The sequence below is a fragment of the Prevotella sp. P4-51 genome, from assembly GCF_002251455.1.
Taxonomy (GTDB): domain Bacteria; phylum Bacteroidota; class Bacteroidia; order Bacteroidales; family Bacteroidaceae; genus Prevotella.
The window spans coordinates 1-57,671 of sequence record NZ_NPJM01000063.1 but is presented as its reverse complement, the minus strand read 5'-3'; the positions used below and the strand labels follow the sequence as shown (position 1 = coordinate 57,671).

Below are 57,671 nucleotides of genomic sequence, written 5' to 3'. Positions count from 1 at the left end.
CCTGTCTCGTAAAAAGTCATCAGCATCGTCCGTGCCCTTACGCTTTCGAAGTCATCACCCCACTCCACCACATCCAGAAGCCGGTTCATCTCCTCTTCTTTCAGAAATTGCGGCAGAGGCTTTGCCTTCTTCGGGCCCTTAATCATCCTCGACGGGTCGCGGGCTACCTTTTGGTGAGCCAGAGCATAACGGTAAAACGAGCGAAGAGCACTCAGTCTGCGATTAACAGAAGTAGCTCTATTGCCTTTATCCATCATGCTTTCCATCCATCCACGGATGACATCGGCATCGACAGTCTCCCAGGAAAGCAGCATGTCCAAATTTTTGAAATATGCCTCAAAAGCCTTCAGGTCTTCGGCATAACTGCTAACAGTCAACTCTGAACGGTTCTTTTCAAACCGCAAGTAGTCCAAAAATTCGCCAATCATCGCCATCGCGCCTATTACATTACTGTTTTCGGCAACGAATATACGGAAATTAATTCAAACTACCAAATTTTCGGAGGAAAAATTATTCCTCTTCCTGACGGAGCTTCTGTACGTAGATGGCGTGTTCCATCTTGAGACGCTTCAAAACAGAAGGCTTATCAAACTGCTGACGAGAGCGGAGTTCCTTAATAACACCTGTCTTTTCGAATTTTCTCTTGAACTTCTTGAGAGCTCTTTCGATGTTCTCACCATCTTTTACTGGTACAATAATCATTGTCTTGTTTTTATTAATTAATTATGTTAAACTTATTGCTTTCGGGCATGCGCCCAATTATCGCGGCTGCAAAATTACTGCTATTTTGTCACTTGGGCAAGTTTTTTGCCCTATTTTTTCACAAAACGGCTGAAATTGTTGCATTTACGCCATTCAGCGCCACTATCTCCAGCCCATTCCAACCCATAGATACGCCCTCCGCAGCCCCCGTTTCTGGGGCGGAGATTATGGATGGAAGTCGGGGAAGGACTGATGCAAAAAGGGAGATTATCGGCGCTTTCGCCGAGGACATCGTCAGAATTGCCGAGGGTACCTTCACACTTCCCGAGGGTACCTTCACGATCGCCGAGGGTATCTTCAGAATTATTGCGAGGAGGGATATGGATATTTCATGGCTTGAAATGATTGTTGCGGAGCTTGATACTGGTATTGCGTGTCACGAAATTACTCTGATGGGATGCTGCATGGGAATGTGAATGGCTAACGGATGAGCGAAGCGGGTAATAGATGCAACAAAGTGGGCTGCCATGTACAATAAAGTGACTGCCCTTATATATATATAATAATGTAGGGAATGGCAGAAATGGTGATTTGCCTGTTGGTGACGATTGCTACAACGCTGGGAGCGGCTGGGAGGGCGGTTGGGTTTCTATCCACTCTTCCTCGGACTGTCGTGGTTTTCCTTGGGGCTGTCTTGGATATTTTTGAAGTTGTCATGGATATCCTTGAGACCGTCGCGGGTGTCCTTGGGGCCGTCACGAATATCCCTGGAGTTGCCACGGATATTCTCGGGGCTGTCACGGATATTCTTGGGGCTGGGGTGGCTCAACCTTTTGTCCATCCCGCCGCCACAGCCAGCCACACGGCGCTAACACTGGTCACCGCTATAGCCGTGGTGACGGAAGGGGAATTCGTCCTCTTCCTTAGGGACAAACATCGAGTCGTCTTCGCTCTCGCCGTCCATACGGGCAAGCGTCTGGCTGTTCTTGAAACAGGTCCCGAGATAGTCGTTGCGATGAAAATATCTGCCGAGCACCTCGCGGTAGTCATCAAAGGCCTGCGGCGATGGCGTCTCGGTGAATATACGGGCAATCGCAGCCTCAACCTCATCAATACCGCAGTCCTCGGCCAGACAGGAGAGCGCACCCAAGGCATAGGTCCAACCCCGCTTGGCATAACGGGTGACGAGCCTTACCACCCGCTTCCAGCAGGCATTGTCTATACGACAGCCGTAGAGCCTCGACACGACCAACACGCCAAGATAATCGAGCCTCGCGTCGCCACACCACGACTCCACGATGTCGAGGAAGTAGTTGCAGTCGTCCTCGGGCGAAGCGAGCAGCATCTTCAGCCCCGTCTCGTCCCTACAGTCGATATACTCTTCCACCTCTGCCATGCGGCGCTGGCAGTCCTCGAGTATGCTCACCATCCGCGCGTCGGGCTCTATCCCCACCCCGTGCAGGAAGAACTGGTGCAGGTTGTCTATCAGCGGTTCGTCGTTGCACTGGAATGCGAACAACATCTCCAGAAGGAACTGCGGAGTCTGGTTCTGACAGTAATCTTCGGCATAGAAGGGGTTGGGCTCGCCCCGCTCGTCATACTTGTCGATGCAACCCAGCACATCCAGGGCGTCGGAGTCGCGGGCAAGCGCCTTTTCCACATAGTGGCGCGTGTAGCGGTTGTCTGGGCCCTCCCGGAGACTGCAGTCGTCGAGGAAGAGACGCAGCGCATATCTGTTGTAGTCCCTGCCCTCGCTGTAGGCGGCATAGACGCTGGCGGCATCGGTCCATCCATAGCGCTCGACGAGCTGCCTGTTCTTGTCCACGAAATCGATGCTGCAGTCTACCTCTGCCTCCTGACTCAGCAGTTCGTCTGCCAGCAGTATGGCGAGCCCGCTGCCTATGGCGCTATCCAGCTCGGGTATCATCGGAGCCATCTCGCGCCTGCCCACCTGCGTCCTGCCCACATAGGGGTATAGCATCAGACGGCGCACCGAGCTCTCGTCTACCTCTACGGTCATCACCATATCGCGGGCCGTCACCCAGTCCCTGACCTTCACGTCTACTATCACTTGTATCATATCTTCCATTTCCGTTATGCTTGCCGGCACCATGCCAACAGTCTGCGAAATTAGCGAAAATCATTCTGTCCACAGCGCTCGAGATACGTATAAAACTCTGCCGGACCCACTTTTTCTCCCTACTTGTCATGGCCAGACAAAAAAGTGTGCCCTTTTGCACCCATTACTCGTTTTTTATTTTTACCTTTGTCACACATTGACAATCGCATTACACCTATTTATATTATATAGACAATGAAGACATCTAAGAAGTGGACCATCCACATTGCCTGTTATGTGATAGCTGCCCTCGCGCTATCCGTTCTCAACGAGTTGCACCCTGCGGTGAAATACCGCACAGAAGTAATCGAGCCACAGTCCGAGGCCCTGCAGCCCACGGCAGTCATCGATCTGGACAACGACAACCCCTATGCCTACGCCGGACAGGAGAGCGACGGCAAACTGTATCTCTATGCCGACAGACAGCTGGCGGTCATGAACCCGCGCGTCTCCGAGAACCGCAATCTGACATTCATGCAGATTGTCACCACTGCCGACGGCGCTATGGAGCTCCACGTCAAGGGCTTCATCAATGTCGACGCCCAGGGCCACTACTCGCTCGACGATGCCGGCAATGTGGGCAAGCCTATGGTCATCAAGCAGGTCAAGGACGGCGAGCCCATCATGCAGAACATATCCAATATCGACACCAAGCGGTATAAGATACGCCTCCTGCGCAATGCCCCTCTCGGCATCAATGCCGACGCCGTGGCCAAGGCAGCCCAGCGCGTGAGCCCCGACTACACCCCCGCACCCCAGCCCGACCCACAGCAAGAGAAGGTGCAGGAGTATATCCACAACAAGAGCCTGCTGGTCTACAAGAGTACCATCTTCTACTCGCTCCTGGGCATCACCGTGCTGGCAGTGATTATGGCCATCCTGCTCTTTGCCGAGCGCGACGAGATAGAGTTGGGTCCGAAGAACAAGATAACCACCTGCGACGACGAGCTGACCATCAGCACCGAGTACCAGAAGATGCCCAAACTGCTCCTGGTGAGCAACTATCTCTTGCTGGCCCTCATCGCCGTCATCACGGTATGCCTCTGCGTGCCCCTGCTGACCGAGACCATCTTCGCCAATCTCTTTGCCGGTTTCTTTGAAGGTCTGGGCGCCATCATCATGCTCACGGCACTGGCCTGCGCCATGGCCTACAACTGCTGGATGATGAGCCGCCACATCAAGGATGCTGAGGCCTGCGATACCGACAAGGGCTTCTGGCTCACTGCCGTCGAGATACTGATGGTGATTGTGGTCAACACCGTGGTGGTGGCCATGTGGCTGCCCGTATCGCTGATACCCGTCTTCGGCATCAACGTGATACTCGCCCTGCCCAACATCATCATCGCCTATGCCACCAGCGCCCACCGCTCCGAGCTCCACTGGATGCTGCCCATCCACGAGATATACAAGTGGATAAGCGGCTTCACCGTACTGGCCTTCGTCGTGCTGCTGTGGATATTCAACTGTCTGCTCCAGGGCAAGGTGCGCAGTGACAAGCTCGAAGCCGCCGCCAACGCCAAGCGCCAGCTCTCTGAGGGCAATGACTTCTATGCCACCGGAGAAGACGGCAAGCTGCACCACTTCCAGCGCGTAGGCTCCAGCGACGAGTGGCGCGACCTCAGCGATGAAGGCGGCCAGATCTACTACCGCAATGGCACCGTATTAACACGTGCTGCCTACTAAGAGAACATGATGCCAGATACAGCCACACTACTCTACCGGCGTGTAGAGGCACTTGCAGACCTCGACAGCGATACCGTCGAGGTGCGCAACAGGAGTCTGCACGCCGCCCTGGCGCAGGTGTGCCATGAGGGAGTCAAGGATACGGGCATGGCCTTTGGCAACCTGTTTTCGCAGGTCGACTACCTGTGTCGCAGCCGTGCCGTGGGCGCCGCCGACAGGCAGGAGATACAGACCATGCGCCGCCACTCCAACAGCACCGAGCCCATCGCCGATGCCGACTGGCCCTACGACCTGCGTGCGCTGGCTCTGCTCGTGTCGGCAGTCACCTCCACCGACGTGCCCTCGACCCTCGTGGGCCATCTGCCCGTCATGGGGCGTCCCGCCGACCTCAGCCACACCATAGACCGCCGCTATCTGCGCTGCGTGGTCACCGACCATGACGACCAGTTCATCCACGTCCATGCCGACGGCGAAGGCACGGGCGACACCTACACCGTCGACTACACCGCCCACAGCTATCTGCAGCCCCTGCTCAAGCGCGGCATGCAGCTCAACCTCATCGACTGCCATGAGGGCAAGCACCTCGAGCCCGGGCTCATCATCGTCGAGCCCGACTATCTGCTCGACATCAGCCAGATAGCGCGCTGCTTCACCGACTACGGCCACCATCCCCTCGCCTATGTCGCCAACAGGCTCAGCCCTGCCGCCAACTCCTATGCCATACTCCTGGGTAACTTCGCCGGGCGCGCCCTCGACGACATCATCAACCACCCCAAGGACTACGACTGGCTCGACACCCTGCGCACCAACTTCCGCGAGCGGGCACTCGACTACTGCACCTGCCCCGACTTTGCCGGCGGAGCCAAATTCAAGGTCGACGCCAAGGCGCAGGTCGACAATCTGTGCGGCATCGTAGACAATCTCTTCGCCCCCGACCCCGCCTCGCGCCGCCGTCCCTACAGGCGCGACCGGGCCATCCTCGAACCTTCCTTCGTCTGCGAGCGGCTGGGCATCCAGGGTCGTATCGACCTCATGACCACCGATATGCGGCTGCTGGTCGAACAGAAGTCGGGGCGCAACTACAATATCGAGCGCGGATATGCCAACCAGTATGGCTCCTTCCAGAAAGAGGACCACTATGTGCAGCTGCTGCTCTATGCAGGGCTGCTGCGCCAGAACTTCGGGCTGGGCCGCCGCAAGACCGACATACGCCTGCTCTACTCCAAGTATCCCCTGCCTGGCGGACTGGTAGCCGTCAACGAGTACCAGGCCCTCTTCCGCGAGGCTATTGCCCTGCGCAACCGCATCGTGGCGCAAGACTACGCCATAGCCCACGACGGGTTTGGCAGCATCATCGACCAGCTCACCCCCGAGACCATCAACGAGCGACAACTGTCTACCCGCTTCTTCTCCGACTACATTCTGCCCCAGCTCCAGCGCCTGCTCACTCCGCTCCACACCATGAGCGCCGTAGAGCACGCCTACTTCTGCACCATGGCGACATTCGTGATGCGCGAGCAGCTGGCTGCCAAGGTGGGCAGCAATGAGGGCGTAAGCGCCAGCATGGCCGACCTGTGGAATATGCCGCTCGCCACCAAGCGCGAAATGGGCAACATCTACACCGGGCTCACCATCACCGGCAAGGAGAAGAGCAAGGGACGCGGCGGATGGGACATCGTCAGCCTCGACGTGCCCGACCAGGGCGAGGACTTCCTGCCCAACTTCCGCCCGGGCGACTCGATATATCTCTATGCCTACACCGACACGCCCAACCCCACCGGCGCCATCCTCTTCAAGGGTTCGATAGTGGCAATGAGCCAGCACAGCATCACCGTGCACCTCAACGACGGCCAGCAGAACGAACATATACTCGCCGACAGCACCTATGCCGTAGAGCACAGCGGTTCCGACAACACCTTTACCGCCAATCTGCGCAGTCTGAGCGAACTGATACACGCGCCGAGCGACCGGCGACAGCTGCTCCTCTCGCAGCGCGAACCCACAGCCGACACCTCGCGACTGCTCACCCGCCCCTACAGCCCCACCTACGACGCCACGCTGCTCAAGGTCAAGCAGGCCAACGACTTCTTCCTGCTCGTGGGCCCGCCGGGAACCGGCAAGACATCGATGGCGCTGCGCTTCATGGTCGAAGAGGCACTCTGCGACCCCGACGCATCGCTGCTGCTCACCTCGTACACCAACAGGGCGGTAGACGAAATCTGCGCCATGCTCACCGAGGCGGGCATAGACTATCTGCGCATAGGCAACGAGTACACCTGCGACCCCCGCTTCCGCGACCAATTGCTCGACAGGCGCGTGGGCGAGACTCCCAGACTCGACCTCGTGCGCCAGACGCTGCTCTCGGCCCGCGTGGTCGTGGCTACCACCACCACGCTGCAGAGCCGCACGCCCCTCTTCGCGCTGCGCCACTTCTCCCTGGCCATCATCGACGAGGCCAGCCAGATACTCGAGCCTTCGCTGATGGGGCTGCTCACCCATATCGACAAGTTTGTCATGGTGGGCGACTACAAGCAGCTGCCGGCAGTGGTGCAGCAGCCCGCCGCGCTGTCGCAGACCACCGACCCGCTGCTCACAGCCATCCATCTCACCGACTGCCGCAACTCGCTCTTCGAGCGGCTTTACCGCCGCGAGATGGCATTGGGTCGCACGCAGTTTGTGGGCATCCTGCGACGTCAGGGACGCATGCACCCCGACATCGCAAGTTTCCCCAACGAGATGTTCTACCGTCGCGAGCAGCTGGAGTGTGTGCCCCTGCCCCACCAGCAGACCGACGTCATCTACCCCACGCCACTGCCCCACGCCGCCGACGGTCTCGACACGCTTCTCCACCATCACCGCCTGCTCTACTTCCCCTCGGCCGGCAATCTCTCGCCCACCCAGTCAGACAAGGTCAACCCCGTAGAGGCGAGGATAGTAGCCCGGATAGTCGGGCGGATATACTCCTACTGTGGCAAGGACTTCGACCCCGACCGCACGGTGGGCGTCATCGTGCCCTACCGCAACCAGATAGCCATGATACGTCGCGAGATTGAGCAGATGGGCATCGAGCCGCTCACCCGCATATCCATCGACACCGTAGAACGGTATCAGGGGTCGCAGCGCGACGTTATCATCTACTCGTTTACCATCCAGCACGCCTACCAGTTGGACTTCCTCACCGCCAACTGCATGGAGGAAGACGGCCAGGTGATAGACCGCAAGCTCAACGTGGCGCTCACGCGTGCCCGCAAGCAGCTCATCATTACCGGACACGAACCTACGCTGCGCCAGAACGCGCTCTTCGCAAAACTCCTGGACCATATACGCAGCAGGGAGGGATATGCCGAGCCGCAAGAAGAGTAGTCCGGTCGTGGGAGCAAGGATTATCGGCAGAGACCATATCGCAGAGGCTTTGCCACAAACGATTGTGGTGGCCGCAAGGCCCTCGTATGACTGGAAAACAGACAATTGGCAGACGGGGATAAAAAAAGTGGGCAGTCATGGCGTGGCATGGATAGATTATTAGTACCTTTGCACCGTCAAACAGAGCTGCCGCTATGGTTGCGGGCTGCTACACAACAGATATCTCTATGCTTAGCAACACTACTAAAGGTTATATTCTGGCCGCCATCGCAGCCGCAAGTTACGGAACCAATCCCCTCTTCGCCCTGCCCCTATATAAAATAGGTATGAACCCCGAATCGGTTCTTTTCTTCCGCTATATGACCGCCATACCCATGCTGGCAGCCATGCTGATGATGCGCGGACGCGGTTTCGGACTACGCCGGCACCAGATACTGCCACTCGTGGCGATGGGTCTGATAATGGCCATCTCGTCGCTCACCCTCTTTGAGAGCTACAACCACATGGCGGCAGGCATAGCCTCAACGCTGCTCTTTGTCTACCCCATCATGGTGGCGGTCATCATGGCACTCTTCTTCAAGGAGCGGCTCACCATCACCACCATCCTCTGCATCGTGATGGCTCTAAGCGGAATAGGGCTGCTCTATCGTGGCAGCGACGGCGACACACTGAGTCTGGTGGGCACGCTTCTGGTCATGGCATCGTCACTGAGCTACGCCATATACATCGTGGGGGCCAACCGCCCCATGCTGAGCGAGATCCCCACGCTCAAGATTACCTTCTACGTGCTGGTGTTCGGCGCACTAATCTTTGCCGGACGCTTTGCCACCGGCACGCCCTTCACCATGCCCGCCGCCAGCCAGTGGTATATGTGGGCCGACGTGGTGGCACTGGCACTATTCCCCACCGCCATCTCCTTCCTCTGCACCACGGCTGCCATCCAGCGCATTGGCTCTACGCCCACCGCCATACTGGGAGCGCTGGAGCCCGTGACAGCCATCATCTTCGGCGTGCTCGTCTTCGGCGAGACCCTCACCCCGCGCGACATGGTGGGTCTGACGCTCATCATCGTGGCTGTGACGATGGTAGTAGGCGGAAGCAAGACAGGCGAATACCTGATGCGGCTGCGCCGTATGTTCCCACGCATACTCAACCACGTACGCCACAAGTGAGGAAAGATTTAAGCGCATAAATTTGTAAGTCAGCAGGAAAACAAGTACTTTTGCAACCTGTGCATCAAGATACACAAAGAATGGAACAAGACAACAAGAAATTTGAACAGATACTGGTAAACATTACCGGTCAAGACCGCCCGGGACTCACCGCGATGGTCACAGAGATACTGGCACGCCACAAAGCCCAGATACTCGACATCGGTCAGGCAGACATCCACGCCACTCTCTCACTTGGCATCCTCATCCGTATAGACGAGCGCCAGTCGGGACAGGTGATGAAGGAACTGCTCTTCAAGGCTACCGAACTGCAGGTGCAAATAGCCTTCACCCCCATAGGCGACGACGAGTACGAGGCATGGGTCAACAAGCAGGGCAAGAACCGCTACATCCTCACCCTGATAGGCAAGACGCTCACCGCAGAGCAGATTGCCTCAGCCACCAAAATCATCGCGCAGCAGGGGCTCAACATCGACTCGATACTGCGCCTCACTGGACGCCAGAGCATCAAGAAGACCAACCGCAACGTGAGGGCCTGCATCGAGTTCTCGCTGCGTGGCACGCCCCGAGACCAAAAGGAAATGCAGGGAGACCTCATGCACATGTCGGCAGACATGGGTATAGACTTCTCATTCCAAAAGGACAACATGTACAGACGCATGCGCCGACTGATATGCTTTGATATGGACTCGACGCTGATACAGACCGAGTGTATAGACGAGTTGGCCGACCGCGCCGGAGTGGGCGACAAGGTGCGCGCCATCACCGAGAGCGCCATGAGGGGCGAGATAGACTTCAAGGAGAGCTTCACCCGACGCGTGGCACTGCTCAAGGGCCTCGACGCAAGCGTGATGCAGGAGATAGCCGAGAAGATGCCTATCACCGAGGGCGCCGACCGCCTCATGTCGGTACTCAAGAGATGTGGTTACAAGATAGCCATCCTCAGCGGTGGTTTCACATACTTCGGCGAGTACCTCCAGCGCAGATACGGAATTGACTATGTCTACGCCAACGAGCTGGAGATAGACGATAACAACAAGCTCACCGGACGCTATGTGGGCGAGATAGTAGACGGTACACGCAAGGCCGAACTGCTGAAGCTCATCGCACAGGTGGAGAAGGTAAACCTGGCGCAGACCATCGCCGTGGGCGACGGTGCCAACGACCTGCCCATGCTGAGCGAAGCCGGTCTGGGCATAGCCTTCCATGCCAAGCCACGCGTGGTGGCAAGCGCCGAGCAGAGCATCAATACGATTGGACTCGACGGAGTGCTCTACTTCCTCGGGTTCAAGGACAGTTATCTCGAAGACCAGGGCCGTTTCTGACCCCGCAACCATACACGACACTCCCGACCGCAATGTCCACACCAGGGCATTGCGGTTTTGTTTTGTCCGAAGCGGGTGTATGACGGCTGCGGTTATGGTCTCTGCCGTGGAGTCTGGCGATGCGCGCAGCGGGACTATGATGGATATTTAACACACATTATTTGGGGAATTCAAAAAAAATGAATAAGTTTGTGCAGGAAACAATAATAACAAGAACGATTATGACGAAAGAAGAACTGATGAGACGCGCCATCGCCCTGAGCGAAGAGAGCGTGCGCAAAGGCGGCGGCCCCTTCGGCGCCGTGATAGCCCGCGACGGCGTGGTGGTGGCCGAGGCTTCCAACCGTGTGACCCTTGACAACGACCCTACCGCCCATGCCGAGGTCAGTGCCATCCGCGCCGCCTCGCTGCGTCTCGGTACCTTTGACCTCAGTGGTTGCGACATCTACACCTCATGCGAGCCTTGTCCCATGTGTCTCGGTGCCATCTATTGGGCACATCTGGACCACATCTACTATGCCAACGACCGCAAGGACGCTGCCGCAATAGGTTTCGACGACGACTTCATCTATCAGGAGATAGCCCTCGCTCCGGCAGACCGCCACAAGCCCATGCGAATCCTGCTGCCCGATGAGGCCAAGAAAGCCTTTGAGGCATGGAGAGAGAGCGACAGCAAGACTGAGTATTGACCACTACAAGCCAATATCCGCCACTGGCAGAGGATATTGGCTTTTTTGGTTGCAGGGGAGTTGTCCCGCCGCCGCGCGAACTATCGTTTATTTGTTATGGATGACGAAAAAAACTGACAAAACAGTCACGTTTCTGATTTTATTTCTTAACTTTGCAGATATAGTCATTGTTTCTCAATATATTGTTATGACAGAAAGATACATCAACCCACATACTGATTTCGGTTTCAAACGCCTTTTCGGCTCCGAGTTCAACAAGGAGTTGCTGATAAGTTTCCTCAACGCATTGTTTCGTGGCGAACAGGATGTAAAGGATGTGACTTACCTCAACTCTGAGCAGTTGGGCGACCGTGCTGATGCCCGGCGCGCCATCTTTGATGTCTATTGCGAGAACCAGAAGGGCGAGAAGTTTATCGTCGAGATGCAGAATGTGTATCAGGAGTTCTTCAAAGACCGCACCATCTATTACTCCACCTTCCCTATCCGTGAGCAGGCTCAGCGTGGAGGTAACTGGGACTTCCATCTCAGTTCGGTTTATACCATCGGTTTGCTGAATTTCAATTTCGCAGAAGGTCTGGAGGAAGCGCAGCATTGGCATCATGAGGTTAAACTTATGGAGATCAACACCAAGAAGGTGTTCTATGACAAGCTCACTTATATATATGTAGAGATTCCTAAGTTTGACAAGACCGAAGACCAGCTCGTCACGATGTACGACAAGTGGATGTTTGTGCTCAAGAACCTCTCTGTGCTCATGGAGCGCCCCGCTGCCCTTCAGGAGCGTGTGTTCACAAGGCTGTTTGAACAGGCTGAAGTTTCCAAGTTCAATGCGCAGGACAGGATGCTGTACGAGGATAGTGTGAATGCCTATCGCGACATCATCAACGCCATCAACACAGCCAAAAAGGATAGTTTTGCCGAGGGACGCGCCGAAGGACATGCAGAAGGACATGCCGAGGGACGCGCCGAAGGCATTGCAGAGGGCATTGAGTTCAGCAAGGTCGAGATAGCCCGCAAGATGCTGCAGCGAGGCATGGCTGTCGAAGAGGTAGCTGAGTTGACTAACATGACGGTCCAGGATATAAAGAAGATATTGTAGATGTATACCGATTGCGACATCATCAACGCCATCAACACTGCCAAGAAGGATGGCTATGCCAAGGGATTGGCTGAAGGATTGGCCGAGGGCATTAAGCGCAGGAAGGTCGAGATAGCCCGCAAGATGCTGCAGCGAGGCATGGCTGTCGACGATGTGGCTGAGGTGATGGACATGACTATTCAGGAAATAAAGGAGATGATGTAGCCGGATGTTTCTGGGAGCCTTGTCATCATCGAGGCGACGCTGGCAACATCGGTTACCATACTATAAAGCAGGCTGGATTCCACTCGCGGGGTCCAGCCTTTTCTGTGGATAAACTTCAGAATCATTGTAGCAAAAGTGGCTGCTGAGCAGGGTTTATAGGGCTGACGCGCAGTAAAAGGTAACAAAATCACGGCTGTTTCTCATTTTTTTATCATAAACTGCGGTGGGTAAAGAGATTTTTATTATATTTGCAATCATCAACATTATATTAACATAAACTAAAACTAAATTAACTATGAGAAAAGTTATGCTACTGTTGGCTATGGCGATGATGGGCTTCAGCCAACTCTCAGCCCAGGAAAGTGCTGTAGATGACCATGGAATCTTCAACCATCTCAGTGTGGGCGTCGGTGTCGGCCTTACCGGTATCAGCATCGAGGCTGCAGCCCCCATCACTCCCTACGTGACCGTACGCGGTGGTGTAAACATCTTCCCGCAGATTAAGGTCAAGACCGACCTCGACCTCGACGGTGAAATCCCTGCAAGTTATAATGGCCCCCGCTCTTTCGAGGTGGAAGGCAAGTCGTCGCTCACCACCGGCCATCTGCTCTTCGATGTCTACCCATTCAAGACGAGTGCATTCCACGTTACCGCAGGTGCCTACCTGGGTTCCGACAAGATAATTACCCTAAAGAATACCAAGGACGGCGTGCTGATGGATATCAACAGACTCAACGCCTCTCTCCCCGACGGCCAGAAGATTGGTCTTGACCTGGGCGACTACCTGCTTACCCCCGACGAGCGTGGTAACGTAGACGCTACACTCAAGGTTGCCGCCTTCCGTCCTTATCTGGGCGTAGGCTTCGGCCGTGCAGTTCCCGCCAAGCATCGCTTCGCCTTCAACTTCGACATGGGTGTGCAGTTTTGGGGTACCCCCGAGGTTTATCTGCGCGACCACAAGCTGACCAAGGCCGACACCAACAGCGATACCGGCGAAGTACTGAAGTATCTGAGTAAGGCTACAGTTTATCCCGTGCTCAACTTCCGCATTGTAGGTCGTATTCTCTAATCGCATCCATAAAGATAGAATTTTTCATGACAAGGCATATCGGCGGCAGAGTGCATCGCAGCCGGTATGCCGATTTTTATACCACCCTGATGACCATCGATACCCAAACCCTCGCCCCCAAGCGCGACCCTATGGGCGCAGCCATCCTCGACTATCTCACCACGGGCCGTGCCAAGACGCTCACCGTGATGTCGTCGATGTTTGACGACGACGAGATGCCGGTAGACTATCTCTTCCGCACTACCGACAGCATGCCGCCGTTGGAACTAAAGGCGCTGGAGATGACCCGCGGCACCACGCTCGATGTGGGCGCCGGAGCCGGATGCCACGCCCTGGCGCTGCAGCAGCGCGGTGTGAGCGTCAAGGCTATCGACGTGTCGCCCCTGAGTTGTGAGGCCATGCGCCGGCGCGGCATCGCCGATGTGGAGTGCATCAACCTCTTCGACCCACGCCTCGGCGGAGGTTTCGACACCATACTCATGCTGATGAACGGTACGGGCATAGCCGGCAAGATGAGCGGACTGGGCGGGCTGTTGCGTCGCGTGGCGAGTCTGCTTGCCCTGGGCGGACAGATACTTATCGACTCGAGCGACCTGAGTTATGTCTATCAGGATGAAGATGGTGGTATGGACATCGACCTGTCCGGAAAATACTATGGAGAGGTCGACTATCAGATGCGGTATGGCCGTGTCGAGGGCCTACCGTTCGACTGGCTCTATGTCGACTATCCGCTGCTCAGCGCCGCAGCCCGTGAGGCGGGGCTCGACTGTCGGATCGTGGCCGAAGGCGACCACTACGACTATCTGGCTCAGCTCAGTCTGGAGAGAACCAACCCTTAAACATATCAAGATTATGATGAAAAAGATATTTGCCCTGGTCATCACCCTATTTGCCATCTTGCTGATGGCGCTTACCTGCCCCGACAAGAAAGCCCATACCGAGGCCATCCGTTCTGCGGTCTCGGGCTATGTGAACGAGACCCTTTCCCAACGTCATGACGACAATATCGTGATGGGCTTTTTAGGTTCGCTCTTCGTGAGCAAAGTGGCAGAAGTCTATCTGGACAATTCGCTGGAGGTAAGCAACTATCTGCTGTTCAGCGTAGGCCGCATTACCTTCGACGGAACCACCCGCGTGGTCTCGGTGGGTGCCTTCAACCATATCTTCACCAGCGACAAGGACGATATACGCCAGGCGCTGCAGAAGACTGATGAATGACACGGTCTCCCAATTCACCCCTACCCCGCTACTGGCCACCCAGCAGTTCGAAATAACCGATGATTTCTTCCCAGGTCTTGAACTTGTCGCTGCCCCAACGGATGACGGTACCCATAAAGTCATCCACATCGCGGTCGCTTATCAGGTAGTCGGCACAGATGAGCTGCGGGTCATTGGTATAGATTACCCTGTTCCACGCCGGAGCCGAGAGTGCGTCTTCTATCCATGCTCCCATCTCGGTTATCTGTTCGGGGTGGTCGGTGGGAGCCGGCGCCACTATCCTTACATCGTACTTCTCGATGAGCATCTCAAACGCCTTGTGCATGCTTGATGTCGCGTTGAGATAGCTGTCTCTCATGGTCGAACTGTCTATCAGCACCACGGGACGCGTGCGGCCCTCCTGCCGGTCGTCTATCCACCTTATCACCGGTATCAGATACCTGTGCACCACCTTTTCTATCAGTCGGTGCTCGCCGTGGAAGCGGATAGCCTGAGGATAATGGCTGTGGAAGAGGTCAAAGGTATGCACCACCGGGTCCTTGTCGCCAAAGAGACCATAGACACGCCGTTGCTCGTCGGCATCGACCGCCGCAAAGCAGCGGGTGGTAATGTCGGCATACTCCTTGACCAGAGCCTTGGTCACCACCACCTCCTGCACGCCGTCCCGACGTGGATTCTGAAACACCTGTTTGCCCATCATGTTGCTCTTCTGCATGGTCTGCCCCATCTCCAGTGCGGGGTTGACCAGTATGCGGTCATAGCCGTGCAGCATCTCGGCATACATGCCGCCCATCGAGGTACCGATGATGAGGTCGGGGTTCTCCCGGCGAGCCATTTCCTGCAACATCGTCACCGCCTCGACCGGGTCCAGCGGAATGTCGTCCGCCACCACCGTCGCATTGGGTAACAGTGTCTGCAGGATTGATACCGTTCCGCTCTGTGCTGATGACATAAAACCATGAATATACATGATTTTCTTCCCGTCCATGAGGTCGGGGTACTGTTTAATATAGGGATTTTGCATTTTTAAGCCATTTATGTGCAAAGTTACCATTGTTTTTGCTTATCTTTGCCATGTCTACCTATGCATTATCATTAAATTAACAATAATTACATGAGAAATTCATTCCTTTTATTGGCACTTGCAGCAACACTTTCAGTGTCGGCGGCCGACGTGACGCCCACTTTCACTGAATGGCAAGACTTGCAGGTAAACGCGGTAAACCGTTTCCCATTGCACACCCAGTTCTTCGCGTATGAGAACCGTGACCTGGCGCTCAAGGGCGTCAAGACCGAGTCGTCCAATTTTCTCTCGCTCGACGGCAAGTGGAAGTTCAAGTTTGTAGAGAACGCCGACCAGCGTCCTACCGACTTCTACAAGACCGACCTCGACGACAGCACATGGGGCGAAATCAACGTTCCCGGCATGTGGGAGCTCCAGGGATATGGCGACCCTGCCTATATCAACGTGGGATATGTCTGGCGCGGCCATTTCAAGAACAACCCGCCCTATACCCCCAACGAGCGCAACCACGTGGGTTCATACCGCCGCATCATCACTATCCCCGCCAACTGGGACGGCAAGCAGGTGATAGCCCACTTCGGCTCTGTCACTTCCAACATGTACCTCTATGTCAACGGACGCTTCGTGGGCTACAGCGAGGACTCCAAGGTGGCTGCCGAGTTCGACATTACCCCTTACATCCATAAGGGTGACAACCTCATTTCATTCCAGACATTCCGCTGGTGTGACGGTTCTTACTCCGAAGACCAGGACTTCTGGCGCCTCAGCGGTGTGGCCCGCGAGAGCTACCTTTACGCCCGCGACGCCGGAGTGCATATCGACGACCTCAGAATTACCCCCGACCTCATCAATGACTACAAGGACGGTACCCTCGAGGTGAAGGTCGACGTGACCGGACGCCCTGTCATCGACTTCGAGCTGCTCAACGCCAACGGCATCACCGTGGCCAAGAGCACTGCCGACTTCAAGCGCCACGCCTACGGCACCATCCGCTTCTCGCTGCGCAATGTCAAGAAGTGGACTGCCGAGACTCCTTACCTTTTCACCCTCGTGGCCACAGTCAAGAACGGCGACAAGGTGACAGAGGTCCTCACCCAGAAGGTGGGCTTCCGCAAGATAGAAATCAAGAACTCGCAGATGCTGGTCAATGGCCAGCCCATTCTCCTCAAGGGCGCCAACCGTCACGAGATTGACCCCGACGGCGGCTACGTGGTAAGCGTGGAGCGCATGTTGCAGGACATCAAGATTATGAAGCAGCTCAACATCAATGCTGTCCGCACCTGTCACTATCCTTCTGACCCCCGCTTCTACGACCTCTGCGACGAGTACGGTATCTATGTCCTCGCCGAGGCCAATCAGGAGAGCCACGGTCTTGGCTACGAAGAGACCGCTTTCTCTCGTAAGCCCGAGTACGCCAAACAGATAATGGAGCGCAATGAGCATAACGTACACATGTATTTCAACCATCCCAGCGTCATTATCTGGTCACTCGGCAACGAGACGGCAGAGAGTGTGAACTTCGAGAATGCCTATAAATGGGTCAAGGAGTTCGACCCCAGCCGTCCCATACATTGGGAGCGCGGCCGCTGGAACTCCGACTCCGACTTCTACTGCCCCATGTACCTCGGCCTGAAGGAGAGTGAGGAGTACTGCAAGCGCACCGACGAGAAGGCCAAGAAGCCTTTCTTCCAGTGCGAGTATGCCCACGCTATGGGCAACAGCCAGGGCAACTTCAAGGAGTACTGGGACATCATCCGCAAGTACCCCAAGTACCAGGGTGGTTTCATCTGGGACTTCGTAGACCAGGCTCTCCGCAAGAAAGACGCCAACGGTGTGGAAATCTTTGCCTATGCCGGCGACTACAACGACTGGGACAGCAATGATGACAAGAACTTCAACAACAATGGCTTCATCAGCCCCGACCGCAAACTCAATCCTCATGCCTACGAGGTCGGTTACCAGTATCAGAACGTATGGGCAAAGGCCATCGACGCCAAGGCTGGCAAGATAGAGGTTTACAATGAGAACTTCTTCCGCAACATCGACAACTACAAGCTGTGCTGGACTCTCCTCGCCGATGGCAAGGCCGTACAGCAGGGCGAGATAGCCAACCTCGATGTGGATCCCCAGCAGAAGGTGGTTTACACTCTGCCCTACAAGCTCGACGGTATCGACGCCAATGCCGAGGTGATGCTCAACATCGACTTCAAGACCAAGACTGCCGAACCTCTCATCGCCAAGGGACAGACCATGGCTTACGCCCAGATAGCCATCGCCGAGAAGGACGCCAAGCCCGAGCTCAACGCCGACGGACTCATCGGCACAGCCAAGGGCAAGGTGAAGGTAGCCAACAAGAAGGGTGTTCCTCTGCTCGTCCAGGGCAGCAACTTCGTGGTAGAGTTCGACCCCGCCACCAGCTACATCCACCGCTACGAGGTCGATGGCGTGTCTATGCTCGGCGAGGGCGGTATGCTGAAGCCCAACTTCTGGCGTGCAGTGACCGACAACGATATGGGTGCCAACCTGCAGCGTCGCTACGTGGTTTGGCGCAACCCCGTCATCAACCTCAAGTCTACCGAGGTCGAGAAGGGCAAGAATTCAGCTTCGGTTAAGGTCGTTTATGATATGCCCGAGGTCAAGGGAACACTTACTCTGTCTTACCTCATTGGTGCCGACGGACAGATACGCGTTACCCAGGACTTCAAGGCCACTCCCGGTGCAGAGGTGGGCAACCTCATGCGCTTCGGTATGAAGCTCGACATGCCTTACCAGATGGACCAGAGCCACTTCTATGGCCTCGGCCCCAACGAGAACTATATCGACCGCTGCTCTTCTCAGCGTCTTGGCATCTATACTCAGACCGCCGACGAGCAGTTCTATCCCTACATACGTCCGCAGGAGACCGGTACAAAGACCGGCATACGCTGGTGGAACCAGACTACCACCGAGGGCAAGGGTCTGAAGATTGTGGCCGACGCGCCCTTCTCTGCCTCTGCGCTCCACTACAACATCTCCGACCTCGACGAGGGCGACAAGAAGAAGCAGCGCCACGCTGCCCAGTTGCCCAAGTCCAAGTACACCGAGCTGTGCATCGACAAGAAGCAAGCCGGAGTGGGTGGTGTAGACTCATGGTCACGCGCGGCTGAAGCCCAGCCCGAGTATCGCCTCAAGTATGGCGACTACAGCGTAACCTTCTGGCTCGTTCCCGTGAAGTAAACCGACCCCAATATCCTTCAAGCCCGCCATCATCGCAACCCAAGCGAAGATGGCGGGCTTTTTGCATCTAATTGCGACGGCGCAGAACACAGAGCGGGCATGGCGATTGACCGCGACGAGCGCCGAGAGGCGGGTGGCGGCGCAGGCGATGCAAGCAGCAGTAAGGGAGTAGCAAGCAACAGCGCGGGCAATGCAGGACATAGTAAGGGATGATGGACGCCACGACGGCACAGCGCAGCCAGCCCGCAAGCAGCGGCAACTCTGAACCGAAGGTCACCGGCGCGGCGCGTGCGGCGCGGAAAGGTAATGGAGTTACGTTTCCCCAGCCCAGGGTTGAGGTGCGCAGCGCCTCTACCCTGGGTATATATATAATAAGGTGTAGCAACTCTGTAGGAGTTGCGATTAGCCGAAGGCGTTATACTCAATCTTATTATTTCCACCAACCCATTTTTGACAATTATCCTGCTATGGGTAACGCCTACGGCTAATCGCAACACTTACAGCGTTGCCACATTAGTGGGGGCAGCTACCCAGGGTAGCGTGCTTCGCCCGCAACCCTGGGCTATGAAATCGCAACTCCTACAGAGTTGCTACAGGGTGCGTTCCGGCTGACAACCAATTACAAAGCCGCACCAACCACGCACACCGCCGCATCAACCACGCACACCGCCACACCAACCAAACACACCGCCGCACCAACCACGCACACCGCCGCACCAACCACGCACACCGCCGCACCAACCACAGTTGGTGGCTCGTATCAATAGGTACGAGGCCGCGCGTCATTTGTTACGAGCCCACGTATCATAAGGCACGAGGTCACGTATCTTATGATACGAGCCGACGATGACAATCACGGTGCTTCCAAACACATGGTTTACAATGGCTATAGGACGCCTCCGCACGAAGGGGATGGAGCGCGGGGAAATCGGGAGGCTGGCAAAACGGGAACGTAGGGCGCTGCCCACGATACGGGGGACCACCACGCCACATGCCTCCCTCACCACAAGGCATCAAAAAAATATCCGCAATGCCTGGGGTGATGGCATTGCGGACAATGGAGTCGGTAGTAACGGGCGTCACGTGGCGCCTGTACTATATAATAAGGTAAGCCTTAGTGGCAGAAACGCACCTGGACATCGTTGCCCTTGTCGTCCATGACGCGCAGACGCAGCTGACCACCGTTGTGGTCGAAGTAGCGGGCATAGATAGGGTGGAGACCGCGGCGCATGGCGTGCTGGCCGATGATTTCGCGCGGGCTGTGCTCGCCATCATTGTCTGCTACCATCGTATCGTCTATCTTCAGATAGCTGCCGTCGTCAGAGAGCAGGGCGAAGGTATAGATGCCGTCGGCGGGAATGTCGATATATCCGTTGAAGATAAGTCCGATATTGCCCTTTGCCTCGGCGGGTATCTGGATGCCGGTGGTAACATAGGTGCCGTTGAGCGCTGCCTGGTCTATGCCGGCACAGTCGCGTCCGTCATAGTCGTGCCATGCCACCTGCAGTCCTTCCTTCAGACTGTCGGCGGTCACAGCCGGTGCCAGGTCTTCCTTGACATAGCTGCACTTCACCATATCACCCTTGCGGTTGTCGGGGCCGAAGGTGCGGAAGGTGAAATGCGTGGTCTCGGTGATGGTCATCGGTCCGGCATAGAGCTGTGCGTTGACGCCGGGTATGCTACCGTCGGTGGTGTAGCGTATGGTGGCCGAGGGGTCGGCACACTTGACATCGACCACGCCCTTGTCGGTGAAGACATTGACATTATAGAAGCCAGTGAGGTCGGGTATGCGATAGGTGACACCCATCTTCTGCAGACGGGGCAGATGGGCGACGAGGCGGCTGGTGAAGTTGTCGATATTCATGGTCTGGGGCTTGCTCCATCCCAGCTCGGCGGTGGCTATCACACGTGGGAACGCCTGATACCACACGCGGTTCATCGTGGGCACCCATTCGGTCCAGAGGTTGGCCTGCACACCCAGCACCAGCTGCTGCTCCTTGGCGTCGAGTCCCTTGACGGGGTCAAAGCGGTAGATGGCGGGGATGGAGTTGCGGTCTTCCTGATAGTCGATGTAGAACTCGGAGTTGGGCGAGCATATCAGCGCATTGCCATGCGAGGTGGTCTGCTTGGGCGAGTCGGCAGCCCATGAGCGCCACCACATCACGGCCGAGTTGGCGGTGAGTCCGCCGGCGATAATCTCGTCCCAGCCTATCATGGTCTTGCCGTGGGCGGTGAAGAAGTCCTCCATATAGTGGTTGAACCATGCCTGCAGCTGTGGCTCGGTCGTGAGGTGATGGTCCTTCATACGCTTCTGGCAGTCGGGGCAGGTCTTCCAGTTTTTCATGTCGACCTCGTCGCCGCCGATGTGTACGTAGCGCGATGGGAAGAGGTCGAAGACCTCGCTCCACACGTTCTTGCAGAACTCGAGCATGGTGTCCTTGCCCGGGCACATAGGCGTGGTGAAGAGCTTGCCCCATCCCGTCTGCTTGAAGCACGACAGTCCGTCGTAGTTGTCGATGGCCATCAGGCTGTGGCCGGGCATATCTATCTCGGGGATAATCTCGATGCCACGCACCTGGGCATAAGCCACGATGTCGCGCACCTGCTGCTGGGTGTAGAAGCCACCATAGAGGGTGCGTCCCTTATCATCGCGGCGCGTACGGGCAACAGGAACCTGCAGGTCGGGTGCATCTTCCTCGGCGGCACGCTTCATGCACACGGTATCCTGGTTGTTGTAGATGCGCCATGCACCACGCTCGGTGAGGAGTGGATAGCGCTTAATCTCGATGCGCCATCCCTGGTCGTCGGTGAGGTGCCAGTGCATCTTGTCTATCTTGTAGAGCGCCAGCACGTCAAGCAGCTTGTAGACCTCGTCGACGGTAAAGAAGTGGCGGGAGCAGTCGAGCTCCATGCCACGCCACTCGAAGCGTGGCGCGTCGGTGATGGTCACACAGGGCACCGTCCACGTGCGTGCCACCACCTGCTGTGACTCGATGTCGTCGGGCAGCAGCTGGCGCAGGGTGGCTATGGCGTTGATGACGCCACGGTAGGTGTCGCCCTCGATGGTCACTCCCTTGCCGGTGACGCTGAGGCGATAGGCACCGGCATTGCCCTCATTGGCAAGGGTAAGGCGGATGTCGCCCTTGCCATTTTTGACGGCAAAGCGATAGCCCGTGGCGCGGCTGAGCATCTGGCTGAGATACTCGGCGGCAGGCCGCAGCTGTGCATTGTCGCAACCGATGGTTGCACTCTTCTTGATGGTCCACGCTCCTGTGCCCACCGTCATCTGGTCGGGTACGGGAATGATGGCGGGCTGCTGTGCCATAGCCGTAGCGCCGGCAAACAACAGGCAGCAGACCAATGCTTTCTTTATACTTATCTTCATATCTTTAGGTTTTATGCTACAAAGTTAGCACAAACGGCGTGAAGAACAAAAGGAAATCAGTCCTTTTTTCTTCCGGGATGCACAGATGGGTTGCCACAGCACTGCCCTCACCGACAGAATGTCAACAAAAAACGAGCAAAAACGTAAGAAATATCGCCATGGGCTTGGTCGGTACGACGGTTTGCACTATCTTTGCATAAGATAGGCTGCACCTCAGCCATCAAGCGAGCTTATGGCGTTCGGTTTGCACTATCTTTGCATAAGATAGGCTGCACCTCAGCCATTAAGCGAGCTTATGGAGTTCGGTTTGCACTATCTTTGCAAAATATCATCTAACGCAAATCATTCTACTATGACCAGAAAACCTGTAATCATCATGCTCACAGCCGCCCTGTTGATGTCGGTGGCTGCCTGGGGCCAGAGCCTGCCCAAGTTCAAATTCGGCGAACCCACCATGGAAGAACTGAAGATGACCACCTACGACAAAGACTCATCGGCGGCAGCCGTGGTGCTGCTCAACCTGCGCGATGTGGGCTTTCGCCTCGACGGCGGCGACATCACCGAAGTCACCACCAACCGCTTCCGCATCAAGATACTCAAGGACGCCGGCAAGGACTATGCCAACGTAGACCACGTGCTCTACAACAGCCAGGGCGCCAAGGGCCATGAGAAGATTTTCGGCATCAAGGCAGTCGCCGTAAACCTCGAGAACGGCAAGGTGGTCAAGACCAAGATGAAGAGCGACATGATATTCACAGAGAAGCTCGACGAATACCACGACCGCGTCAAGTTTACCATCCCCCAGGCCAAGGTAGGGTCGGTCATCGAGTACGAATACAACGTGAGCAGCGACCTCTACTACCAGATGGACGACTGGAACGCCCAACAACCCATCCCCGTGGTACACGCAAGATATACATCCATCATTCCCGAGTGGCTGCTGTTCAGGTATGAACTGCGCGGACCTGGTCTGCTGCAACCCATCCTGGGCGATGGGCTCGTAGCGCGCAGTGACGTGATACAGACCACCAGCAAGAACTATGTCTATGTGGGCAACAACATGCCTGCCGTCAAAGGCGACGACTACGTGTGGTGCAAGAGAGACTACATGGCCCGCATCACCGCCGAGCTCACAGCCACCAACTTCCCCTATGTGGGCTACAAGGACTTCGGAGAGACCTGGGAGCGCATAGACGAGATGCTGCGCAAGGCCGACTGGTTTGGCAGCAAGTTTGGAAGCAAAAGCCCTTACTGTGACGAAATCAAGGAGAAGGGCATAGACAAGATAGCCGATACAGAGCAACGTGCTGCAGCGGTGCTGCGACTGCTCTTCAGCCACCTCAAGTGGAACGAGACGTTCGAGTTGAGCCCACAGTCGATGGCGAAGACCGCCAAGGCGGGCACAGGCTCCAACGCCGACATCAACCTGATAATGGTCAACATGCTGCGCGACGCCGGCATCGAGGCGGTGCCCGTGGTGATGCGCCTACGCAACACCGGCACGCTGCCCGTGACCTACCCCAGCATGGACAAACTCAACACCTTTGTGGTGGGAATACCCATGGGCGAAGGCAAGATGATGTATGCCGACGCCTCGTCGGAGAAAGGCTTCCTCAACGCGTTCACTCCCTCTCTGTATGTCAACAAGGCGCGCATCCTGAGCAAGGGCGAGGGCGAGAAGTGGGTAGACCTGCAGCTCATAGGCAAAGCCAACGAAAGCAATGTAGTGACGGCAGCGATAGACGTCAACGGCGAACTCAAGGGCAAGGTCAAGGCCGTACACCGAGGCACGGGCGCTTATATGTTCCGCTCCCACTATGCGCAAGCCAAGGACGAGAAGGAATATGTGACCGACAAGGAGGAGGACTACAACATCAGTATAGCCGACTACAAGACCACCGACGCCAAGGAGTTTGGCGACGAGGCGAGCGAGGACTACACCTTTACCCGCAAGGGTGAAGCCACAGACGACCACATCTACATCTCGCCCATCATCTACCCCATGGTCAAGAGCAACCCGTTCACCGACGCCACCCGCCAGATGCCCATAGAGTTTCCCTTCATCCATACCGAGCGCACCCTCTACACCATCACCATCCCCGAGGGTTGGGAGGTAGAGGAACTGCCCAAGAGCGTGAACATCGCTACCCAGGGGCGCGAGATGACGGCACGCATCGTCTGCGGTGTAGCCAACAATGTCATCAAGTGTAACACCATCTTCAAAATCAACAAGGTATTCTTTGCCAACAACCGCTACGACGAGGTGAAGACATTCTTCGCCAACATCGTGGAGCGTAGCAAAGACCTCATAGTACTAAAGAAGAAGCCATGAGAATCATCACGCTTATCGCCGCAGTCACGGCATGGGCTGCCGCGGCATGGGCAGAGCCCACGGCGCAGATACGCAAGCAGACAGTGCACATCGACGTAATCTCGCAGAGCGAATACCGCATGACCGAGCACACCGAGGTGGTGATATACAAGGAGACCATGAGCCAGCTGGCCAACTTCTACACCACGCTCGACAAGTCGGAGAAGATTGAACGCTTCGCCTGCGTGGTCGAAGGGGTAAACAGCAAGTTCAACAAGAAATACAAAGCCGGCGACCTGAAGTATTCGGAATACTCGGGAGACATGGTCACCGACCTGAAGAGCGTGGAACTGAGCATAGACCTGCCTCTCTACCCCATCGTGGTGACCACCGATGTGACCTACCACCGCACGGACAACACCATAAGCTATCCGCCCTTCTTGCCCATACCCGCCTATGACACCGAGGTCAAGGAGGCTACCTACATGATAGACTTCCCGGCATCGATGAATCTGCGCTATGTGGCTATGGACACCGACATGAAGCCCGTGGAGAGCACCACGCCCAAGGGGAAGAAACGCTGGACTTTCACGCTCGCCAACCAGGGCGAGATAGTCTATGAGGAGTTCAGCAAACCGCTGCTGCGGCAGATTCCCAAAGTGCTCTTCGTGCCAGAAAGACTTGATTATTACGGCACACAAGGCAGCATGAAGTCGTGGGAAGAGTTTGGACTGTGGATCAACAGCCTCTGCCAGGGCATGGACGTGCTGCCCGACGACGCCCGGGCCAAGGTGCACGAGCTCACCGACACCTGTGCCACCGACTGGGACAAGGTGAGGGTGCTCTACAACCTGCTGCGCCGCCACACCCGCTATGTGAGCATCCAGCTGGGTATCGGCGGCTACCGCCCGCTGGCTGCCGAGTTTGTGTGGCGCAAAGGCTTCGGCGACTGCAAGGCACTTACCAATCTGATGAAGGCCATGCTGGCAGAAGCGGGCGTGGCTTCGACCTATACGCTCATCAGCACCAAGTATGACAGGCTCATCGACCTGCCCAACTTCCAGCAGCTCAACCACGTCATCCTCAAGGTGCCCACCTCCAAAGGGGTGATATGGATGGAGTGTACCAACCCAGAGATACCTCTGGGCTATACCCACGACGACATAGCGGGACACGAGGCGGTAGAGATAAGCGACAAGGGCGGACACAGAGTCATCCTGCCCGACTATGCCGATACACTCAATCTGCGCACTACCAAGGTGAAGACCGTTTTCCGCCCCGACGGCACCGGCAGCATAAACATCATCGACAGCTATAGCTGTCATCGCTACACCAGGCTCTATGGCTGGCTCAAGAAGAGCGAGAAAGACCGCATCAATGCGGCTGCAAGGGCTTACAGTCTGCCCTTTGGCAACATAAAGCGGGCTGTGGCGAGGATGGGCTACCGCAAGGGCGAGGGCGGGCGTGGTCTCCTGCCCCTCATCTCAGCCTCGGTCGAAGCCGACCAGGTGCAGATAGCCACCAGCACGCGTGCCCGCCTCTTTGCCTCCATCAACCCGCTGCACGGCAACTTCGTCCCGAGCCACATAGCGCGCGACCGCAAGCACGAGATCTACATAGATCAAGGCTTCAAGAACGTGGAGATTATCGAGATGACGCTGCCCGAGGGATGTATGTTAGAAGCCACGCCCAAGCCGGTAAGCATAAGCAACGAGATAGGCTCCTTCACATCAACCGTAAGCGTAGAGGGGCGCACCGTCAAGCAGACCAACACCCTCATCCTGCACCGCGGCACCTATCCCGCCGCCAAGGCACAGCTGCTGGACGACCTCGACAGCGCCGCCGACACAGTCTACAAAGGCAAAGTGATACTCAAGCGCCCATAGAGGGCTGCTGGTTGGGTGGTAGTAACAGTTGCAGCAGCAACAATCAGAACAATCAGAGAGACATTGATAAAAGGGGTGCCTGGTCTTCATATCGACCAGGCACCCCTTAATATTGAACCCCTACGGTCATTAGCCCGTTAGGTGTATTCTTGCTTATCTATCAGTTGGCTACATATACGCCTAATTCGGCAAGACTTGATACTGAAGAAGAGCCACTCTCAATAGAGAGGCGTATGTAGCGTGCTGACACACCACCATAGAACGAACAGTACTGGTAACCTCCGTTCTTGGGCATTTCGCTCTCTGTGACGGTACCAGCCTCATCCCAGTTGACACCATCTTTGCTCAACTCAATCTTGACAGCAGAGAAATAGTACTCATCATACCACCATCCGCCATACCAGGACTTGTAGTAGCGTGAGAATCGGAAACCGCTGACAGACTTATTGCCGCCCATATCCACGATGACTACCTTGGTCTTGCCATCATTGCCGTCGGCACGGAGACCAGCGCCATTGGTCAGGTCACCATCAAAGAGTTCGCTGGCGGTAATATCTACACCGCTGTCATACTTAACATTCCAACCAGTATAATCAGTAAGGAGAGTTCCTACAACGTCATCTTTAGAAGAAATATCCTTGACGAGTTTGGTCTCTGTGTTCACGATGAGATAACCTACGCCACGCTCCTCGCTGCCCTTAAGTTCTCCCTCGGCAGAACCTATCTTGACAGCCATCATATAGGCCTTCTCGGTGAGCGAAGCCAGAGCACTCTCATTGAGAGTTACCTTCACGGTATCGCTTGCATCCGTCTTTCCTGCTTCTACCGTGACGTTCTGGTTCTCGAATGTAACGGCAGACTCGGGAAGAGCAACATAAGAAGTGTTATGCTCGGCATTGTAGGCTTCAACCAGGCTGGGATCTGAGACTACATATACCTTGCAATTCTGGCTTGGGGCACGCTGCACTTTTACAGGGAATTCGCCCTTGAGCGAACCGAAGTCACCTACCGGAGTATGAGCAACCGTACCTGTAAAGGTATTGTTGGCGTTAGCCTTGAAGTAAACGAGGTTGTTGGGATTGCCCACCACGTCATATACGGTGTCGCTCGAGCATGATGCCATCGTGATGCCGGCTACTGCCAAGACACCGAGGGCTGCTGATTTGATTATATTTTTCATTGTTACTATCCTCCTTTGATTACTCAGAACACTTGTTGTTTTCGTCTATGCCCCAAGAGATACCCTGATAAGCATCGGTTGTAGCTGAGAGATTACCGCTCTCGTTCTTGTCGCGCACGGTATTCTTCCAGTCCATGTCATAACCGTGGTTAGAAACGTCCTTGATGACATAGCCCTCTGTCTGGTTCATCTTCCAGTAAGCCACGAGACCATCAGAGTTGGGGTCTACGCCACAGAGAGTGGTAGCGATGGTGCTGGGAGAGAGGGCCTTGTTCCACAGACGAATCTCAGCCAGACGACCGCTGAAGTACTGGCTGGCATAGTAGTTACCCCAAGACATACCCAGCTCGAAACGCTGGAAGGGAGTAGACTTGCCTGATACAGACGCATTGGCATCGGGTGAGGGGTTGTCATCTACATACATATTGAAGTCGGAGCCGTTGTAGGTACAGGTCACGAGATACCAGCGACGGGCAGCAAAGTGAGTGGTAGAGAACATACCGCCACCGGGATAAATCCACTGGAGGATGTCGCCACCAGCAGAACCAGACTCACCAAAGCGGAACATATTGGCCATTTCCTCATTGGCACCCTCGATAGCCAGCACACGCTGGATGTTACCGGCATATCCGAAGCCATTGGCATAGAACTTGAACTGGATGGTGTAGTTGCCCAGGTCTACCTTCTTGCTCTCATCAAAGATGAAGTTGGATGAAGCGGTAGAGGTGTATGACATATGGTGGAAGTTGAGCACACGTGAGATGCGGATGAAGAGAGTGCGCGAAGCCTCAACGACATCCAGATTGCCACCAGATACGGCCTTGATGGTAACAGGAATCATGTAGCTGCGTCCCTCGACAAATGACTCGGTGCTTACCACCTTGACAGCAGTGGCTGTAGATACAGCGCTACCAGCCTTGATGGTTACCTCGCTGTTCTCGAGTTCTACACAGTCCAATGGTATGCCATAGTAAGAGCTACCATTCTTAAGGTTGTACTGCGATACCAATGCAGTATCGATGGCGAGTGAAACCTTGACATCACTTTCTACCTTGCTGGTTGCCTGGATAGAGATAGGATACGAAGAAGGGGTATCCTCAACCACAAATTTCTGAACGGGAGTAACCTCGGTACCTACTACCAGAAGTCCGTTCTTGCCATAATCGAAGTCGTCGCCCTCAGCATTACAGCCGGTCAGTACTGTACCGCCTGCCATGAGCAGCAGGGCTGCCGACATTAAACTATACTTGATATTCATTATTGTTTCTGTTTATTGTAGTGTTGATACATTTATTTATTCAACGCGGGATTCATAATCTGAATGGCCTCACGCAGAGCCTGATAGGGCTGTCCATTCTTAGACTGGTTGTAGTTGAAACGGGTAGAGTAGCTACCTACGCCGCCCTTATGACCCTTTGCGGGCTCCCAGCGGGCATAGTTCCAGATCATGCCTCCGTCGGGTTTCTGATGAAACGCCTCGATGTAGAGGTGCTTCTCCTCGGGCCAGCCAGCGGGAGCGCCCATGCCGGTAGCACCCTGGCCGCTATATGCCTGCTTGATGAGGTAGTCGCAATAGGGTTCGCAGTTGTCACCGGGGGACCTACCGAAATAGTCTATCATGAACAGCTTCTCTGCCCACTTGCCTTCGGGACCGAAATACTTGTTGCACTCATCGGCAACGATGTACATAGAGTTGCTGTCCCATCCCTCGTAGTCGAAGTCTACGCCATCGAGACCAGATTTTACCACGGTATCGACAGCCCATCGGGCATAGGCACGCAGAGCTTCCTCGCTACGGTCTTCACGCAGGTCTACGATGGTGTTCTGGTCTACATTCATATTCTCGTCACGATACCACACGGCGTGGTTCCAGTTAGAGGCATCGGCATGGAACACAAAGCGTGTACCCAGTTTCTCCTGGCAGTAGCGCATATCAGCGTAAGCCACAGGATGGGTCTCTGGGGTAGGAATACCTATCCAGAGGTTGCAGATATCGAGCGAGTCGGGCAGTCCGACGAGACGCTCGCCCCAAGAGGCGGGGTCCTTGCTACCTTCCACACCCTCGAGAGGTGCCCAGTTCTGATAGTAAACATAGCAGATCTCGTGGTCGCTCTTCTTGTACGCACGGAGATTCTTGTAATATTGCTCGTCATAGGTCTTCAAACCCTGAACGGTATTGGCCTCGGTGTCGGTATCACAGCTTGTGAGACCCCCAAACACCATAGAGGCTACTACGGCAGCGCTGAAAAATATTCTGAATTTCATATTGGTTCTATCTTTAATATACATTATTAATATTAATGTGACTTCTTGTCCCACCAGAGAGTGGTGCCACCGTTGTCGCCGGTACCATTGTTAGACTCGCCGTTGAGTACGCTTACTGCTGAGTTGACAGCAGCGCTGTTGGTGGTGTACTCTGACTGTGGATAAGGCAGTCGGCGTATCTGTACGCTGGTGCTTATCTTGCCATTGCTGTCATTGCGTACCACGGGGAACAGCTTGGGATAACCTGTACGACGGAATTCAGACCATCCTTCAGGGCCATCGGGATACATAGCTATCCACTTCTGGGTGATGATGCGCTCGAGGTTCTTCTCAAAGCCAGCGCTCTCGTCCCAAGCGATGGTGATAGAACTGGGAGAAGCGGCATCGTTGCCGTCGCCGGTCTTGTCTTCATAGGCAGCGGGAGTCAGTTCGTCGTTGGCGAGATAGTTGTCAGCGCCAGAGACGCCAGCCTCCTGGAAAGAGATTTTCACACCAGCCTCATAGAAGTGCTGGGCTGTACCACCCATGTTCCAGCCACGCAGAGCGCCCTCGGCACGGAGGAAGTAGCTCTCGGCAGCTGTCATCCACACGATAGGAGTTGTGGTCTTGTCGATATTGAGCTTGGAAATCTTGGCTCCGGCATAGGCACTGACCTTAGAGCTGATGTTGCCCGTACCACAGCGCACACCATGATAGCCACCGTCGTCGGCAGCAGTCTTAAAGTAGGCGGTACGACGGGGGTCGTTGTAACCGTTCATGTAAGAGTCCATGGCTGCACTCATACGGATTTCACCGGCATTGAAGGTCTCCTGCATATCATAGTTGGGATGATAGTAGTTGAGCTTGCTGTGGAGCAGTTCGGCGTGTTCGTCTACAGCCTCGATGACGCCGATGACATTGTTGATGGATTTTTCTGCCTCGGTCTTGGCGAGGACTGCATCGGCATAAGCCACACGGATGGCAAGACGCAGACGCAGAGTGTTGGCAAACTTGACCCAGTTCTTGACACTGCCATCATAGACATTGTCGTAGTCCTGCATCAGAGTAGCACCGGCGCTGGCCAGAGGAGTGAGCACGTCGATGGCATCGTCGAGCTCGGCAAAGAACTTCTTGTACACTTCCTGCTGGCTGTCGAAGGCAGTTCCCAGCGAACCGCTACCATAATTGATATAAGGTATAGGGCCATAGGTGTCGGTGACACGGTGCATAGCCTCAACCTTGATGATGTCTGCCAGAGCCTTGATTTCGGGCTGGTTGCCCTTCTCGGCTGCCTTTACCAGACTCTGCCATGCGGGCATGACGCGAGAGAATGGCTTGGTAAACATCTGCTCATACCATGTCATCTTGTAAGTACCGTTGTGAGAGCCGCTGGCCCAGGTACCGGTCGGACCGATATAGCCTGAATAGAGGTCATGAGAGAGACCCTGGCAGACCTGATAGTCAGAAGACTCGTTGCCGGCACCGTCCTTATAGAGCACCACATTGTTCTGCATCTGGGTGAAGAAGGCACCTGTGCTCAGGTTGTCTTTCTCCATATCTTTGTCGTGAGCCTCATTGGGATTGGTATTGATATCCTCAAACGAGTTGGTACATGCTGTAGCCAAGCTCATGGTAAAGGCTCCTATCAATGTATATTTGATGATTGATTTCATAGTGTATTATCTCCTTGTTAGAATTTAACTTTAACAGAGAAACCTAAGTTGCGGAGGCTTGGCTGCATGAAGTAGTCTACGCCCTGATAGTAGGTTCCTGTGTTGGATGTAAGTTCAGGATCAAATGGAGCCTTGTTGTAGAGCATCCACAGGTTGTGGGCTACAAATGAGAGGTTGAGACCCTTGATCCAGTTGACATACTTGGTGATTGGCACATCATAGCCGAGGCTCAGTTCCTGCAGACGCAGGTTGGTAGCGCTGTAGGTGTACATGGCATCGATGGTCTTGGTGGGGTTACCCACTACCTGATAGTAAGCCTGAGCGGGGATGGGCTTGCCATTGACGATGGCACCACCGTTGTTGCGGGCATCCTGAGAAGCCTTGGAAGCGCCATAGTAGTCGAGGATGGCCTGTGTCTCAGAGACTACCACGCCACCATTGCGGTAAGTGAAGAGGAAGCTGAGGTTGAGACCCTTCCAGCTGAAGCTATTGCCCCAAGAGAGGTTGTAATTAGGTGTGGCCTTGCCGGCATAAGCATAATACTGGTTGCCGTTGGGGCTGGCCTCTACGGTCTTGGTGTCAGAGTCGACATAGATGGCTCCGTGCTCGTCGGTCTTGAGTGTGCGTACCCAGATGTCGCTCATAGAGCCACCTACCTGCAGACGGTTCTGATAACCTGAAGTGCTGGCGGGATACATCACGTCGAGGTCGTAGAGCTGGCCGTCGATGGGGTTCTTCCATCCGTGGAGCATCTCCTTGATTTCGTTGCGGTTGAGAGTCCAGGTCATATAGGTCTCCCAGTCTACGGGGCCGAGTGGCTGGCTGAAGCGGGCAGAGAGTTCGATACCCTTGTTGTCTACGCGGCCACCGTTGGTCCAGATGCTGGTATAACCGGTAGATGAAGACATAGGCACGTTGAAGAACTGGTCATAGGTAGCCGACTTATAGAGAGTGGCGTTGACCTTCAACTTGTTCTGGAAGAGGACGAAGTCGAGACCCAACTCCCAAGACTTGGTGCGCTCGGGCTTGAGGTCATCATAGAAGACGGTAGTGGTCTCAGGGCGACCGGTAGTGGGGTTGATGGTGTAACCGCCGCGCTTGAGATAAGGATTGTTAGGCTCATTACCTACCTCAGCATAAGAGAGGCGGGTCTTGAAGTAGTTGAGCCACTTGTTGCTCTTGATGACAGGGAAGATGTCGGTCCAGATGCCAGAGATACCGGCAGACCAGTAGAAGAAATTGTCTTCGAGCTTGGATGACCAGTCATTGCGGGCGGTGAGGTCTACATAAGCCATACCCTTGTAGCCTACCTGGGCAGTAGCGAATACGCTCTCCAGACGGGTACGGTAGCCGTCATCCTGATATTTCTTGAAGGTGGCATCGCTGGTCTTCACGTTTTCAAAGGTGAAGATATTGGGGGTACCCAGCAGATGGCCCTCAAAACCGAAAGGCTTGTAGTCGTTCTGGGTATAATTGGTACCCAGCACACCAGACACATTCCATGTCTCATTGCAGAAATACTTGTTGGCCTTGAGGAATGCCTCGGCGTAGAGTGTGGTATAGTCTTCGGTCAGATTCTTGTATGCGCCATACTTAGAGGCATACAACTGGTTGGTAGAAGCGAAGAACTTGTACTCGGAGCGGTTGTGGCTGTTGTCGTACTTCACACGACCGGTCACGTCGAGCCAGCTGTTGATCTTGTAGTTGAGAGAGAGCGAGATCTGATTGCGGGTCTTGTGGTTGATATAGCGCTCGCGCTCAGTCTGCCAGTAGGGGTTCTCCATACTCATATCGTTGGCGTAGGGCCAGTACTGTACTGGGAAGTTGCGGTTGGTATCATAGCGCTCATAGTAGCCGAGCTTGCTGAAGTCGTCGCCTGCGGGGAAGAGGTAGACGGCAACCAGCGGGTTGTGATACTGTCCCTGTGACAGCATGTTCTGCTCCTTGGCGGTAGAGAGCATATAGCTGAAGTCGATGGTCAGCTTGTCGTTCAATGCAGTTGTGGTGTTGCGGAAAGCTACATTGTAACGGTCCAGGTCATTGCTGTGGATGATGCCCTGGGCATTGGTCGAACCCAAAGAGAGATAGGTCTGGTTGTGGTCAGAACCTACAGAGAGGCTTACATTATTAGAGATGTTGGTACCGGTCTGGAAGAAATCTTTAGGGCTATAGCTTGAAGGAGTGGCGAGCTTGCTACCCCAGCTGAAGTAGGAGTTGGCCTCGGTAGGACCATACTGGTTCTGGAACTCGTGCATCACAAAGGGCTCAGAAAACTGGAAGCTGCCGCTGTAGGTAACGTCCATATGACCCTTCTTACCCTTCTTGGTGGTAACGAGGATGACACCGTTGGCGGCGTTGGCACCATAGAGGGCGGCAGCCGAAGGACCGGTGAGCACGTTGATGCTCTCGATGTCATCGGGGTTCATGGTAGACACGGCATCACCTGTCTGGCCGGCACCCTCGAAGATTCCCTCGGGCTGGCTACCCTTGAGGTCATTCATGGGTATACCGTCGATGACATAGAGTACGCCGTTGTTGCCGGTGAGTGACTTGGCACCACGCATAACGACACGGGTAGAACCGCCGACGCCGGCAGAACCTGTAGTAAACTGGACACCCGCTACTTTACCATTGAGAGAGTTGACAAAGTTGGCATCCTTGACTTTTGTTACAGCATCTCCGCCAAGCTGCTGTACGTTGTACGAAAGTGATTTGGCTTCTTTCTTGATACCCAGAGCTGTTACCACAACTTCATTCAGCACCTCGGTATCGGGCTTCATGGTTACTTTGATGCCTTCACCGGCATTGACTTCTACGGTGGAGTAACCCAGATAGGTAATGACAAGTTTACTACCTGCTGGAGCCTTCAATGAGAAGTTACCATCTACGTCGGTTGGCACTGCGGTCTTGGTTCCCTTCAGTGTAACGGTTGCTCCGATGATGGGCTCGCCGTTCTCGTCGAGTACCTGTCCGCTAACCTGCTTTACATTAGCCTGCTGTACAGAGTAGGAGCTGCCTGTGGCTTCCGTAGAAGCGGCACTGACACTCAGAGCACCCATGCACAAGGCTGCAGAAAAGCACAATCTTAACAATTGCTTTTCATTCATAGCGTTGAACATTATTATTTTAAGTTAGACATATAAGAATAGACGTTTAGTGCTAATTCTTCAATTTTTTATAATGAGGTTTTATTGCGTTGGGCTGGTCCTGGACGCGTCCGAGTTTAGCATACGTTGGTTTTATGGCCGCAAATTTAACAAAAAATATAATTCCCGTGCAAATTTTCATGAACTTTTTTTCGCTTTTAACGCAAAATTGTGTGGTCGGAATCGCTGTGTGCGTACACAGCACACAATTCCACCAAGGTCGTGATGACTTTCAGACGTGCATTTAGTGTTTTTTCAATCGTCCTGCAATGGAGAGGTAACGACAGAAGGGATGGAAAAAAGGAGCAGAGATGGCTCTGGGGGCATTTGCAACAATTAACACATCAAGCGCGGTGATTGTTAACAATCATAAACACGCGCGCGGCGGGCGCAGAGATGACTTTGATGCCAAGCGTGATGGTCGGCAAGACGGGCGCAGCTACTTGACGATTGGCAGAGCGCACATTCTGCGTAACGTGCTTCATATTGTATTACAAATACTTATACTTTCACCAACAACAACCACGCCCGAGATGCGGGCGGGAGTCAAAGGCTGGCAGCCAGAGCCATCTCGGCCATGCTGCAGAGGGGAAAAGAGATGCGGAGGGATGACGGCGAAATTAAATATGTTTAACTATATTCTATTAATAGTAATTACTCTATCGCTCGCGTACGCGACGCCTTGCGCCGACACCAGCGCCATTGCGCCCGCAGCCCTCTTGAGGATAATTGCAAGGCGCGAAACAGTCGTTTCGGGGCACGAAATAAGGAAATCATGCTTTGCAATCATTATTTCATGCCCTGAAATCAACATATAGTTGGTAGCGGGCAAGATTGGCGCGGTGGCGGACAGGAGGGTCAGAATGGCGAGCAAGACAGCCGGAGCGGCGGAGAAGCTGAATGGGGGCAGCGGCAAGATGGAGGATATGGCGGTCAAGACGGATGAAGCGGCGAAGAAGTTGAAGACTATCGGCAAAGAGGACGGAGGATGTGGCGAAGAAGACGGAGGATGTCTGCGACAAATTTGCGCCAATGTCGCAGGTCGTCGGGACAAGGGTTGCGCAACTTTTTGCGCAAGCGGGCGATGTGCAAATGGTCTCAAAATAAACTGCTTGGAATGGCAGAAAACGCGACGATGGCCGCCGTTTTTGCCTAAAAATGCTGCAAAAATGAAAAAAAAAGGACAGAAAGGATAGATTTTACAAATAATCGCATAACTTTGTACATAATTAACGTGAGTTCGACGAAAATGCTTCAAGCAGCGATACCCTGATGAATGAAAGAGAATCATTATCACCATGATTTCCGCCTTTGACATGCGGCTTTCACGCTGGTATTTGCGCTTTCTTTCTGCCTAAAGCGCCAATTTTTTTTTCAATGCATCAAAAACTTTGCAGAAATCATCAGCAATACAAAAAAGTTCAGTAACTTTGCACCGTCAATTTAGGAAAACCGTTGCGTAGCAACTTAATCGACAAATAAACCTGTCGCATCATACCGTAAACCATTACTGGGAGGTCGATGATAAATGAACAGAATAAGGTATTATTAAAAACAGATGCAATGAGCAAATGCAAGACAATAGGGATAAAGGTAATATTGTTGATGTTGTTATTGTTGATGGGTAACACTTCAACCATAAAAGCACAAGGCTTGGCTTTGAAAAGCAACATCCTTTATGACGCCACCACAACTCCCAATGCAGCTATAGAGGTAAGGCTATCCAACAAATGGACAGCCGGGATAAATGTTGCCCTTAACCCATGGTCTTTTTCCGACAACAAGAAACTCAAGCATCTGCTTGTTGCCCCACAACTTCGCTACTGGTTGTGCGAATCATTCTCAGGACATTACTTCGGAGCAAACATAGCTTATGTGCATTATAACGTAAGCGACATCAAGTTTCCCTTTGGACTTTATGGTGGTGTTGACGGTGAGCGCCGACAGGGCGACCTTGCCGCCATAGGTGCATCCTACGGTTATTCGTGGATACTCTCTCCCCATTGGAGTCTTGAGGCTGAGGCGGGTCTCGACCTCGGCTATACCTGGTCTGACAGGTACTACTCCCCTAAGTGCGGCACCTACCTTGGTTCCGACAACAAGTTTCTTGTTCTGCCCAAGTTGGCGTTGAACATAGTGTATATAATAAAATAAGGTAAGGAAAGGATATATTTATGAAAAGATTTTTTCTGATTATCACTCTCACGGTTATGGCATGTATAGATGCCATATCGCAGACGTCACCGCAGATGTCACTGCGTGTTGACGGTGTGGAGCGCGAGGGCAATGGCTACCGTGTCCGCTATTCCTTCACCCTGCCTCAGCCGGCATCCGACTATTCCTATCAGGTGACTCCGCTCTTCACCTGTGGCACCGACACCATCTTTGAGGAGTCAGTCACTGTGCGCGGCAAGCTCAATGCCAAGAAGCTGCGCCGCCGCGTGGTGCTTGGCGACCGCAATGCCACTGTACCCTCGTATGTGCCTTCGGGTATCGACTCAGTCATCACTCGCACCGCCTATCTGCCCACCGACCGCTATCCCTGGGTAGTAGGCTCCACACTTCAGCTCTGCACGTCAGTAGAGGGGGAGGGTTGCTGCGAGGTAAGTCCTGCCGTAGTCCTTTGCTGCGACAGTTTCCTCTGCGAGCGTCCCTTCCATCCCGTGTTCTCCCCGGTTGAGGACAACACCGGCAAGGCGGGCGAGCTACAGCGCAACAATCCCGTGCTTCAGCATATATCCCAGTATCGTCCTTACGACAGCAGCCGCATACTGCGCAAGGAGGAGGGAGCCTTGTATGTCTTCTTCCCCTTGGACAAGTGGACACTGCTGCACGATTTCCGCGACAATGCCGCCACTCTCGACACCATCGTGAGCATCACTCGCCAGATTATGGCTGACTCCACGTCGAGCGTAAAGCTCATACAGATTATCGGTCTTGCCTCGCCCGAGGGAAGCGTGAAGCGCAACAACCTCTTGGGTCAGAACCGTGCTGCCGCCCTGCGCGACTATATCAAGCAGAGGGTAAAGACAGGCAATGCCATGTTTGAGCTATGCAACGGCGGTGAGGCATGGACAGAGCTGCGCGACCAGATTGCCGACAGCAATATAGAGGGACGCGACCAGCTACTCAATATCATCGACACCGAGAAGAACCCCGACGAGCGTGAGCGCAAGATGAAGCGGCTGAACAGGGGAAAGACATATAAATACTTGAAGGACAACGTGCTGAGCGACCAGCGTAATTCAGGATACATCCGCATATATTACGACTACGTGCCCGATTCAGCCGCCGCGGTTATCAACCGTGCCTCAGAGCTGTTGCGTGAGGAACGTTATGCCGAGGCACTGACGATGCTCCGCACCGTAGAGCAGGACGAGCGCGCCCAGAACGCCCTCGGTGTAGCCCTCTACATGACGGGCGACAAGCAAGAGGCTCTCTGCCGCTTCCGCCGTGCCGCAGCCTCAGGTAACGAGGATGCCCGCCGCAATGCAGAACAACTTGAATAATCAATTATATACAATATTTAATTATACAAAAAGTTATGAAGAAAATTAATCATTACGTTCTCAACGGTGCGATAGCACTGTTGTCAACCGCAGGTTTCGTAGCCTGCTCGTCCTCCGACGACGTAACAGATGCTCCCGTCAACCCCACGTATGACGGTAAGAGCGTGAAGACCCAGTTTGCGATTAATATCGCAACGCCTGTTTCAGGAAAGACCTCAACCCGTATGACTGGTGGAAATACTCAGAATGGAAGTGGTACTAATAGTAATACAGGTACATTCCTTGGTATGAATAATATCAATCTTCTTACTTTTAAAGAGGCTGATGTTTTTAATGTTACTACTTCTTCTGCACAAAGAACTTCTAACATTCAGCTGGATCAGGTTATTACACTCGCACAACTTAATGCTTCTGATATTTCTGATACTCAATCCAGCAAGATTTATACTGACGTATATATCCCAGTAGGAACAAGTCAGTTCTTATTCTATGGAACCGGTCCTATTGGCTCATCTAACAATAAAGATAGATTTAGTAAAGGAACATTAGCAACACCTACCATTGGAAGTGGACAGACTTTAGCTAACATCGAGTATTCTTTGGTAACTACACTCAGCGAAAATAGTGGTTATACAACAACAGCTAAGGAGTTTTCTGATTATCTTGATGCAATCGTAAATAGTTCATATACTAATTCAACAAGTACGACAAGTACATGGGCTTCGCTTGGCGATGAATCAAAATGGCAGACTTTAAAAACTGCATATACAAATTTCACCTCTGTTGGTTCAAATGGTGCTCGTGGAGGTTCTGCTAATGCAATTCTTTTCACATTGAAGCAGTTGTATGAGATTTGCGAAAACCTTAGCTCGTCTTCTGACAATGACGTTAAGGGACTTGCAGGTGCTATAAAGGATAATATTACTAATGCAAGTGGTACAATTAAAGTCAAGGCAACAGCAGAGCAAGACACTAAGGGTAATACTACTGGCTATAAGTTAGAGTATGATGGACTCGTTGATAAATATAGCACTTTCCCCGCAACATACGGACTTCCTGAAGGTGCTGCCCAGTTGACTTTTGATACCACTAATAAATTTGAATATGTAACCAACGGTAATGTAGGAAATGCAGGGTCCACTGGAACTAATGCTAATGTTGCATTTGACGTGAATAATGTTACATATCCAGCTGCGCTTACATACTTTGTACATACTCCTGCACGTGCAACTACTAAAGAAATTGCCACAACTGGTACAGGAACTGATGTTTGGCCAACTACAGTCGCTAATTGGGATGGAGTTTGGAATGCATCAACAGGAAACTTCAGGGACTGGACTAAAACAGTTAATAGCAACTCTCGTTCAGTAGCTCTTCAATATAATATTAATTATGGTGTGGCATGTCTTGCAACTACAGTTAAGTGTGCTGATAAAGCATATCTTGAAGACAACTCCGCTGCAATGAACTCGGAAAGTTCTAATCAACAGATAACAATACCAACTGGTGGATTCCATGTAACAGGTATTCTTATTGGTGGTCAGTCAAAGACAGTCGGTTGGGATTTCCTTAATCCTAAGTCAAATGACCAGAAGTATGTTGTATATGACAATGATTTGTCTGTTGATGCATCTTCTAATGGTGTTTGGGCAAAACGTAATTCAGAATCATCAAAGAACTATACTTTGGTTTTTGATAACTATGTTTCTGATGCAACTGATGGAAAGCAGCCCGCTGTCAACATTGCATTGGAGCTTGTCAATGATAAAGAAGAATTCTTTGGGGTAGATGGTCGCATTGCTCCTGGACAGAAGTTCTATCTTGTGGCAAAGTTGGATCCAAATGACAATAATACAGGTGGTACAGCATCAGGTTCAATAAATTGGCCTGAGACTACTAAGTCTAACTTCCCTGCAACAAATGTAAACCGTGTATTCATTCAGGACTACACAACTACTGCCAACTTCACTATTAATAGCTTGAAGAACGCATACGTCACTATTCCTGACCTCCGTGCCTCTAAGCTCCAGCTCGGTCTTTCTGTTGACCTCACATGGCAGAGTGGTTTGACATTCGATGTTCCAATCAACTAATATAGTATATTTCAAGTATCGGAAGTAAAGGAACTGTCGAGATACCGCCGTCTGAAGCGGCAAGCCTATGCTCGAGAGTAATCTCAGCTCTCCCCCTAAGTTAGGGGGAGTACCCCGAAGGGGGGAGGGGGTCTGTCCCTTCTGCCGAAAGATGGTAATATAAAGCCATTATGCCTGAGGGATATATGCTTTGGCGGCATGCCGCGGGCGGGACGCCCACGCTCCCAGTGGCTGCGCGTGAGAAGACAGACCTCTCCGTCCCTTTAAAGGGCAACTCTCCTGACTAAGGAGAGGAGTTAGGTTAGCTTCTCCGACGTGGAAAGCCTGACTTAGAATAGGAGTTAAGTTAGCTTCTCCGACATGGAGGGATACTGACTTGGGAGAGGAGGTATCACTGCCGAATCCACTTCCGACACTTATAGAAAGTCCTAATGGTATCACGACAACTGTTGTCGTGATGCCATTACTTAACTCTTTGTAGTGTGAGGACAAGGGACATCGTGTTTGAATGCGAGCTGTCGAATGATATTCTGCTAACTACCAAAAGAGATTGTGGAAACTACCCAACATCTTTTTGGTAACTATCCGAACAATATTTTGGCAACTATCCCGCAATATTTCGACCATTACAGAACGTAATATTTTAGGTCGTAAGCAGGTCGAATGCACGTTCTGCAGGTTGAATGCACGTTACGCAGGTCGAATGCACGTCACGCAGGTCGAATGCACGCCCTTCAGGTTGAATGCACGCCCTGAAAGGGCAACAGCCCATAGCCCAGGGCAGAGCGTAGCGCCACCCTGGGTAATTGGCATAACCGCGTCAACGCTCGCCCTGTAAGGGCAAAAGCGTAATACCTCGCATTCATGTAGTGCTTATTAATAACAACAATTATAATATAATATAAATAAAGGTAATGAGAAGCAAGTATTGTCTGCTGATGCTGCCCGCTGCGGCGGTGATGCTCTCGTCGTGCTCTATCATCGACGAGGACAACTCCGACTGCGGATTGGACAACAAAATCGTATATCGCCTGAAACTCAGAACAAACATCCAAACCGAACTCGAAACACAGCTCGGCACGGAGGAGGAACGCCCCGTGGCACAAGCACTCAGCTCCTCACTCAGCGGTATATTCACTGACTGGGCACACGACATCTCTCTCTCATTCTATGACACCGACGACAAACTGTATAAAACGGAAAAGCATACGATGGATGCGTCGCAAGCTGAATACGTGGTGTATCTGCCAGAACGTGACTACCGTAATCTCGTTGTGGCAAATATAGCCGACGCTGAAAATATCCGCCCCCTCGATGACACCCATCCCGGTGACATGAAGTTGCAGTATGACAACCTCACCGACACCCTCAACAGCCACACCACCGGTCTCTTCACCGCAAGACAAGTGATAGAGGTGTGCGGCTGCACCGAGACATATTACGTTGACCTGTATATGGCTAACAGCTGCGCCGCTCTTGTGGTGGATACCACGGGTGTGGATATACGCGGCATGAAGGTGTTCACCCAGGACTTCGCCACCTCCTTCGCAGTGGCTGACAGCACCTACGCCTTCACAGCCAATCCCGTGGTGCGCTCAACTGAGATACCTCTCCCCGGTCAGCACCGCACCTGCCATTATGCCGTGAGCTTCCCATCAAGGAACAACACCGTAGCCACCGCTTCCGCCGTCAGTCAAGCCCCGGCAAGGGCAGACTCCCAGGCAGAGTCCCTCTTCCGCATAAAGGCATACATCACCCTCCCCGACGGCTCTGTCACTGAGAACATCATTTCTGTGGAGCAACCCCTCCTCGCCGGTTATCTCAAGATAATAAAGATGAAGATGAAGCACGACGGCTCGCTCACTCCCGAGAGTCACGACGTGGGAGTAAGCGTGACGCTGGACTGGAAGCAAGGGGGGACTTATGAGCCGGAGATATAGTTATTAACTCAACTTTCGCAAGAAAGGATAATAGTTGGTAGTTAAGGAGTTAAGGAGTTAAGGAGTTAAGCCAAATGTTGTTGCGCTTATATCCAATGCTCAATACTAATGGCTTAACTCCCAGCGACCAACGGGAGCGATAACTCCTTAACTCCTTAACTTCCAAAAAGTTGAGCATATGCGAAACTTAAGTTATTAAATAACTCCTCCAAAATAAAATAACAATGAAAATTGATTTGAAAAATATATTATTGACTATAATGATGATACTGGCTGCTGCCTTCGTCACCTCTTGTTCGGATGACGACAGTCTTGCCTCCCGCGGTCTGGAGACCGTGGAGATGCCTATCTCCATCTCTATCCCCGCCGAAGGATTCGTCAATCCCACTGATGTGGGCATAGGCAATGAGGAGCCTGCTTCGACGTTAGCCGTCACCCGCGCCCTTGGAGACCCCGGTGAAGCGGAGACCTTTGCTCTCCCCAAATATCTCTATATATACCTCGTCTCAACCTCTTCCTCTAATTCCACCCAAGTCATATTCAAGAAGCAAGAGGTGAAGTCCGAGGACTGGAAGCTCTCCACTTCCGGAGATAACACCAATGGTCATTTCTCGGCTAAGGATGGCCTCTATGTCTATCAAGGTCATCTCTCCATCAATCTCCCGCTCAACCGCAAGGAAGGCAGGGTGTATGTGGTGGCAAGCAATCTGGACTTGGATGACAGTGGCTCAGCAAACCCGAAATACAAACTCGTGACAGATGTCTCGTCTTGGAGTTCTTCTAAAGAAGTAGAGGATGGAGTTACGTTCACCAACCAGTCTGAATTGCGTAACAATATGCAGAACCTCTACTCCTCGCCATATAACCTCGAAAACGATGGTAATTATTACGGCACCATAAAAGACTATGCCTCTAATGTGCCGCATATCGACATGGTGCTGTATCATGTGGCAACAAAGGTTGACCTGCAATGGACTATCGACGAGAAGTTTCAAGGAACCAAGGCATGGAAGCAGGAGAAAAAGGAATCAAATGGTTCTAAGGATACAATGCGCAGCACGACGGATAACACATCCGAAGACTACAACAAGGTGTTCTTCTCCTTCATCGAGGCGCGACTACTGCCTAAGGAAGAACTGCCAATATTCAAGCCGATGAATGTGATAAAATACAAAAGCACATTCGACGCGGCTTTTCTCGGAGAAGAGAAGTATACGGGAAAAGATCAGCCATATACAGATTCTAAAGGAAACGCCAAAACAAGAAAGGAATACTACCAAGTGCTCCCGGAAGCAGAAAAGTCGGGCATGTACTACGGTCGCAAGGTCATCTATGTGATGCCGGAACTTGTTACCCCAAGTCCTGGAGATTATTATTACGACATTACGTTGAAGATACTGGTGAACAATTACACCACCTCAGAGAAAAAAAAGGATGGATCATATTCTTCCCTTCTCACTGAAGAAGACCATGCCACCACGGGTCATCATGCCCGGATAAAGATAAAGAAGTCAGACCTCAACGGTGCTCCTAAAGGCAGCGACGGCTATCCGATTTTCACCCCATGGATAAGGGCGACAATCCATGTCAACACTGTGAAAGACGTGGAAAACATAGTGAAGTTTACCGATCCAAATAAGTAAATAACATAGATAATAACATGCTGAGTAAAAGAAGATTATATACTACGATAATAGCCTTGCTGACCCTCTGCACCACAGCTTTTGCGCAGACGGGTAGCTTCAGCGGACCTGTGAGATATGTGAAGACGAATGGATCTTATGCCAACGACGGCACTTCGTGGGCGCAGGCTAAGAACAACCTGCAGGATGCCATAGAGTCGCTTCACGACTATATGACCCGAAACGGCATCACGGAGGGACGGGTGTATGTGGCGAAAGGAACATACAGCCCCACCACTTCTACCCCCGGTGGCGACGGTGTGCTATACACTTCTTTTCTTATCTATGAGGGCATAACGGTGTATGGAGGATTTGATGCCGCAAATCCCGAAGACACTCCCGAAGAACGTATCGTCCTTGATGCTAAAGGTTCGGAAATGCCAATCTCTGAAGCCAAAGGATTGAAGTGGCTAATGAAGAACACCACCACGCTCAGTGGTAATCACAGTAGCTCTACGGAAGACCCGATGAAGTGGGACTCGAAAAAGAACGAATACGACGAGTCGTTTACGGGCAACTCATACCATGTGGTATGGTTTGCCACCAACACCTCAACCCATTCCTCCGGTCTCGACACCAAAAACCGCGGCGTGGCTCTTGCCGATACCGCCGGTCTCGACGGCTTTACCATACGCGACGGCAATGCCTCCAACCGCACCGTGCCCGAGCAAACTGACGGCTCTCATGCTTATCACAACAGTTATGGCGGCGGAGTGTATATGGTGGGCAATACCGTGCTACGCAACTGTATCATCCGCCAGAACTCATCGTCGCTGCGTGGAGGCGGTGTGTATATGGACGGCGGCGGACTGATGGAGCAATGCTATGTCACCCAGAACCAGTCGGGCGGAGTGGGTGTTACCGACGGATATGGTGGCGGTGTAGCTTGCGATGATGGCGGCATCGTGCGCCATTGTCTCATCGAGAACAATGCCGCGAGATGTGGTGGCGGACTCTCCATAGCCTTCTCCTCGCAGCCTAAGGACGACAAGGCGCGATATGCTTCATACGCAACGGGATGCGTGGTGAACAACAACACATCATCGGCCGAGGCGGGTGGAGTGTTTATGAAGAATGGCGGTCTGCTCAACCACCTCACCATCACATGCAACAAATGTGTGGGAGCGGGAGTGGTGTATAATAGCCGTCGCTACGGACGCAGCGGCGGACTGTATGTGGATGGCGGCGGTATGGTTACCAATTCCGTGATATGGGGCAATGAGGTAGCTGCCAACAACAATGTGCAGTATGCCACATACCGTGAGAATGCCTCCACCCCGAAGGTGAAGCTCGACTTCGTGGCTCTCTCCAAATACAACTACGTCGATTGGAGCGGAACGGTGAAGCGCACCAACGGAGTGTATTCCTTGAATGAGGAAAACAGCAATGAGTCTATTCCGGGATATTATCCTGACTTCACCAATGTCCCCGATGCAACGGGAGTGCTGGGTAGTTCCACTGTCTCAAGACGATGGAATCCCCGCGCCTCGTCATACCTGCGCCATAAGGGGATGCAGCTCAACGACTATCCAACGAGCGCCAACTATCCCAATGGCTCTGACTACGAGACGGAAGGCAAGGACATCATTGATGCACATATCACTGAGGACATCTTAGGCAGTCAGTTTGCCCCCCGTTGCGTGCTTGGCGCCTTTGTGGCTAATAGCTTTAATGGTGAATATGAGTTAGTGGCAAGTATGGAAGACAATACCACTCCGATAAAAACAATATTTATCGACCCCACCACTGATGCTGAGGTGTCATTAGTTTCAGATGAGACATTGGGCAATTCGTGGGAGAATGCTTTCAGTAATATCAACGATGCCTTGGATTATGTTGTCAAGAAGCTCAATCCCACAGCTACCAATCCTGTGCAGCTACTTGTCAAGGAGGGCACAACCACCACGGCTGGAAACAATTATATTCCCTATATCCGCTCGTCGTATATCGACCTGCCGAGCCATGTGCGGCTATATGGCGGTTTTGCCTCATCGCTCACCGGCACCAACATATCCAAGCGCAATCCCAAGGCTTACCCAACCCGCATAACCGCCAACATCACAGGTGGCGACTATGCCGAAAATGGTTGTCATATCATCACCGTGCGCCATGGAGCGACCGACGTTATTGTGGATGGCTTCCAGCTCTACTTTGCCAATGCCCAGACGAGCAGTGTGCTGCCCACCCTCGCTTTGGAGGGAGGAGCGGGCATCGCCATTATCAACAGTTATGCCGACAAACTGATGGAGAACATCAAGATACGCAACTGCGTGGTAGCCAACTGCACCGCCTCGCAAGGCTCCGCCCTTTTCCTGCGCAACACTCCAGGAGCCGTGATGCAGGTGGATGTGGAGAACTGTATCTTCCACAACAATGCCGTGACAAAGCAGCAGGCTGCCACCGTTGAGGCTACGGGCAGCAACACCACGCTCACCCTCAATCACTGCCTCATCCGTGGCAACGTGGGATATGGCGTTATGGCTACAGACCATGCCAATATCAAGGTAAAGAACACCGCCCTGCATGCCAATATCGGCTATGGCTCATACACCTCAGGCAACAATCCCAAGATAACGGATTTGAAGGCTGATGCCTCTACTCCCGATTCCAAGGTTGTCACTTTCTATACGACATCAAACGGAAGAATAACATTGGCAGAAGGAGCAACCAATGCCAACAATATGATGGACCTGGGAGTAACTTCTTTTAGCGATGTCGCCACCTCCAAGTTCTCCTATCACTCCTCATTTACCGACACCTATCCCAAGTTCATCAACCCCACGAGCAACATTGGGGTAAACAAGGATGGTGATGTGACGATGTACGGTGGCGACCCCAACTGGATGCCGATGAACATGAATCCGATGGTGAATGCTGCCAACGAGACAGGTTCCTCAGCCACTGACCCCGGCTTTGGCAAGGACATAACAACAAATATCTACCGCAACTATGGCGGTGCAGCCGACATTGGTGCAGTGGAGAACCACAATGAAGTGGCAGAAGGCGACACTTCCAATGAGGATGTTGAGGGAGGCTACCAGCCACCATACGGCAAGGTTATTTATGTGCGCGACTACCGTAATCCCGACGGAACAATAGACAACACAAGGGATGGTGACGGTTCATCATGGCAGAATGCCATCAATGGAAACCTCGAGTCAGACAAATATAAGAACAACCACGGCTTTGGCGGCGTGGATGCGGAACTGTATGAAGACGGCTATCAACTTACAGGACTCCAATGGGCTGTGGATGAGGCTTTTGCCCGCTCGTTGGATAGGAATGATGATAATACTATTAAATATACGACAAAATCAGGTGTAACTCATTTCAATCCAGGAAGTCAAAGCACAGTCAATCCTGACCGTACAACTATAGAAGTCTCAACTGTTGACAAGAGCAAGCGAGTTCAAGTCTGGATAGGTGAGGGTGAATACATCCGTCGCGAAGGCTTCTTCATGCGTGATGCAGTGGATGTATATGGTGGTTTCCCTGGCAAGGGAGGCGACCCTCAATCCCCTGGTATGAAAGAGCGTATGCCCAAGACATCTATCCTTGAGACATTGAGAGATGACGAGGTGACTGAGACAGGTGTTATTGGTACAGGAGCATGGGGGCCTCAGGTAGATGACTATAAGCATAATGTATTGGCTGCTTATTCCTCAGGAGATGTCACTAATTTGTGGAAAGTAGTTGACTTTTCTTCCGATGATAAACAGGGTAATGCACCTGCATGTATTGATGGAAATAATGATACATTCTGGCATTCGCGCTGGCAGGACGATAATGCAGGTCATGGAATTAAAAATGGTGGTCTGCCTCAGTGGATAATTATAGATATGGGACAGACATATGAAATAACATCTCTGAAAATCACAAACCGCAATTATTATCCCAACAACTATACAATAGGATATGCACCATCTTATTCCGATGATGGTATAGCTCAACAAGTAGATGAGAAAGCCTTCACGCTGATATGGGAAAATAAAGGTATTACAGCAGATAAATCACAGACCCTTGTTTTTGGTAGGACTATTAGTTGTCAATACTTATATATTAAGGTCAACTCAAATAACAGTCAAAAGCATGTTGACATATTAGAGATTGAGGCCTATAACGGCAGCACAAAGATTGACCATTTATTAGGTTCGAGAGTCCAAAACAATGTATATGATCTTAATAGTTATGCAAAGGCATATAAGTCACAGCGTGTGCTTACCCAGCCATATCCTTACTTTAAGGGAAGTGTACAAATAAATGGAAAGGAACCAGGAAATAACCTGGAGTTTGATAACGACCCAATTAATCCATTCTGTGTCATTACCAGTTGGGATGGTTTTGTTATCCGCAACGGAAGAGCCAAGATTACACATCAGCGTGACGGTGGAGCTGGAGTGGCTTTGCGTATCAATGGACGTTTGGCTAACTGTGTGATAACAAATAATATTCTGTCGTCAAAATCAAATACTCGTGGAGGTGGCATATTCCAAAATGGTGGAATAATTGAAAACTGTGAGATTGATGGTAATATATTAAATAGTGAAGGCGGTTCTGACAATAATGTCTTTGGTGGAGGACTTTATCAAAGAACTGGTACTGTATTCAACACTTCTGTCATTCATAATAAGATTACAGGTAACGGAACAACGCAAGGTACTGGCGTGTTCTTTGAGAATGGACGATTCTATAATAATACAATTACGGCTAATGAAGGACCATATACACTGTATTCTGGAAAATGGTTCTCAAATGGCCGTATTGATGTGTATAACTCAATAATTTATAATAATACAACAAATAATACCAAAGAATTCGACTGTACCACAGAAAAAGGCAATATCACTCTGAAAAACTGTTTGTTTAAGAATAAAAATACACACAGGACTTTTGACAATTCCTATACTAATGTTGATGCTTCTTCATTCGTTTATATGGATGACAAGGGTATGTCAGTCTCAGACCTCTTCAACGATGCCGACAATGGTGACTATAGTTTGAAGGAAGGGGCTATTGCCATTAATATGGGAACTGACCAGTTGGGTAAGAATATGGAGGGTACTGCCGATATTGTGCTTCCTTCATACGATGCGCAATATGCCGACCGTATCCAAGACTGCACCGTGGATATCGGTGCATACGAGTTTAATGGTGCGTATAGCATTACGCCGGATGTAACTACAAGCACGGACAAGGCGGTGTACTATGTCACGCAGAACGGACGCGGCACAGGCTCGGCTGCCAATCCCGCTAATGCGGCTTGCTGGACTAAGTTGCAGAAGGTGCTGGATGCTGCGGGAAGATATGTGTATGAGCATAAGGACGATGTAGTCAAGAAACAAGTGATTGTGAAGTTGGCGGGCGATGCGCCGGAGGAAACAACTGTAGGCGGGAACAAAACTTATCAGTATTCTGGCTTTGTATATCGCCCTCGCCGCTCATACAAGAAGACGAATTCGGGACAGGAGGTGAACACACGCGACTATACTATCATCGTGCCTCATGGAGTGGAGGTATGGGGAGGATATAGCGACGACTACGAAAGTGCTGACAAAAACGGATTCTATACCAAGGTCTCTGAGGGCAACTATACCGACAACCGTGATGTACTGAAAAACCGCACAACTCTCAGCGGTGTATATCAGGCTGATGACCAGGATGTAAACGTGTATAATGTGGTGACGTTCACCAATAATACATTTGACGAAGAGGGAACACTCAATCCAAATGATACTCTTGAAAACATATCAGCCCGCGCCGTGCTCGACGGACTATTCATTGAAGGCGGCAATGCCGACGGCGAGAAGCAATCTACAGGAAAGAGAACTGACACTCGTGTGGGTGGCGCTGCCATCGTCACGGGCTATGCCCATATACGCAACTGCGTGGTGCAGAACAACAAGGCTACGGATTTCGGAGGTGGACTGTATCTCGAAGAGGGCGCATTGGTGAGCGGAAGTATCGTGCAATATAACGAGGTAACCAAGGGTGACGGAGGAGGACTATACGTGGAAGAACCGGCATCGGCATCCTCTGAGAATGTCAACGCCGCAACCAACCCTGCCCGCATCTTCACATCCGACATCATCTATAACACGGCAAGCGGAGCGGGAGGAGGTATCTCGTTCACCACCAACGGCACGCCGAATGTCAGGGCAAACAGTGTGCTGTTCTGGCAGAACACGGGTAGCGAGCAGTCGAACGTCAACGGCATGACAACACCGACGGATGCGGGGAACACCAACCTTACCATCAAAGACTATCCCATATCCTTCTGCGCCACTGAGACAACACGTGAGCCGGGTATCAACAACATCGCAGTGCATACCGATGTGGTCAAGGGTGTGCGCTTCGCCACAGAAACGTACAACCATGACTATATCGACAGCAAGGGAACGGCTGTCAAGAGAATGCATAATAGTTATGAGTTCTATAAGATAAAGAAATACAGTCTGCTGGCACGTGGAGGCATGGAGTACAAGGACTATAAAGCCCTTGTCGCGAGTGATGCCCTTACCGCCGAAGACCTCGCAAAGAAAACACGCACATTTGAGGGCAACGACTTCATTGACATCGGAGCGAGAGCCATCGACGAACTGGTGCTGCCTGTGGCTACTGCCGACAATCTCATGACCCGCATCTTTGTGGTGAAAAACGAGGACGACGTGGCTACTACATCAGTGGAGGTGATGCAGAACCAGACCCAAGACCCATACTATCAGCAGGAAGGCTCGTCGTTCGCCTATCCCATGCGCTATCTCGACGATGCGCTGCAATATGTGAGGGAGGCACGCAAGATGAAAGATGAGAATGGCGTATATACAAACAGAAAGAAGAAGTTTGAGATTATCCTCAGCGGCGGAACATATTACCCCATGCGTAATATCAAGGGAGAATATGTGAACAGCCGTGGACGTACATATCTCGTGCCTGAAGGCGTGACCATCGTTGGAGGTGTCAAGACAAAACAAAGCGACAATAACAAGGATTCCACCTATTATGGCAACACTGCTGAGCCATCTGATAATACTACTTTTACTTATGGCAATTCAACTGTCGTTATCTCCCATCCCAAGATTAAGAACATCATAGAGAACCGCGAACTCTCCGACATCAACCACAACAACATTGCTGAACCGTGGGAGATGGCAGTGCAGACCATTCTGTCAGGACAGGTGGTGAACGGTAATTCCAACGAAAACGTATATCACGTCATAACTTGTATCGCCGACGAGAAGCACGTGGGAGGACTGCCTGATGCTACGATTAAATATCACGACATCACAAGTGAGAAATATGACGCAAATGCCGGCAACGGCACTGTTCCATACGAGCGTGGTGTGCCTGTCATCATTGATGGTGTGGAGATCGAGGACGGCATGGCTATGGGATATGACGCAAAAGCCGTGAACAGTAAATCAACATACTATAAGGGGGGTGCCATCTGTGTCGAAGGCAACTGGACTACAGGTGATGTCTTAAGAACATATACGGATGGCAGCGGCAATGCTATCGAGAGGCCTGTAGGATATAGAAGCATCCCTCTTGAGGTGCGCAACTGCAACTTCCGCAACAACGGAGGATGCCTTGGAGGTGCCATCTTCACCGACAGCGAGCTGAAGGTCTTCGCCTGCAACTTTGTGCAGAACTATGCCAAGGTGGAGACTGACCAAATAGGTAATAATAGTGTGACATACGCCGGACGTGGCGGCGCCATCAATGCCAGCTACAACACCGTGATAGTAAACTCGCTGTTTGCAAACAACGAGGCTGACACAAACTATCAGACAGGTGTGGGAGGTGCTGTGCTGCTCGGAGAGTATGCCTCGCTCCACATGATTAACTGCGACGTGGTGCGCAATCTTGCCTATGCCTATCCCGCTATCTATTGCTATAAGCCAAATAAAGGAGGCAAGTACTCTGATGGCGAACAAACATTGAAAACCAACAATCCACATAAGATTGTCAACACCATATTCTGGGGCAATGAAGTGACGGGTGACAGCGGATTGAACAGGGTAGCCAACCTTAGTCAGGATAATAATAAGAAGAATGCCGAGATGCTGTGGTTCTGCGCCTACGAGGAGGGTAAGGGTAACGCCCCTGTAAACTCCGGAAACAATATTGATTACCGACTCCAGACATATAAAGGCTTCGGAACTTTCATACCTTCGCTGTGGATTGGCAAATATAACTATCTCTATACAGACAACACAACTATCAAAGAGTCAACAGTAGATAATCCCGACAAGGATCCCAATACAGGTCTTAACCCCGTTACCTGCAACATCATCATCGCCTCTGACAACGACGCCATCAACGGACCGAACTTCATCAACCCGTCGTCAAAGGCAGGAAAGGCAGGATATCATACCTCTGCCGACTGGATGATAGGTCGTATCAACAACCTCGTGGATAATGGATGGACATATCTACAGCAGGACCTGAGCGGTAAAAAACCGACGTTTGTCTATGAAGAAGAAAAGGCAAAGGGTGCCGGTATCTATCGCCATACGGCGTATGACGACAAAAATGTCAACACGGGTGAGACGGCTGTGCCAATCGGTAATGACGAGTATATGACATACGCCGATGCTACGGGCAAGTCGATGCTGCGTATTTCCACCGACCCCAACCCTACTCACCACCAGACTTACATTGATCTCGGCGTGTATGAATACCAGCACGTGAAGCTCGACCCGTCGGTGGAGAAAGGACATGTAGATGTGCTGTGGGTGACGCAACAGGAGAGAACCAGTGCCTCGGTGGCTGACGGTAAGACATGGGAGACGGCGACGAGCGACGTGCAGCGAGCTATAGAGACGCTGCTTGCATCACGCAACGGACACGACAAGGAGATTCGTATGCTTGAAGGACAATACCAACCGGTATATACCATCAATGGTAATCTCGGTTTCACTATCACAACAGACATCTCTACGAGTAGTATAGTGCCGCCCGTTGGCTCGACACCCGAGGGTGTGAACTCCCTTACTATACGTGGTGGCTACAGTAAGGATGTGCAGGGACTGGAGAACATCCACGACTATCCCGTTTATCTTTTCGCTTCGGAACGCTCGGGCGTGAATGAGGATCTCCTCGGACATATCTTCGTGATAGGTGATGTAAGGCAGAGGGAATCTTCGGGAAATGTTACTAACGATGTGAAAGACTATGTCGTTCCTGTATATTTCGACGGATTGACCTTCTGTAATATTAAGTCTAAAGATAAAGACGGAGGTGCCGCTGTGTTCTATAAGGATCAGGTCGATAAAAATGGTTCTCCTGTAGGTAAATCATACGTTACGGAGAATGGAGAGATAGTCAGCAATAATGGTGTTAAATATACTCAATATCCAATCAGCGACACACCATCTGAATATCCTCTCTATAAGCTGACGATGAACCGCTGCGACTTCCGCATCAATGGAGCAACCTCAGAAGTGCCGGCAGTAACTATAGGCGAGGGTGGAGGTGACGCTCTCATCTATAATTCCGTATTCCATAGCAATGCGGGAAGTCCGCTCGTCGCCACAGATACCAAGGTGGTTAACTGCACTTTTGCCCTCAATGGTGGTGAGATAGAATTTTCAGGCAATTCGGAGATGCACAACTCTGTGCTTTGGCGCAATAACGGGTATGAGACTACTCGTGAATGGACAGGTCTAACCGCTACTGGAAGCATGTCGTATAATGCCATATCGTCGCTCAGCTCAGACGATAATGTCAATAATTATAATGTGACGTTGTCATCCGACAACAACAACGTGCTGCAAGGCCCGAACTTCTTCGACCCGGCATTAACTGCTGCTGACAGTTGGGCTAAGGCTTCGCGCGACTTCCGTGTCAATCCGAGTGCAAAGATTATCGGTAAGGCATCGCCTAAGAAATATGTGGAACTCGTGAGGGACCTCACGGGAAGGTATCCTTACACTTCTGACGTGGATATTTCGAATGCCGACGATGACAACGACCCATATTATGTGGACTTGGTTAAGAAGGACTTCGACCTTGCCAATAACAGCCGCTATTACGGCTCTGCCGGTATGGAGAGAGGTGCTTATGAATGTATCGCCACTCTTAGCCGTGTGCTCTATGTCAATCCATCGCTTGACTTGTCAGGCCCTGACTACAACGGATTCTCTTGGGAAAAGGCATATACCAAGGGCAATCTCCAGAAAGCCATAGATGCTGCAGCCGTTTATTCTAACGTCCATGAAGGCGAAAAGTCGTATGTCTTCGTAAAGGAGGGTACGGACACATCTACCGGTAAGCCCATCACCATGCGCAACAACGTAACGCTTTATGGAAGTCTGCCGTCAGCCATCAATACGGGAGTTGAGGAGACGACAGATAAGAATGGAAACAAGTATTACGATAACGACAAGATAGAAGAATATATCAAGGCTATGGATGCCGACCGCGACGGTATGGCTTCTTCTTACGCCAAGCATACCATCGTGAATGGTGTAAAATCGGTGGAGCCTTTAACCTACTGTCTTTTCGACGGACTTCTGATTGGTAATGCCGATAACGGTGCTGCAAACAAATCCGCTTCGCCCGTGGTGGATATACAGCAAGGCAATGTGGCCCTGCGCAACTCCATCATTGCCAACAATGAGATTACTGCCACCGGTCAACACCTCGTCAATCTCCAGTCGGGACTGCTCTACAACACGCTTATACGTGACAACAAGATGCCATCAGCCTCCTCAGCCCTTGTCGATCTCAGCTCCGGAGGCTATATGCTCAACTGCACTGTCGTAGGAGGTGACTTGACTCAAGGCTCCACCGCCTCACATGCCATTAATAATATAATGTATAAGGAGACGGACTCTACTATGCCGTTTGCCCCCTACTTCCGTCCTTCCACTACGGCTTATCATGGAGAAATACCAGAGGCGGATGTCAGCAATCGCAACTTGTGGTATCAGCTACACGAACGTACAGACAATATTGAAGGCGGTGATAACGGAACATCGGGTGACGGCAAGAGCCATATCTCATCTTCTCTTCAGCAATTTGTTGACTATACCTCAGACCGTGACCTTCTCGGCAATCCCCGTTTCATTGGTTCCAATGTGGATAAAGGATGCTTTGAGACATGGTCAACGGGAACTATCAACTCGCCATTGGACATACATGCCAATACTCTTGCCACAAGCTACAACGGGCAGACTTATCCACATGAAGGCTCAGTGGTGTATCTCCAAAAAGGTGGCAATCTGATTTGTGATGTAAAGAGCGACAATTCACCATACTTTACCAACGCCAATCCCCTGCGCCCAGGCTACGTTCTGGCATCGGAGGGCGGCTCGCTCTATGGACAGGGCAATACTATCGACCTCCGATATGTGGCAGCCGAGAGAACCATCGGACAGCAAACCATCGCACAATACTCCCTCGTCTCACTGCCATTTGACATGAACTATGGGACGAACGATGAGGGCGTAATGCCTTTCGTCACAACTACCACATACGATAAAAATAATAACAATGTTACGGAAGAAGCCGTTGCCCCATTCTATCGATATGAGTATGACGGTGAGGCACGAAGCAACTATAAGTACAGCTTTGCAGAGAGCGACTCTCCATGTTGGAAACTGCTCACCACAGACACCCGCACAGCCAACGAGGGTATGCTCATCGACCGTGGCTCTACAGCTACAAAGCAAACTCTTCGTTTCACCGCATACGGAGCGAAAGCCGCTGACGATCCTGACGCTCACTATCTTTATCGCGAGTCTGCCGACAAGGATTATGTCACCCTCACTCAATATGACGACCGCACATCAACCAATGGCGGTGCTGACTTCACCTTCACCTCTGTATATAATATGGGATGGAACCTCAAGGGCATGCCTTATCTTATAAGCAATTATCCCGTATATAAGAAGATGGACGACGGGACGTATGCCATGAATGTGCCGCACGTGGTATATACGATGAACCCCAATGGAAGCTATGTGACGAAGCAATCGTGGTATGCTGATAATACACTCTCGCCCGGAGAAGCCTTCTTCACACAGACGGCAACCATCAACAAAGAGGAGCATCTCCACTTTGCCCAGCTCTTATATACCTCTTCTGCTTCTACTAACACGGGCAACACTCGTAACGTCCTCAATATCTCCTTGTCTTCCGCAGATGCAACAGGTGAGGATGCCTATCGGAGCGTGGGCGTTTCACATGCGGCTGGCGTTGTCAGTCTGCAGCCAGTGGATAACACCTCTGATGATAACACCTCTATGGTATATACCATCAATCGCGACGGAGCGAAGTTTATGTCGATGAATCCCGCTATCCCCGACATTGCCGTATGTGGCGCTGGCGGCGAGATGATGTCGTTGGTAGGTGCTGCTCCTATTGAAAAGGAAATATCCTTGGCTACGAGGGTTGGCTCAACCGGTCGTTACATCTTCTCGCTCGATAGGAGTGCAGGCGTTTCACCCGCCACCACCGAGGTATGGCTAAAAGACTATCAAACGGGCATTGTAACGAATCTTATGGAAGATGATTATACTGCTGAGATTACTGTGGGCGAGAATCCTGCATCCCCGGTGCTTACCACAGGTAGATTCTCATTGACCATCGGCGGTGTGCGTCCTGACATCGGTGAACGTGATGAAAACAGTGCCAGATGGACCATATCCATCAACCGTTGTCACGTAACAGTCTCTGGTCTCTCCACAGATTCCGATGTCCTCTTCTACACCACCGATGGCATACTCCGCCATCGTGCCACTCCATTCCTTGGCAAATGCGAGGCAGAGCTTTCTCCTGGCGTATATGTAGTCAGGGCAGAGGGAAATAGCAAGGTTATAGGGCTTGTAAGGAGAGATTAATAGGGAATTTTGCAATAAAAGACGAAAATCTTGACCTATACGCCTAAAATATGTACCAAATCCAAACTGCATTATTAGCACCCATTTTGACCTATACGCCTCATTTTCACCCCTCAAAATAACTATTTTGACCCCACAAAATGGCTATTTTCACCCTCAAAATGGTCACTATGAGACGTAAAGTCAAATCATATTCATTTGTCACCCAAGCAGAGGATGGTATCATCTTTTCAAAACCTCGTTGCTGCTTTGAAGGAGAAATCGATTCGGACTCTCCTTATATGAATAAAGGTAGGTTCTATAAATTAGTTTTCAATGTAAGGCAGTGTTTCTGTTTTACTTGGATGTCTTCACGCCTCTCGCACCGTATCTTTTTGTCTTTCATTCAGTCACGTAGCCCGCTACGCTCCCTCGTGAAAAACAAAAACCTACGGCACGATAGTCGCAAATACATCGCAAGCTAATTTATAGAACCTACCTAATGCTGTCAGTGAACGCCCTTTCGATAGAGGTGGTGCGATTAGGTACATAACTGCAAAATGAAGAACTCTGATGGTAAGGCATTGAAACAATAATGCTCTGATACATCTACCATAGCGGAGGGCAGCATGAAACAGCCCAGTGCATCCAGGTCTTTGACTGCTAAATGGATTCTGCCGATGTCGTAAGGATGTACAAGAGGGGGTGTGTCAGAAGTAACTGACACACCCCCTCTTTCATAACTTAACGTGAGTTCGATGAATTATAATTCATTGAAAATATGGTAATTAACGTGAGTTCGACGTAAGAAAAGTGTTAAAAAAGTTGTGGGAATGGAATATTTTTAGTAACTTTATAGGTGATAATCAAAGAGTTACGAACAAATACCCATTCCCATGACGACTGCAAATTTAA

The 57,671-nt window shown here is 52.1% G+C and carries 32 protein-coding genes and 1 pseudogene (1 of these 33 running past the window's edge); 20 read left to right on the top strand and 13 right to left on the bottom strand.

Annotation, left to right across the window (positions count from 1 at the left end; translation table 11 throughout):
• Positions 1-428: the 5' portion of a tyrosine recombinase XerC gene (gene xerC, locus CIK94_RS11210; RefSeq protein ID WP_254046023.1), read on the bottom strand. It extends 451 nt beyond the left edge of the window; 428 of the gene's 879 nt are visible here — the first part of the coding sequence; it begins with the start codon at positions 426-428; its stop codon lies off the left edge, out of view.
• An 82-nt stretch (positions 429-510) separates the two neighbouring features.
• On the bottom strand, positions 511-702 hold the full coding sequence (rpsU, locus tag CIK94_RS11205; protein WP_022309645.1) for a 30S ribosomal protein S21: 192 nt from the start codon (positions 700-702) through the stop codon (positions 511-513).
• A gap of 23 nt (positions 703-725) precedes the next feature.
• On the opposite strand from rpsU, the gene CIK94_RS11200 reads away from it, so the two are divergent.
• Positions 726-1,178: a hypothetical protein gene (locus CIK94_RS11200; RefSeq protein WP_144008381.1), complete on the top strand. Its 453-nt coding sequence runs from the start codon at positions 726-728 to the stop codon at positions 1,176-1,178.
• A 173-nt stretch (positions 1,179-1,351) separates the two neighbouring features.
• Here CIK94_RS11200 and CIK94_RS11195 read toward each other — a convergent pair whose 3' ends face one another.
• Both CIK94_RS11195 and CIK94_RS11190 read right to left on the bottom strand, forming a co-directional pair.
• Positions 1,352-1,543, bottom strand: a complete 192-nt coding sequence (locus CIK94_RS11195; RefSeq protein WP_094423075.1) for a hypothetical protein — start codon at positions 1,541-1,543, stop codon at positions 1,352-1,354.
• Between the two features lie 27 nt (positions 1,544-1,570).
• Positions 1,571-2,791, bottom strand: coding sequence for a hypothetical protein (locus CIK94_RS11190; protein WP_094423074.1), 1,221 nt, complete (start codon positions 2,789-2,791; stop codon positions 1,571-1,573).
• Between the two features lie 225 nt (positions 2,792-3,016).
• Here CIK94_RS11190 and CIK94_RS11185 point away from each other — a divergent pair, with 225 nt between their 5' ends.
• From CIK94_RS11185 to CIK94_RS11140, 10 genes are all read left to right on the top strand, one after another.
• Positions 3,017-4,504 (top strand): hypothetical protein, encoded by a 1,488-nt coding sequence (locus CIK94_RS11185; RefSeq protein WP_094387060.1) that lies wholly within the window; start codon positions 3,017-3,019, stop codon positions 4,502-4,504.
• Positions 4,505-4,513: 9 nt separating this feature from the next.
• Entirely contained in the window at positions 4,514-7,867 is a 3,354-nt protein-coding gene (locus tag CIK94_RS11180; RefSeq protein ID WP_094423080.1) for an AAA domain-containing protein, read from the top strand.
• 227 nt (positions 7,868-8,094) lie between these two features.
• Positions 8,095-9,039, top strand: a complete 945-nt coding sequence (locus CIK94_RS11175; protein ID WP_094423079.1) for a DMT family transporter — start codon at positions 8,095-8,097, stop codon at positions 9,037-9,039.
• 80 nt (positions 9,040-9,119) lie between these two features.
• Positions 9,120-10,364 (top strand): phosphoserine phosphatase SerB, encoded by a 1,245-nt coding sequence (gene serB, locus CIK94_RS11170; RefSeq protein ID WP_022309639.1) that lies wholly within the window; start codon positions 9,120-9,122, stop codon positions 10,362-10,364.
• Between the two features lie 221 nt (positions 10,365-10,585).
• Positions 10,586-11,053 (top strand): nucleoside deaminase, encoded by a 468-nt coding sequence (locus CIK94_RS11165; protein ID WP_022309638.1) that lies wholly within the window; start codon positions 10,586-10,588, stop codon positions 11,051-11,053.
• A gap of 187 nt (positions 11,054-11,240) precedes the next feature.
• Positions 11,241-12,152, top strand: coding sequence for an Rpn family recombination-promoting nuclease/putative transposase (locus CIK94_RS11160; protein ID WP_094388695.1), 912 nt, complete (start codon positions 11,241-11,243; stop codon positions 12,150-12,152).
• Positions 12,153-12,356 carry a hypothetical protein gene (locus tag CIK94_RS11155; protein ID WP_094388696.1) on the top strand — a complete coding sequence of 68 codons (204 nt, stop codon included), beginning with the start codon at positions 12,153-12,155 and terminating at the stop codon, positions 12,354-12,356.
• A 295-nt stretch (positions 12,357-12,651) separates the two neighbouring features.
• Positions 12,652-13,425 carry a hypothetical protein gene (locus CIK94_RS11150; RefSeq protein ID WP_144008380.1) on the top strand — a complete coding sequence of 258 codons (774 nt, stop codon included), beginning with the start codon at positions 12,652-12,654 and terminating at the stop codon, positions 13,423-13,425.
• A gap of 89 nt (positions 13,426-13,514) precedes the next feature.
• On the top strand, positions 13,515-14,264 hold the full coding sequence (locus CIK94_RS11145; RefSeq protein ID WP_094423078.1) for a bifunctional 2-polyprenyl-6-hydroxyphenol methylase/3-demethylubiquinol 3-O-methyltransferase UbiG: 750 nt from the start codon (positions 13,515-13,517) through the stop codon (positions 14,262-14,264).
• 13 nt (positions 14,265-14,277) lie between these two features.
• On the top strand, positions 14,278-14,643 hold the full coding sequence (locus CIK94_RS11140) for a DUF4359 domain-containing protein (protein ID WP_158216567.1): 366 nt from the start codon (positions 14,278-14,280) through the stop codon (positions 14,641-14,643).
• Positions 14,644-14,671: 28 nt separating this feature from the next.
• On the opposite strand, the gene CIK94_RS11135 is transcribed toward CIK94_RS11140, so the two are convergent.
• On the bottom strand, positions 14,672-15,667 hold the full coding sequence (locus CIK94_RS11135; RefSeq protein ID WP_094387066.1) for a YqiA/YcfP family alpha/beta fold hydrolase: 996 nt from the start codon (positions 15,665-15,667) through the stop codon (positions 14,672-14,674).
• Between the two features lie 90 nt (positions 15,668-15,757).
• Between CIK94_RS11135 and CIK94_RS11130 the strand changes: the two genes are divergently transcribed.
• Complete coding sequence (locus CIK94_RS11130) at positions 15,758-18,883, top strand: glycoside hydrolase family 2 TIM barrel-domain containing protein (RefSeq protein ID WP_094423071.1); 3,126 nt, start codon at positions 15,758-15,760, stop codon at positions 18,881-18,883.
• Between the two features lie 1,114 nt (positions 18,884-19,997).
• On the opposite strand, the gene CIK94_RS11125 is transcribed toward CIK94_RS11130, so the two are convergent.
• The gene (locus CIK94_RS11125) at positions 19,998-22,268 is read right to left on the bottom strand and encodes a family 20 glycosylhydrolase (RefSeq protein ID WP_094389343.1); all 2,271 of its coding nucleotides are present in this window, start codon (positions 22,266-22,268) and stop codon (positions 19,998-20,000) included.
• 352 nt (positions 22,269-22,620) lie between these two features.
• Between CIK94_RS11125 and CIK94_RS11120 the strand changes: the two genes are divergently transcribed.
• Positions 22,621-24,600 (top strand): DUF3857 domain-containing protein, encoded by a 1,980-nt coding sequence (locus CIK94_RS11120; protein WP_158216566.1) that lies wholly within the window; start codon positions 22,621-22,623, stop codon positions 24,598-24,600.
• Positions 24,597-26,465: a transglutaminase family protein gene (locus tag CIK94_RS11115; RefSeq protein WP_094423069.1), complete on the top strand. Its 1,869-nt coding sequence runs from the start codon at positions 24,597-24,599 to the stop codon at positions 26,463-26,465. The genes CIK94_RS11120 and CIK94_RS11115 overlap by 4 nt, the downstream gene beginning before the upstream one ends.
• Before the next feature lie 160 nt (positions 26,466-26,625).
• On the opposite strand, the gene CIK94_RS11110 is transcribed toward CIK94_RS11115, so the two are convergent.
• From CIK94_RS11110 to CIK94_RS14665, 7 genes and pseudogenes are all read right to left on the bottom strand, one after another.
• Positions 26,626-27,645: a BT_3987 domain-containing protein gene (locus tag CIK94_RS11110; protein WP_094387071.1), complete on the bottom strand. Its 1,020-nt coding sequence runs from the start codon at positions 27,643-27,645 to the stop codon at positions 26,626-26,628.
• A 19-nt stretch (positions 27,646-27,664) separates the two neighbouring features.
• A complete protein-coding gene (locus CIK94_RS11105; protein WP_094389346.1) occupies positions 27,665-28,903 on the bottom strand; it encodes a BT_3987 domain-containing protein in 1,239 nt (412 codons plus the stop codon).
• A 32-nt stretch (positions 28,904-28,935) separates the two neighbouring features.
• Positions 28,936-29,910, bottom strand: coding sequence for a glycoside hydrolase family 18 (locus tag CIK94_RS11100; RefSeq protein WP_254046208.1), 975 nt, complete (start codon positions 29,908-29,910; stop codon positions 28,936-28,938).
• Between the two features lie 32 nt (positions 29,911-29,942).
• A complete protein-coding gene (locus CIK94_RS11095) occupies positions 29,943-31,562 on the bottom strand; it encodes a RagB/SusD family nutrient uptake outer membrane protein (RefSeq protein ID WP_094423068.1) in 1,620 nt (539 codons plus the stop codon).
• 17 nt (positions 31,563-31,579) lie between these two features.
• Complete coding sequence (locus tag CIK94_RS11090; protein WP_158215126.1) at positions 31,580-34,669, bottom strand: SusC/RagA family TonB-linked outer membrane protein; 3,090 nt, start codon at positions 34,667-34,669, stop codon at positions 31,580-31,582.
• Positions 34,670-35,052: 383 nt separating this feature from the next.
• Positions 35,053-35,193: a hypothetical protein gene (locus CIK94_RS14465; RefSeq protein WP_158214805.1), complete on the bottom strand. Its 141-nt coding sequence runs from the start codon at positions 35,191-35,193 to the stop codon at positions 35,053-35,055.
• A gap of 761 nt (positions 35,194-35,954) precedes the next feature.
• Positions 35,955-36,086 (bottom strand): annotated as a pseudogene (locus CIK94_RS14665) (IS982 family transposase); the annotation flags it as partial.
• A gap of 143 nt (positions 36,087-36,229) precedes the next feature.
• Here CIK94_RS14665 and CIK94_RS11080 point away from each other — a divergent pair.
• The 6 genes from CIK94_RS11080 to CIK94_RS11055 all read left to right on the top strand — a co-directional run bounded on the left by CIK94_RS11080 (position 36,230) and on the right by CIK94_RS11055 (position 56,777).
• Complete coding sequence (locus CIK94_RS11080; protein WP_094389348.1) at positions 36,230-36,862, top strand: DUF3575 domain-containing protein; 633 nt, start codon at positions 36,230-36,232, stop codon at positions 36,860-36,862.
• A 20-nt stretch (positions 36,863-36,882) separates the two neighbouring features.
• The gene (locus CIK94_RS11075; RefSeq protein ID WP_144007805.1) at positions 36,883-38,217 is read left to right on the top strand and encodes a hypothetical protein; all 1,335 of its coding nucleotides are present in this window, start codon (positions 36,883-36,885) and stop codon (positions 38,215-38,217) included.
• 35 nt (positions 38,218-38,252) lie between these two features.
• Positions 38,253-40,310 carry a hypothetical protein gene (locus CIK94_RS11070; protein WP_094423066.1) on the top strand — a complete coding sequence of 686 codons (2,058 nt, stop codon included), beginning with the start codon at positions 38,253-38,255 and terminating at the stop codon, positions 40,308-40,310.
• Between the two features lie 914 nt (positions 40,311-41,224).
• Positions 41,225-42,250: a FimB/Mfa2 family fimbrial subunit gene (locus CIK94_RS11065; protein WP_094423065.1), complete on the top strand. Its 1,026-nt coding sequence runs from the start codon at positions 41,225-41,227 to the stop codon at positions 42,248-42,250.
• A 260-nt stretch (positions 42,251-42,510) separates the two neighbouring features.
• Positions 42,511-43,893 (top strand): hypothetical protein, encoded by a 1,383-nt coding sequence (locus CIK94_RS11060; RefSeq protein WP_094387079.1) that lies wholly within the window; start codon positions 42,511-42,513, stop codon positions 43,891-43,893.
• A gap of 17 nt (positions 43,894-43,910) precedes the next feature.
• A complete protein-coding gene (locus CIK94_RS11055) occupies positions 43,911-56,777 on the top strand; it encodes a discoidin domain-containing protein (RefSeq protein ID WP_094423064.1) in 12,867 nt (4,288 codons plus the stop codon).
• Positions 56,778-57,671: the final 894 nt, after the last annotated feature.

Bases quoted from the DNA above. Each gene is read 5' to 3' on its own strand.
- rpsU (WP_022309645.1), bottom strand. From the start codon at position 702: ATGATTATTGTACCAGTAAAAGATGGTGAGAACATCGAAAGAGCTCTC.
- CIK94_RS11200 (WP_144008381.1), top strand. From the start codon at position 726: ATGTTAAACTTATTGCTTTCGGGCATGCGCCCAATTATCGCGGCTGCA.
- CIK94_RS11195 (WP_094423075.1), bottom strand. From the start codon at position 1,543: ATGGACAAAAGGTTGAGCCACCCCAGCCCCAAGAATATCCGTGACAGC.
- CIK94_RS11190 (WP_094423074.1), bottom strand. From the start codon at position 2,791: ATGGAAGATATGATACAAGTGATAGTAGACGTGAAGGTCAGGGACTGG.
- CIK94_RS11185 (WP_094387060.1), top strand. From the start codon at position 3,017: ATGAAGACATCTAAGAAGTGGACCATCCACATTGCCTGTTATGTGATA.
- CIK94_RS11180 (WP_094423080.1), top strand. From the start codon at position 4,514: ATGCCAGATACAGCCACACTACTCTACCGGCGTGTAGAGGCACTTGCA.
- CIK94_RS11175 (WP_094423079.1), top strand. From the start codon at position 8,095: ATGCTTAGCAACACTACTAAAGGTTATATTCTGGCCGCCATCGCAGCC.
- serB (WP_022309639.1), top strand. From the start codon at position 9,120: ATGGAACAAGACAACAAGAAATTTGAACAGATACTGGTAAACATTACC.
- CIK94_RS11165 (WP_022309638.1), top strand. From the start codon at position 10,586: ATGACGAAAGAAGAACTGATGAGACGCGCCATCGCCCTGAGCGAAGAG.
- CIK94_RS11160 (WP_094388695.1), top strand. From the start codon at position 11,241: ATGACAGAAAGATACATCAACCCACATACTGATTTCGGTTTCAAACGC.
- CIK94_RS11155 (WP_094388696.1), top strand. From the start codon at position 12,153: ATGTATACCGATTGCGACATCATCAACGCCATCAACACTGCCAAGAAG.
- CIK94_RS11150 (WP_144008380.1), top strand. From the start codon at position 12,652: ATGAGAAAAGTTATGCTACTGTTGGCTATGGCGATGATGGGCTTCAGC.
- CIK94_RS11145 (WP_094423078.1), top strand. From the start codon at position 13,515: ATGACCATCGATACCCAAACCCTCGCCCCCAAGCGCGACCCTATGGGC.
- CIK94_RS11140 (WP_158216567.1), top strand. From the start codon at position 14,278: ATGATGAAAAAGATATTTGCCCTGGTCATCACCCTATTTGCCATCTTG.
- CIK94_RS11135 (WP_094387066.1), bottom strand. From the start codon at position 15,667: ATGCAAAATCCCTATATTAAACAGTACCCCGACCTCATGGACGGGAAG.
- CIK94_RS11130 (WP_094423071.1), top strand. From the start codon at position 15,758: ATGAGAAATTCATTCCTTTTATTGGCACTTGCAGCAACACTTTCAGTG.
- CIK94_RS11125 (WP_094389343.1), bottom strand. From the start codon at position 22,268: ATGAAGATAAGTATAAAGAAAGCATTGGTCTGCTGCCTGTTGTTTGCC.
- CIK94_RS11120 (WP_158216566.1), top strand. From the start codon at position 22,621: ATGACCAGAAAACCTGTAATCATCATGCTCACAGCCGCCCTGTTGATG.
- CIK94_RS11115 (WP_094423069.1), top strand. From the start codon at position 24,597: ATGAGAATCATCACGCTTATCGCCGCAGTCACGGCATGGGCTGCCGCG.
- CIK94_RS11110 (WP_094387071.1), bottom strand. From the start codon at position 27,645: ATGAAAAATATAATCAAATCAGCAGCCCTCGGTGTCTTGGCAGTAGCC.
- CIK94_RS11105 (WP_094389346.1), bottom strand. From the start codon at position 28,903: ATGAATATCAAGTATAGTTTAATGTCGGCAGCCCTGCTGCTCATGGCA.
- CIK94_RS11100 (WP_254046208.1), bottom strand. From the start codon at position 29,910: ATGAAATTCAGAATATTTTTCAGCGCTGCCGTAGTAGCCTCTATGGTG.
- CIK94_RS11095 (WP_094423068.1), bottom strand. From the start codon at position 31,562: ATGAAATCAATCATCAAATATACATTGATAGGAGCCTTTACCATGAGC.
- CIK94_RS11090 (WP_158215126.1), bottom strand. From the start codon at position 34,669: ATGAATGAAAAGCAATTGTTAAGATTGTGCTTTTCTGCAGCCTTGTGC.
- CIK94_RS14465 (WP_158214805.1), bottom strand. From the start codon at position 35,193: ATGAAGCACGTTACGCAGAATGTGCGCTCTGCCAATCGTCAAGTAGCT.
- CIK94_RS11080 (WP_094389348.1), top strand. From the start codon at position 36,230: ATGATAAATGAACAGAATAAGGTATTATTAAAAACAGATGCAATGAGC.
- CIK94_RS11075 (WP_144007805.1), top strand. From the start codon at position 36,883: ATGAAAAGATTTTTTCTGATTATCACTCTCACGGTTATGGCATGTATA.
- CIK94_RS11070 (WP_094423066.1), top strand. From the start codon at position 38,253: ATGAAGAAAATTAATCATTACGTTCTCAACGGTGCGATAGCACTGTTG.
- CIK94_RS11065 (WP_094423065.1), top strand. From the start codon at position 41,225: ATGAGAAGCAAGTATTGTCTGCTGATGCTGCCCGCTGCGGCGGTGATG.
- CIK94_RS11060 (WP_094387079.1), top strand. From the start codon at position 42,511: ATGATGATACTGGCTGCTGCCTTCGTCACCTCTTGTTCGGATGACGAC.
- CIK94_RS11055 (WP_094423064.1), top strand. From the start codon at position 43,911: ATGCTGAGTAAAAGAAGATTATATACTACGATAATAGCCTTGCTGACC.